49 protein-coding genes (2 of these 49 cut by a window edge) are annotated in these 57671 nt (G+C 46.4%); 13 read left to right on the plus strand and 36 right to left on the minus strand.

Annotation, left to right across the window (positions count from 1 at the left end; translation table 11 throughout):
* Together L6I86_RS29485 and L6I86_RS29490 are read right to left on the minus strand one after the other, a co-directional pair.
* Positions 1 to 2384, minus strand: the 5' portion of a protein-coding gene (locus tag L6I86_RS29485; protein WP_236292031.1) for a response regulator. It extends 871 nt beyond the left edge of the window; only the first 2384 of its 3255 coding nucleotides appear in the window; its start codon is at positions 2382 to 2384; its stop codon lies off the left edge, out of view.
* Between the two features lie 77 nt (positions 2385 to 2461).
* Positions 2462 to 3700, minus strand: coding sequence for a GGDEF/EAL domain-containing response regulator (locus L6I86_RS29490; RefSeq protein ID WP_236292032.1), 1239 nt, complete (start codon positions 3698 to 3700; stop codon positions 2462 to 2464).
* A gap of 299 nt (positions 3701 to 3999) precedes the next feature.
* Between L6I86_RS29490 and L6I86_RS29495 the strand changes: the two genes are divergently transcribed.
* The 3 genes from L6I86_RS29495 (at position 4000) to L6I86_RS29505 (ending at position 6475) form a co-directional block, all read left to right on the plus strand.
* A complete protein-coding gene (locus L6I86_RS29495; protein ID WP_056618071.1) occupies positions 4000 to 4713 on the plus strand; it encodes a response regulator transcription factor in 714 nt (237 codons plus the stop codon).
* Between the two features lie 178 nt (positions 4714 to 4891).
* Positions 4892 to 5518, plus strand: coding sequence for a hypothetical protein (locus L6I86_RS29500; protein WP_236292034.1), 627 nt, complete (start codon positions 4892 to 4894; stop codon positions 5516 to 5518).
* Between the two features lie 264 nt (positions 5519 to 5782).
* Positions 5783 to 6475: an MBL fold metallo-hydrolase gene (locus tag L6I86_RS29505; RefSeq protein ID WP_236292036.1), complete on the plus strand. Its 693-nt coding sequence runs from the start codon at positions 5783 to 5785 to the stop codon at positions 6473 to 6475.
* 192 nt (positions 6476 to 6667) lie between these two features.
* Here the strand turns inward: L6I86_RS29505 and L6I86_RS29510 are convergent, their stop codons facing one another.
* The 3 genes from L6I86_RS29510 to L6I86_RS29520 form a co-directional block, all read right to left on the minus strand.
* A complete protein-coding gene (locus L6I86_RS29510; RefSeq protein WP_236292038.1) occupies positions 6668 to 7975 on the minus strand; it encodes a voltage-gated chloride channel family protein in 1308 nt (435 codons plus the stop codon).
* A gap of 27 nt (positions 7976 to 8002) precedes the next feature.
* Positions 8003 to 9445, minus strand: coding sequence for a SulP family inorganic anion transporter (locus L6I86_RS29515; RefSeq protein ID WP_236292111.1), 1443 nt, complete (start codon positions 9443 to 9445; stop codon positions 8003 to 8005).
* A 175-nt stretch (positions 9446 to 9620) separates the two neighbouring features.
* The gene (locus L6I86_RS29520) at positions 9621 to 11114 is read right to left on the minus strand and encodes a DHA2 family efflux MFS transporter permease subunit (RefSeq protein ID WP_236292040.1); all 1494 of its coding nucleotides are present in this window, start codon (positions 11112 to 11114) and stop codon (positions 9621 to 9623) included.
* A 230-nt stretch (positions 11115 to 11344) separates the two neighbouring features.
* On the opposite strand from L6I86_RS29520, the gene L6I86_RS29525 reads away from it, so the two are divergent.
* Positions 11345 to 11923, plus strand: coding sequence for a TetR/AcrR family transcriptional regulator (locus L6I86_RS29525; protein WP_236292042.1), 579 nt, complete (start codon positions 11345 to 11347; stop codon positions 11921 to 11923).
* A 72-nt stretch (positions 11924 to 11995) separates the two neighbouring features.
* Here the strand turns inward: L6I86_RS29525 and L6I86_RS29530 are convergent, their stop codons facing one another.
* The 12 genes from L6I86_RS29530 to L6I86_RS29585 all read right to left on the minus strand — a co-directional run bounded on the left by L6I86_RS29530 (position 11996) and on the right by L6I86_RS29585 (position 27293).
* On the minus strand, positions 11996 to 13645 hold the full coding sequence (locus tag L6I86_RS29530) for an extracellular solute-binding protein (protein ID WP_236292044.1): 1650 nt from the start codon (positions 13643 to 13645) through the stop codon (positions 11996 to 11998).
* A 178-nt stretch (positions 13646 to 13823) separates the two neighbouring features.
* Entirely contained in the window at positions 13824 to 14744 is a 921-nt protein-coding gene (locus tag L6I86_RS29535) for a carbohydrate ABC transporter permease (protein ID WP_236292046.1), read from the minus strand.
* A 27-nt stretch (positions 14745 to 14771) separates the two neighbouring features.
* Entirely contained in the window at positions 14772 to 15731 is a 960-nt protein-coding gene (locus L6I86_RS29540; protein ID WP_236292048.1) for an ABC transporter permease, read from the minus strand.
* A 196-nt stretch (positions 15732 to 15927) separates the two neighbouring features.
* On the minus strand, positions 15928 to 17331 hold the full coding sequence (locus tag L6I86_RS29545) for a Sapep family Mn(2+)-dependent dipeptidase (RefSeq protein WP_236292049.1): 1404 nt from the start codon (positions 17329 to 17331) through the stop codon (positions 15928 to 15930).
* 37 nt (positions 17332 to 17368) lie between these two features.
* Positions 17369 to 18442, minus strand: coding sequence for a beta-galactosidase BglB (gene bglB, locus L6I86_RS29550; protein ID WP_236292051.1), 1074 nt, complete (start codon positions 18440 to 18442; stop codon positions 17369 to 17371).
* A 93-nt stretch (positions 18443 to 18535) separates the two neighbouring features.
* Positions 18536 to 20170, minus strand: a complete 1635-nt coding sequence (locus L6I86_RS29555) for a response regulator (RefSeq protein ID WP_236292053.1) — start codon at positions 20168 to 20170, stop codon at positions 18536 to 18538.
* Positions 20167 to 21957, minus strand: coding sequence for a sensor histidine kinase (locus L6I86_RS29560; protein ID WP_236292055.1), 1791 nt, complete (start codon positions 21955 to 21957; stop codon positions 20167 to 20169). Before L6I86_RS29560 ends, L6I86_RS29555 begins: the two co-directional genes overlap by 4 nt.
* A gap of 111 nt (positions 21958 to 22068) precedes the next feature.
* A complete protein-coding gene (locus tag L6I86_RS29565) occupies positions 22069 to 23412 on the minus strand; it encodes a DUF455 family protein (RefSeq protein ID WP_236292056.1) in 1344 nt (447 codons plus the stop codon).
* Positions 23413 to 23459: 47 nt separating this feature from the next.
* Positions 23460 to 23621 carry a hypothetical protein gene (locus tag L6I86_RS29570; protein ID WP_236292057.1) on the minus strand — a complete coding sequence of 54 codons (162 nt, stop codon included), beginning with the start codon at positions 23619 to 23621 and terminating at the stop codon, positions 23460 to 23462.
* On the minus strand, positions 23621 to 25291 hold the full coding sequence (locus L6I86_RS29575; RefSeq protein WP_236292058.1) for a heparinase II/III domain-containing protein: 1671 nt from the start codon (positions 25289 to 25291) through the stop codon (positions 23621 to 23623). The genes L6I86_RS29570 and L6I86_RS29575 overlap by 1 nt, the downstream gene beginning before the upstream one ends.
* A gap of 38 nt (positions 25292 to 25329) precedes the next feature.
* Complete coding sequence (locus tag L6I86_RS29580; RefSeq protein ID WP_236292059.1) at positions 25330 to 26481, minus strand: trans-sulfuration enzyme family protein; 1152 nt, start codon at positions 26479 to 26481, stop codon at positions 25330 to 25332.
* Between the two features lie 14 nt (positions 26482 to 26495).
* The gene (locus L6I86_RS29585) at positions 26496 to 27293 is read right to left on the minus strand and encodes a phytanoyl-CoA dioxygenase family protein (protein WP_236292060.1); all 798 of its coding nucleotides are present in this window, start codon (positions 27291 to 27293) and stop codon (positions 26496 to 26498) included.
* A 179-nt stretch (positions 27294 to 27472) separates the two neighbouring features.
* Here L6I86_RS29585 and L6I86_RS29590 point away from each other — a divergent pair, with 179 nt between their 5' ends.
* The gene (locus L6I86_RS29590; RefSeq protein ID WP_236292061.1) at positions 27473 to 28357 is read left to right on the plus strand and encodes a helix-turn-helix transcriptional regulator; all 885 of its coding nucleotides are present in this window, start codon (positions 27473 to 27475) and stop codon (positions 28355 to 28357) included.
* Between the two features lie 33 nt (positions 28358 to 28390).
* On the opposite strand, the gene L6I86_RS29595 is transcribed toward L6I86_RS29590, so the two are convergent.
* The 3 genes from L6I86_RS29595 to L6I86_RS29605 form a co-directional block, all read right to left on the minus strand.
* Positions 28391 to 31237 carry a family 78 glycoside hydrolase catalytic domain gene (locus tag L6I86_RS29595; protein WP_236292062.1) on the minus strand — a complete coding sequence of 949 codons (2847 nt, stop codon included), beginning with the start codon at positions 31235 to 31237 and terminating at the stop codon, positions 28391 to 28393.
* 17 nt (positions 31238 to 31254) lie between these two features.
* A complete protein-coding gene (locus tag L6I86_RS29600; protein WP_236292064.1) occupies positions 31255 to 31902 on the minus strand; it encodes an SGNH/GDSL hydrolase family protein in 648 nt (215 codons plus the stop codon).
* 71 nt (positions 31903 to 31973) lie between these two features.
* Positions 31974 to 32984 (minus strand): aldo/keto reductase, encoded by a 1011-nt coding sequence (locus L6I86_RS29605; RefSeq protein WP_236292066.1) that lies wholly within the window; start codon positions 32982 to 32984, stop codon positions 31974 to 31976.
* A gap of 203 nt (positions 32985 to 33187) precedes the next feature.
* Here L6I86_RS29605 and L6I86_RS29610 point away from each other — a divergent pair, with 203 nt between their 5' ends.
* Positions 33188 to 34414, plus strand: a complete 1227-nt coding sequence (locus tag L6I86_RS29610; RefSeq protein WP_236292068.1) for a BNR-4 repeat-containing protein — start codon at positions 33188 to 33190, stop codon at positions 34412 to 34414.
* 95 nt (positions 34415 to 34509) lie between these two features.
* Here L6I86_RS29610 and L6I86_RS29615 read toward each other — a convergent pair whose 3' ends face one another.
* From L6I86_RS29615 to L6I86_RS29625, 3 genes are read right to left on the minus strand one after another with little or no spacing between them, the layout of a single operon-like run.
* A complete protein-coding gene (locus L6I86_RS29615; RefSeq protein ID WP_236292070.1) occupies positions 34510 to 35379 on the minus strand; it encodes a hypothetical protein in 870 nt (289 codons plus the stop codon).
* A 19-nt stretch (positions 35380 to 35398) separates the two neighbouring features.
* Positions 35399 to 37849, minus strand: coding sequence for a heavy metal translocating P-type ATPase (locus tag L6I86_RS29620; protein WP_236292072.1), 2451 nt, complete (start codon positions 37847 to 37849; stop codon positions 35399 to 35401).
* A 14-nt stretch (positions 37850 to 37863) separates the two neighbouring features.
* The gene (locus L6I86_RS29625) at positions 37864 to 38064 is read right to left on the minus strand and encodes a copper ion binding protein (RefSeq protein WP_236292073.1); all 201 of its coding nucleotides are present in this window, start codon (positions 38062 to 38064) and stop codon (positions 37864 to 37866) included.
* Positions 38065 to 38402: 338 nt separating this feature from the next.
* Between L6I86_RS29625 and L6I86_RS29630 the strand changes: the two genes are divergently transcribed.
* Positions 38403 to 38561, plus strand: a complete 159-nt coding sequence (locus tag L6I86_RS29630; RefSeq protein ID WP_236292074.1) for a hypothetical protein — start codon at positions 38403 to 38405, stop codon at positions 38559 to 38561.
* 81 nt (positions 38562 to 38642) lie between these two features.
* Here the strand turns inward: L6I86_RS29630 and L6I86_RS29635 are convergent, their stop codons facing one another.
* From L6I86_RS29635 to L6I86_RS29650, 4 genes are all read right to left on the minus strand, one after another.
* Complete coding sequence (locus tag L6I86_RS29635) at positions 38643 to 38966, minus strand: metal-sensitive transcriptional regulator (RefSeq protein WP_056618141.1); 324 nt, start codon at positions 38964 to 38966, stop codon at positions 38643 to 38645.
* An 87-nt stretch (positions 38967 to 39053) separates the two neighbouring features.
* Positions 39054 to 40265, minus strand: a complete 1212-nt coding sequence (locus L6I86_RS29640; RefSeq protein ID WP_236292076.1) for an MFS transporter — start codon at positions 40263 to 40265, stop codon at positions 39054 to 39056.
* A 54-nt stretch (positions 40266 to 40319) separates the two neighbouring features.
* A complete protein-coding gene (locus L6I86_RS29645; protein ID WP_236292078.1) occupies positions 40320 to 41030 on the minus strand; it encodes an SDR family oxidoreductase in 711 nt (236 codons plus the stop codon).
* 317 nt (positions 41031 to 41347) lie between these two features.
* Positions 41348 to 41932: a TetR/AcrR family transcriptional regulator gene (locus L6I86_RS29650; protein ID WP_236292079.1), complete on the minus strand. Its 585-nt coding sequence runs from the start codon at positions 41930 to 41932 to the stop codon at positions 41348 to 41350.
* 149 nt (positions 41933 to 42081) lie between these two features.
* On the opposite strand from L6I86_RS29650, the gene L6I86_RS29655 reads away from it, so the two are divergent.
* Positions 42082 to 42375, plus strand: coding sequence for a MarR family transcriptional regulator (locus L6I86_RS29655; protein WP_236292081.1), 294 nt, complete (start codon positions 42082 to 42084; stop codon positions 42373 to 42375).
* A gap of 215 nt (positions 42376 to 42590) precedes the next feature.
* Here the strand turns inward: L6I86_RS29655 and L6I86_RS29660 are convergent, their stop codons facing one another.
* Complete coding sequence (locus L6I86_RS29660) at positions 42591 to 43169, minus strand: TetR/AcrR family transcriptional regulator (protein WP_236292083.1); 579 nt, start codon at positions 43167 to 43169, stop codon at positions 42591 to 42593.
* 189 nt (positions 43170 to 43358) lie between these two features.
* Between L6I86_RS29660 and L6I86_RS29665 the strand changes: the two genes are divergently transcribed.
* The 5 genes from L6I86_RS29665 (at position 43359) to L6I86_RS29685 (ending at position 47182) form a co-directional block, all read left to right on the plus strand.
* Positions 43359 to 44561 carry an MFS transporter gene (locus L6I86_RS29665; RefSeq protein ID WP_236292085.1) on the plus strand — a complete coding sequence of 401 codons (1203 nt, stop codon included), beginning with the start codon at positions 43359 to 43361 and terminating at the stop codon, positions 44559 to 44561.
* A gap of 392 nt (positions 44562 to 44953) precedes the next feature.
* A complete protein-coding gene (locus tag L6I86_RS29670; protein ID WP_236292086.1) occupies positions 44954 to 45676 on the plus strand; it encodes a hypothetical protein in 723 nt (240 codons plus the stop codon).
* Positions 45677 to 45678: 2 nt separating this feature from the next.
* Complete coding sequence (locus L6I86_RS29675; protein ID WP_056618163.1) at positions 45679 to 46056, plus strand: GntR family transcriptional regulator; 378 nt, start codon at positions 45679 to 45681, stop codon at positions 46054 to 46056.
* Positions 46049 to 46744, plus strand: a complete 696-nt coding sequence (locus L6I86_RS29680; protein ID WP_338113456.1) for an ATP-binding cassette domain-containing protein — start codon at positions 46049 to 46051, stop codon at positions 46742 to 46744. Before L6I86_RS29675 ends, L6I86_RS29680 begins: the two co-directional genes overlap by 8 nt.
* A 15-nt stretch (positions 46745 to 46759) precedes the next feature.
* Positions 46760 to 47182 (plus strand): hypothetical protein, encoded by a 423-nt coding sequence (locus L6I86_RS29685; RefSeq protein ID WP_236292087.1) that lies wholly within the window; start codon positions 46760 to 46762, stop codon positions 47180 to 47182.
* 309 nt (positions 47183 to 47491) lie between these two features.
* On the opposite strand, the gene glmS is transcribed toward L6I86_RS29685, so the two are convergent.
* The 8 genes from glmS to ppc form a co-directional block, all read right to left on the minus strand.
* Entirely contained in the window at positions 47492 to 49321 is a 1830-nt protein-coding gene (gene glmS / locus L6I86_RS29690; RefSeq protein ID WP_236292090.1) for a glutamine--fructose-6-phosphate transaminase (isomerizing), read from the minus strand.
* Positions 49322 to 49783: 462 nt separating this feature from the next.
* Entirely contained in the window at positions 49784 to 51124 is a 1341-nt protein-coding gene (gene glmM, locus L6I86_RS29695) for a phosphoglucosamine mutase (RefSeq protein ID WP_236292096.1), read from the minus strand.
* 30 nt (positions 51125 to 51154) lie between these two features.
* Positions 51155 to 52399 carry a CdaR family protein gene (locus tag L6I86_RS29700; protein ID WP_236292097.1) on the minus strand — a complete coding sequence of 415 codons (1245 nt, stop codon included), beginning with the start codon at positions 52397 to 52399 and terminating at the stop codon, positions 51155 to 51157.
* Positions 52392 to 53213 (minus strand): diadenylate cyclase CdaA, encoded by an 822-nt coding sequence (gene cdaA, locus L6I86_RS29705; RefSeq protein WP_056618181.1) that lies wholly within the window; start codon positions 53211 to 53213, stop codon positions 52392 to 52394. The genes L6I86_RS29700 and cdaA overlap by 8 nt, the downstream gene beginning before the upstream one ends.
* 168 nt (positions 53214 to 53381) lie before the next feature.
* Positions 53382 to 53987 (minus strand): zf-HC2 domain-containing protein, encoded by a 606-nt coding sequence (locus L6I86_RS29710; protein ID WP_056618184.1) that lies wholly within the window; start codon positions 53985 to 53987, stop codon positions 53382 to 53384.
* Positions 53988 to 54056: 69 nt separating this feature from the next.
* Complete coding sequence (gene sigW / locus L6I86_RS29715) at positions 54057 to 54653, minus strand: RNA polymerase sigma factor SigW (RefSeq protein ID WP_236292099.1); 597 nt, start codon at positions 54651 to 54653, stop codon at positions 54057 to 54059.
* 80 nt (positions 54654 to 54733) lie between these two features.
* The gene (locus L6I86_RS29720; protein WP_236292101.1) at positions 54734 to 55603 is read right to left on the minus strand and encodes a DMT family transporter; all 870 of its coding nucleotides are present in this window, start codon (positions 55601 to 55603) and stop codon (positions 54734 to 54736) included.
* A gap of 119 nt (positions 55604 to 55722) precedes the next feature.
* Positions 55723 to 57671: the 3' portion of a phosphoenolpyruvate carboxylase gene (gene ppc, locus L6I86_RS29725; RefSeq protein WP_236292103.1), read on the minus strand. The gene runs 838 nt beyond the window's last position; only the last 1949 of its 2787 coding nucleotides appear in the window; its start codon lies beyond the right edge, outside the window; it ends in the stop codon at positions 55723 to 55725.

Below are 57671 nucleotides of genomic sequence, written 5' to 3' on the forward strand. Positions count from 1 at the left end.
TCCGCTTGCAAAGCCTCTGGCAACCCTGACATCCATTCCCTGCCAGCCAGTGTCGAATACGCAATTATCTTCGTACGTGAACGGTCAATAGGTGCAATCACTCGTTCTAACCCATCTTGATACTCGAGATCTTCCATTTGCATATCGAGAAGCACATAGTCAACCGGCGAGTCGTTCCACGCATCTTTTTCTAACGCAGCCACCAATTCCGACGCTGTCGCTACGTGATCTGTCTCCAAGTACATCGCTCCGAGTAATTCCGCGATATGCTTAGCAACAAGAGGATGATCTTCGGCAATCCGAATTCGTTGACTCTGACAAGAACTAAGCCTGGTCTGTATAATATTTGGCTGCACGGCCTCTTCAGCACGCGCTTTCCCTAGCATTAAGTTGAAATAGAATCGGCTGCCTTGGCCAAGGGTGGACTCCACTTGCAAGACACCGCCCATGGATTGTACTAAGTGTTGGCAGATGACAAGTCCTAAGCCTGTTCCCCCATATCGCCGACTCATCGACGTATCTGCTTGTGAGAACGGAACAAAGAGCTTCGAGAGCTGCTCCTTAGAGATTCCGATGCCCGTATCCTCCATGGCGAACGAGAGTAAGTAACCCTCATCTGACCTTTCTTCTAGCGCGACTTTCAATCGCAAATAACCTCTCTTGGTAAACTTAATGGCGTTATTCGTTAGATTAATGAGCACTTGCTCTAAGCGAAACGGATCTCCACTGACGAGATCAGGCAGATCCTCCGACGTTTCGAGTATGATCTCGATTCGGTTCTTGCCTAACGATACACTCGTAAGATCAGCTACCTTTTGGAGTGATGCCTCCAGAGAGAAATCTACCGTTTCTAGTGACATTTTACCCGCTTCAAGTTTCGAGAAGTCAAGAATATCGTTAATCGTAGCCAGCAGAACGTTAGAGGAGGAATCAATTTTGCTTAAATAATCCTGCTGAATGGTAGTTAGCTCTGTCCTTTGTAAAAGCAAAGACAAACCGATGATCCCGTTGAGCGGCGTACGTATTTCATGACTCATCCTAGCTAAGAACTGACTCTTAGCCCTGTTGGACTGATCCGCTTCTTCCCGCTTCTTCAGATCCGTAATATCATGGACTGTCCCCGTCACACCATCAATTTCCTTCTCACCTTCCGTGAATAGAGGCGATAACGTCACATTATAGGCATGCTCGGACCCATCCGGATGCAGGAGGTGAATACCGAACTGTTGCGTTTTCCGCTCCAGAATGGTTTGCTCGAACCCTTTTTCCCATGTCTCCGTATCGTCCATTTGGACCAATTCTGTTAAGAGCTTACCTTTCACTTGGTCGGCATCCAACTGATACGTAAGATACATCTTACTATTGGACGAGGCAATCGTACCATCCAATCGAAATCGAAATATGAAATCTTCCGAGTTTTCTACCAAAGTCCGATACTGTTCATCCCTAGTTCTTGCTTTTATTAAAGCAGCGCGTTGCTCCGTAACATCACACGCAGAACCGATCAACTCAATCACATAACCATTTTTGTAGATGGGCTGTAGACTGACTAGGATTGTAAAACCGTTGTAGTCATACTCGTAATTGACACGTTCACCCTGCCAAGCCCTCTCATAATATTGCTGGATACGAGCCAGAAAAGATTCATTAAATACTTTCACTTCACTTACTTTCTTGCCAATAAACTGACTTGGTTTCATGCCTAGCATCTGCAGCAGCTGTCCTTCAATAACGATATACACGAATTCGTCGCGATGCTTATGAAGCTTGAATGTGAATCCTGGTTGAAAACGCAGCATATCAAGCAGCTCTTCCTCCACCTGCCGAATCTGCCCCTTATATTCCCGATTTCGAAGCAAATATCGCATGAAGCAAGCGATTACAAAAACACACATTAACTGATAGCTGATGTATTTCCAGATAACATCCAGTGATGTCCCGAATACGAGCCACAACATGGCATAATAAAAGACAAAAAAGAACGTAGACGCATACAGCCATCTCATCCAATACGCTTTTACTTGGGCAAAAATGATGCCAGTTCCAGTAATCGCTGCAATACCAATTAACAAAAGCGGCAAAGAAATCGCACCTTCCACGACAAATCTAGCTATCCACACACAAGCAAACGTAATGAATAGAGAAAGCATTCCTCCCATATAGGCAGCTAGCAGCAAACCGACACCACGGAAATTCAAACTCACCTGTGGCGCCATTTGAATACTGAAATTCATCAAGACGACCACAAGCGCACCATGTGCCAATCCGATATAGACTTTATGCAACCAGGTTGGCCTCTGATCCAGCTTCATGAAAAGAAAGAAATGTTCCACAACTACGACAAAGACCGTTATTAACGCAAAATTGACAATCAAATCACGCAACAGAGCAATCACCAACCCGTTTCTGACTCTAGTGAGGATACGCTTCTAACTTATCCTACATTATTCTATCATTTCATTTAGGCTAGTTGATACAACATTTCTTCAATATGTCTAACTTCCACTGGTTTGCTAAAATAATAACCTTGAACGAAGCGGCAGCCATACTCGCGCAGCACCTGCAATTCTTCTTCGGTTTCAACGCCTTCTGCAACCACAGAGAGGTTCAATTGGTTCGCCATTGCGAGCATGGTACTCACGATGATTGCGTTCACTTGGCCGTGTTGTAACCCTTTAATAAAAGATTGATCTATCTTTATTTTATCCACTGGGAGGTCACGCAAGTAGCCAAGCGAGCTATAGCCCGTTCCGAAATCATCCATGGCAATGCGCAGACCCAGCTCTTTGAGTTTCCCAAGTGTATCCGCGGCTAGTCTGGCATCCACACTTAAGCTCTCTGTAATTTCTATTTCTAAGTAATTGGGCTCTAAGCCGGTTTCCTGGAGGATCGCTGCAATGATCCCGCTTAAGCGACAATCATTAAACTGTTTGCGCGATAAATTGACAGCTACAAACATCGGCGGCAAGCCCGCAAGCTGCCATTTCCGATTCTGTCTACACGCTTCTCGCAGCACCCACTCCCCAATCTCGTGGATCAGCCCGCTTTCTTCTGCAATCGAAATGAATTCCGAAGGCGGGACAAAGCCGACATCAACGTTGTCCCAGCGAAGAAGACATTCCATCCCAACAACACAGCTCGTACTAATATCAACAACAGGTTGATAGACAAGATTAAATTCTTTCTTCGTGATGGCATGTCGAAGATGCATTTCAATATCCATCCGTCTCTGCAGCAAAGCGCCATTGATTAACGGAGCGCCAGGCTGCAAACTGTCCATGTATCCGTCTGGGTGTGTCGTTGCAGGATACACGCCTTTAACGCCATTTTGAACGGCAAGCTTGCAACGTTCGAGGAAATAGGTGACGACCCCTTCTCCTTCCAAACCCGAAACTAACATCTCTTTATGGAAATAATCGACTGCGCCAAAACGCATCGCTTGGATCGTTTGAGCCGAGCCTTCTGATGTCAGTGTACTTAATATGATCACAGGAATAGGACTATGGTCCATGATTAATTGAAGTGCCGAAAGTCCCATTAAATCAGGTAAGTCCATATCAATGAGAATCAAGTCCGGCCTGTCGCGAAACACACATGCTAATGCAGCACTGCCATCTGCTACAACTCTTGATAGAATAAGCTGTTCATCCTGCTTTAATATGGTCGCAATGACCCCCTGCGTTCGTTCCAACCTACTCACTAGTAGTACTCCATGCCTGCCTATCAGACTCATTCCCCCGCCACCTCTTCAAGCCATTCTTACTTATACTACCAGTATACTTTCCACTTATTAGGTTACTTACTTAAATCTTATGAATTTTGCGCCTCCTTTTCGCTAATATTTTACTAACATTTTTTTAAATTTCCTTGATGAAAACGGTTTACTCTTAAAATTCGACAGCGTATAATAGAATTATTAGCTAAATATTAGCAACATCACTCACCTCATCACTTTTACGAATATCAAATTAGAAAACTATGCGTTAGGGGGAACTTCTAATGGACAGAGTTCTATTAATTGAGGACGATGATATTATTGGTGAGATGATCTGCATGTATCTGAAGGAGGAAGATTTCTTAGTTCTCAGGTGCCACAATGGACAGGAGGGTCTAACGGCCTTACACAATTTCCAACCCGATCTGATTCTACTTGATCTTATTCTTCCAGACTTTGAAGGTACAGAGCTATGCAATTCCTTACGAGGACTAACACCTGTTCCGATTATTATCATCTCTTCTAATTCCAAAGTCAGCGAGAAAATCGAAGCCTTTACCGTTGGTGCCGATGATTATTTATGCAAACCATTCAGTATGCATGAAATGAAGGCCCGCATCCAAGTCCTATTACGCCGCTTCAAAAAGGAACTACCCGCTGAGCAGCAACTTGCTACTCCTACCCCGATACGCCAACGGATTACCGTTCCCGCCATGGAGCTCCAAATTAATTTAGAGAAACGAACCTTGCACGTACGAGGTGAATCGATCGAAATGACCTTCTCCGAGTTTGAGCTCATTCGATTGCTAGTTGAACATCCTGAACGGGTATACCGTCGCGAAGACCTGATCAATGCATTACGCGGATTCGACTCCTACATAAATGAGCGGGCGATTGATGTACATATTACGAACTTGCGCAGGAAAATCGAGGTCAATCCCAAAGAGCCAAAATATATTAAGACCGTATGGGGCGTAGGATATAAATTTGTCATCTAAAAAGCCAATTACATATTGACCTGATCCAAGATTGGATTGGGTCTTATTTTTTTGTTTTTATTATTAAAATTAGTAAAAAATGGGTTGACCTTCCAGTATTATTCCTTTATCATTTGAATTCTGAACCGCTGCCGCGGGCGGTAACTATAACTATGTAACTTACAGGTGAGGTATTCGAATGCACAATGATAAGTACATGAGGAAGCTAGATACGCTAGGTCAAGAAAAGAACGAATTATCCGATTTATTAGCTGACAGCACCGAGCACGATAAGCATGGAACAGAAGATCATCTAGTCGCTCAGAAGAAGCCTGTCTGGGCTGCCGGAATCCCAAACCATCTCGACATCATACATGTGGGGGAAAACCATATACATATCTTGAGCTCCTCACTTGAAAACCTCCATGTCATTCCCAACGGCATCCTCGATCTGAATCATCAATTCAATTTACGGAAAGCTCCTAACCAAAGGCAGATCGCATTGTGTATCAAATGGCTGTCTTGTCGCCTGCCGCCTACCTTACAGACTTTCGCTTGTATCGGCAGAGGACTTCATTCCCTTCAACAATCAGCCGTTGAGCTTGAACAGGATCGCTATTGCTTACGTGAGGATTTCCTTCTTTTTGCGCAGCAATTGGCCCTTCAAGAGTTTCATACTTTTGCCGCTGATTCCCCTTCGAAACCCTTATGGGTGCAGGATATTATTGCCTTGCACTGTGTTATTCTAGCAGGATTGTTCAAATCAGGGGCTTCTAAATTCATGCCGCACACGTTGGAATCCACTTCCTTAACAGGGCTAATCTAAGTAAATTCAACACGAGGAATATGCGTTTATAGATTTCAACATCTTCTAAGATCAGAAGCTAGCCGTGTATGGGGTGTAAGGAGACTTAAAGGAACCTATCTGCGATAGAACCAGCCCTAAACGGGGTCATTTCCTGGTAATGACCTCGTTTAGGTATTTTATTAACCATCTATTTCTCTGTCCTATTATTTAGGTAAACTAAATATAAACGAGGGTTATTACAGCTAGTTACTAGTTATCTTTATTTGGGAGAGGAGAATGAAGATGAAAGTTCAACAAGTTGTTACAGGCGTTTACTGGTTACCACTTGGGACCGTTAATGCTTACTTGATCCAAGCTGAGGATGGGCTTATTCTGATTGACACCGGTACACCAGGAAGTGCTCCCAAAATCCTGGAGGGAATTCAAGCCATCGGCCATAAGCCGTCTGACTTGAAAACCATTCTACTTACGCATGGTCATCCGGACCACGTAGGTAGTACAGCTGCACTGAAGCGAGAGGTTCCGCATGTGAAGATCTATATCAGCGAAGTGGATGCGCCGATCGTCGAGAAGGGGCAGCCGCAGCGTCCGCTGACGGCAACGCCTGGGCTCATAAATAAACTGTTGTTCCGTTTATTCATTAAAGAAACGCCGATAGAAACTTTTCCTATCGACGGCTATCTGAAAGCGAATGACACGCTAGATTTCGCTGCTGGTTTGCAAACAATCCCTGCTCCCGCGCATAGCGCAGGGCAATTCGCCTTGCTGCTGCCGAAGCAAGGCGGCGTGATGTTCGCCGCGGATGCAGCGGCCAATATGATGGGCCTTGGCTGGAGCATTGGCCACGAGAACTTCGCGCAAGCGAAGCAGGACTTAATCCGCCTAGGGAAGGCGGAGTTCAATGTCGCTTGCTTCGGCCACGGCAAGCCTTTGCTCGAGAAGGCATCGCAAACGTTTCGAGCCAAGTGGGCGTAGGTTTGGTGCGGCAGAGGAGATAGTCGATTATTTCGACTAATGCGAGGAATGTGGGAAATATTTCGGCAGAATCGGACTATTTCCCCTTTTTCTCAAACAATCCCCGTTTTAGTTCGGAGAAATCGGACTAATTCAATTTCAATAAAACAAGCCGCCCCGAGTAGAAGCATCTACTGACAGGACGACCTATTTTCATTCTTTCTTCTTCACCTTGATCGAAGCCAATGTGGCTCCCTCAGGCACAGCATGTCCTCTCGATTTGGACAATCCGATTCGCTGTGACGTGTAGATTCCTGAGTGGCCGGAGAACAGATAGCTCACGATGCACGCCATGAACATGTAAAGGATCCCCTCGGATCCGAACAGCTCCACGCCCATGATGAAGCATGCTAGCGGCGTGTTCGTCGCGCCGCTGAATACGGCGATCAGCCCCAGCGCCGCTAAGAATGGTGCGGAGAGCCCCAACAGATCGGCTAGCGAATTGCCCAGTGTAGCGCCAATCACGAACAGCGGGGTCACTTCCCCGCCGAGATAACCAGCACCAAGGGTAAGCGCGGTGAACAGCGTTTTCCATAAGAAGGCGAAGTGAGCTACCGGCTCTTCAAAAGCTTGCTGCAGCAAAGGAATGCCCAGCCCCAAATAGTCCCTCGTTCTGAATACCGCAACAAGTGCAATAATCACAAGACCGCCGATAAAGGCTCGCAGCACCGGGTTCGCGAATAGCCGAGTGTACAGCTTTTTCATCCCATGGGTAAGCTCGCTGAAGAGGATGCTGGCTAAACCGAATAAGATCGATGCCAACACGACCTTGAATATAACACCTGTGGATAACTCAGGCACGATCCCCATCGCATAGTGAATATGCTGAATCCCCCATGCCATGGTAACGAGATGGGCCACCAAGCTGGCAATAAAACAGGGGATCAACGCTTGATACCTCACCATCCCAATGGCGACTACTTCCAAGCCAAAGACGGTTCCCGCAAGCGGCGTCCCAAAAACGGAGCCAAACCCGCTGCTAATGCCGCACATGAGCAGGATTTTCCGATCAGCTTCGTCCACTCGGAAGATGCGCCCGATCCATTCGGCGAAGCTTCCCCCCATTTGAACAGCCGTCCCTTCGCGACCTGCTGATCCGCCAAATACATGCGTGACAAGTGTCCCTATGAGAACCAACGGTGCCATCCGGAAAGGAATCGCTTCCTTGCCATCATGCAGCTGTTCGAGGATCAGGTTATTCCCCCTGCCCGAATTTTTGCCTATTTTCAGATAGACATAAGCCATCAGCGCCCCGCCTAGAGGTAGAAGGAACAACAACCATGGATGGTTCAATCGTTTCTCGGTAACAAAGTCTAAGCTGGCTAAGAACAGCGCAGAAGCCGAACCTGTCACAATGCCAACTAGGCTTCCATAGAAAATCCATTTGATGAATGAACCTATTAATGCAACATGTAGGAATGTAGCGGCATGCTCTGCGAGTACCTTTAGACGATGTTTCATCGTAATTTTCACCCCTCATTGAAAGGCCTAATGTTGCAAGGGTCCGACTCGATCCATCAGATGCTTGCTTTCCGCGTTCAAGCCAATAATCGTTACGGTTTTATTGATTTGCTCGTATCTTTTTATGGCTTTGGCAATCGCCGTCACAGCCGAATGATCCCATACATGAGATGAGCTGAAATCGATGACAATATCTTCCGGGTCATTTTTATAATCGAAAAGCTCTACAAAATGTGCCATTGTACCGAAGAACAGCTGTCCCGTTATCCGATACACTTTGGAACCATTCTTCCCCATACTCGCGTGAGCCTTGATTCTTGCGGATCGCCAGCCATACACCAATGCACTTAATAGCACGCCAGATACAACACCTATTGCCAAATCTGAAGTAGCCAACACGATAGCAACCGTAACGATCATAATCAAGGCATCGCTCCGCGGAATTCTAGCTAACGTTCGAAGCGAGCTCCAATCGAAGGTCCCGATGGACACCATGAACATCACGCCAACCAGCGCCCCCATCGGAATTTGCCGAACGACATCGCCGAGAACAAGAATAAGGAAGAGCAGAAACACCCCGGAAACGAACGTCGATAACCGTGCTCTCCCTCCGGATTTCACATTAATAACAGTTTGCCCGATCATCGCACAGCCTGCCATCCCGCCGAACAACCCTGAGACCACATTCGCGATTCCTTGGCCTTTTACCTCTTTATTTTTATCGCTTTTGGTTTCCGTCATTTCATCTACAATCGTGGCCGTCATCAGGGATTCCGTCATACCGACAACCGCAAGGGCTAAGGAGAACGGCAGCATACGCCAGACCAGCTCTAACGACAAATCAATTTGTGGAATATGGAAAAATGGCAGCTCTTGTGTGATTTTGCCCATATCCCCTACGGTCCGAAGATCTAGATGCAGACTCATGGAAATAATCGTCATAACAATAATAGCCACGAGCGGAGAGGGTACCGCCTGTGTGAATCTCGGCAATATATAGATAATGAGAAGTGTACCGGCAATCATTAGCAGCATTTGCCAATTCGCCCCTTGGAAGCTGGGGAACTGCGCCATGAAAATAATGATCGCCAATGCATTCACGAATCCCATCATGACCGAATGGGGGATAAATGTAATGAATCTACCAAATTTCAAAAGCCCCATCACATACTGAAGAACCCCGGTAAGTATCGTCGCGGCGAATAAATACTCGATCCCGTATTTCGCCACAACTGGCCCCATCAACGAAGCCATAGCCCCAGTTGCCGCCGAAATCATTCCTCTACGCCCGCCTACAATAGATATCGTAACTGCAATACAAAAAGAAGCGTACAACCCAACCATCGGGTCCACCCCCGCTAAGATCGAAAAGGCAATAGCCTCAGGAATCAGCGCTAAAGCGACCGTTATGCCTGCGAGGACATCCTTACGAACGTTCGAGAACCATGCTATTTTAAACTTCTGAACCAACAACTTATCTCCACTCCTTCCATGTACTTCTTGACCTTTCAGTCTCAGAAAAGTCGGGTCCGTCGTCAACTTGTCTCATTATACACAAATGTTCGACATCCCTCTAGATTAAAAAGAAAAAGCACAGCACACTCCAAGGAGCGTACTGCACTTAATCGAGAACTTTTTATTTATCTTACGATGCACTAACTGGTTTGCGATTGGTAACAACTTCTGTTTCTTCTTCCTGCGCTTGACCTACACGTTTGATGAAGAAGGAAAGAATCAAACCAACAACCCCGATACCAATAATAACGAGATAAGAATCATTAATCCCCTGGATAGATGCTTCTTTAATCATTTCCTTCGTAGCCGTCGCTGTTTTACCAGCCGTCATTAACTCGATGACATGAGATTTGGTTCTAGTCGTCATAACGGTGATCAATAGTGCCGTACCGACGCCGCCAGCTACTTGCTTGATCGTATTGGAAATCGCGGTACCATGCGCATTCAGCCTAGCAGGCAATTGATTGAGTCCCGCCGTCGTGATCGGCATTAAGAATAGCGCCATACCAAAACGTCGTCCTGTGGACATAAGAACTAAATACGTATAACTTGTAGAATCCGTCAAATTAATGAATCCAAGTGTGGTTACGATCGTAATGACCATACCGATAATGGACAACCACTTCGCTCCGAATTTATCGAACAGCTTACCAGCTACTGGCATCATCAAGCCCATAAGAAGTGCGCCTGGGAGCATAAGGATACCTGATTCCAACGCGGTATAGCCGCGAGCATTTTGCAAATACAACGGAAGCAGCATCATATCGGCATACATAACCATGGTAACTGCAATGTTAATTAACGTTGTCAGTGTAAACATGTTGTGTTTAAAAGCTCTAAGATCTAATAGTGGTTCTTTGATAACTAGTTGACGCCATGTAAATAGAATTAAGGCAACTACACCAACAATAATAGATACGATAACTTCCGCACTGGACCAGCCTTTGCCACCAGCACTGCTGAAGCCGTAAAGAAGGAAACCGAATCCGATCGTTGAAAGAATGGCACCCCACATATCAATTTTGGGATATTGACGTTCAGAGACATTTTTCAGATAGATAAAAGCAACAGCAATGACGACAACAACAATAGGTATGATGCCGTAGAAAAGAGTACGCCACGAATAATGTTCCAAAATATAACCAGCAAGAGCAGGACCGACTGCAGGCGCAAAAATGATTGCCAATCCAACCATGCCCATAGCTCCTCCACGCTTATCTGCCGGGAAGATCGTCAAAATAACATTCATAAGAAGCGGCATGATAATACCTGCCCCAGCTGCTTGAATCAAACGTCCCGTCAACAATACCTCAAAGCCTGGCGCCACAGCTGATACAATGGTACCAATGAGGAAAATAATCATGGACGCTTGGAACAGCTCCCGCGTCGTAAAGCGTTGCATCAGGAACGCAGTTATTGGAATCAAAACACCGTTAACCAACATATAACCAGTGGTCAACCATTGTCCTGTTGAAGCGGCAATATTGAATTCGACCATGAGTGGCGGTAAGGCAACGCTCATAATCGTCTGATTTAGAACGGCGATGAATGCCCCCAGAATCATAACGAATAATAAGGGACCTTTCTTAATGGAACTAGGATCAAATGCAGCAATTTTACTCATTTCACATATTCCTTTCAAATTCAATTTCTAACTAATTGACAATGTGTTGTATAATAAACTTTATGTAAATAGTATTATAGTCATCAATCCTCATGTTCACAAGCAACAGCTTTTTTATAAATGTATATTAGTTAACAGTTTTGATTAATGTGTCGTCTACTCCATACATAATCCACAAATCTTACAGCGATTGTCGTCTACCCTAAGGAAAGAAGGAAGTGCTTTATATTATGACAACAAAAGTACAACGAACAGATCCCCGCGTGCTTCGTACGAGGCTTTTGATCCGAGAAGCATTTATTGAATTACTTCAGGAGCTTGAAGTTGAGAAAATCACCGTGAATCGCATTGCGGAGCGAGCGACGATCAACCGCGTCACCTTCTATCTTCATTATAAAGACATTCCCGATATGATTGATAAGTTGGCTGAAGAGATGATTAACGAAATCCAAGCTATCTTTCAGGAAGCTCCGGACCCACCTGGTTTTACTAGTCAGATCCTCCTGAATATGCTTGAACATATCGCGGAAAATTCAAATTTCTATAAAGTTCTTCTTGCTTCCAAACGTATTCCTGTTTTCACGGAACGGCTTATGAAGCTGATGGCTGATTTTATCACGATTCGCATGGACAAGCTAGAAGCGTCCTCAACTGTCAATCTGAAGGTTAAGAAAGATATTACAATCTGGTACGGATCCTCAGCTATCATTGGTACGATTGTTTTCTGGCTTCGCAACGATTTACCCTACACACCAGTATTCTTGGCTGCACAGCTTGCGGAGCTCCTGCATCTGCCCAAACCAGAATAACCCTACAATTATGCGGGTATAGTAAAATAACAAAGGAGCGAACCAGAAATCTGTTCGCTCCCCTGCATACATTTACTTCTTCATCGTTTTATAAGCTTCGCTAATCTCTTTGTCGTAATCTTTTCCGCCAGCTCTTTCCCAAGAGGCAAGCATCTCCGCATACGTCTTCTCGAAATCCGTAGAAATAATCACTTTGGAAACCCCTTCATACAGGCTCTTCTCGATGGCTGCTACGGTCTTCTGGGCTACAGGACGAGGTGAGTCAATCACCGTGTTCGGTTTGCCGTATTTCTTGAAAATCTCATAATAAGTAACGAATGAATTGGCGTATTCTTCTCTCTGCTTCTCGTCCGGAAGTGAGAGGGCTACTGACTTAAGGAGCTGTTCTTTGTTTAATGCTGGTCCCCCTTGTTGAACAATGGCAAGGTCACCCGCTAGAGATACCCACGTAGTTTTCTTATTCAGTTCAGGATCGATCTGGACTTTAACGCCACCGTCATCCTTCCAGTTTACTCCCTCAATTCCGCTTTGAACGGTCGCAAGATTCTTCGGTTCAACCATCCAGTTCAGATACTTCAAGACAGCATCCGGATTCTTGCTGGATTTCGGAACAGCGACAAGCATCGAGAAATCCGATACTTTTGACATAAGCTGAGTTCCATCCGGACGTTTGAATGGTTCTACAGGTACCCAAGTTGCTGTTGGGACCGATTTACGTGTAGCCACATTCAGGTTCCAAGGTGTGTCATTGGAATCTACGAAGCCGGCAACACCACTATTAACCTGTTGCGTAAATTGCTGAGAGCTCACATCCGTGACGAATTCCTTGGAAATCAGACCCTCTTTGTACACTTTATTCATCCATTGGTAATAAGCTTTTCCTTCAGGCGTAGCAACAGAAGAGGTGAAGACACCATTCTTATAGTTGCCATCTGGTGCATAGAACTGATTACTCGGGCCGTCCATATTGACACCGAAGCCAAACATAGGACCATAGTAGAATGCTTTCATAGATTGGTTGATTGCAGGGAGCGCCCATGGGATCACTTTGTCTTTCCCTACGTTGCCAGGGTCTTTCTCTTTAAAGGCTTTCAGTACCTGATATAATTCTTCGTTCGTAGTCGGATTCTTCATCCCTAGCGCATCTAGCCAGTCTTTACGAATCTTCATGTTGGGACCGGAGTATGTGTTCGCCTTCAGAGCAGGAATCGCATATCGCTTACCTTTGTACATACCCACTTGGTCAAGTGCTAGTTTGTTATTCTTAATCAAGTCTGGATACTTGGCTAGATAAGAATCCAACTCCCATAATCCACCTTGTTCCGCGTATTTGAAGATCGTATCCATGGAGTAGGTTAAAATAATGTCAGGTGCTTCCCCGGATGCCATCCATACGTTCAGTTTCTCCGATTCCTGCGCTCTAGGCAGGGAGACGAATTCCACGTCGAGACCAACCTTCTTCGTTTCATCGATGACATATTTAATAATCGGGTTATTGCCTAGGTTTTGACCCTCTGGCGCATTGGAGCGGTCCCACAATGTGACACGGATTTTGGCTGGCTTCTCAGGTTCCTTACTCGGTGTTGTTGTGTTACTGCCACTTGGTGAAGTTGTTGCTGTGCTTCCGCCCTCATCTTTGTTGGAGCAAGCAACCAAGAAACCCGAAAGCATGAGTATAACCGTCATACTTCCTAATACCCCTTTTTTAAGTACCTTTACCATAATGCTTCCTCCCTAGTATTCATTATAGGCCTACTCGTTGTATTGGGATTTCACCCATATCTGGTTGGGAATGCATGTAATTTAAGCGCTTGCATTGTAAATATAGGCGTTTTCAGCATGTGATTCTATTCGATAATTTTGACATTTTGATAGTTTTTTTGTTATTCACCTTTGTGCTTCATCCTTTAACTGATCCGAGGAACGACCCCTTCACAAAATACTTTTGCAGGAATGGGTATACGATGAGAATCGGAACCGTCGCGAAGACAATCGTGGCTCCCTTCAGTGACTCCTCTATGACGTTGAGATTATCCAACGATTGCATCGTTTCCAAAGAGGTATCCATCTGGGCAAGCAGCAATATGTTCCTCAGTTTCACCTGTAACGTATAGAGCGCCGAATCGTCGATGTACAAGACGGCTGCAAAATAGGCGTTCCAATGACCGACCGCATAAAACAGACTGATCGTTGCCAATACGGCACCAGATAGGGGAAGCACGACCTGTGCTAGGTATCGCAAATTGCCACAGCCATCCATAACGGCCGCCTCGCGCAGCTCTTCAGGGAGATCCTGAAAAAAAGATTTCATAATAATAACGTTAAACGCGCTGATTAAACCTGGAAGCATTAACGCCCATAAGCTGTTCAACAGCCCTAGCGACTTAATCAACAAGTAGCTGGGAATCATACCTCCGCTGAAAACCATGGTCACAATCATGAAATTCATAAAATATTTGCGTCCCTTCAGGTCCTTCCTGGAGAGGGGATAAGCCGTTGTTATCGAGAATATCATGTTAAGCGCAGTACCGACTACCGTGATATAGATGGTTACCCCTAACGATCTGATGATATTGGAATCTGTGACGACCGATTTCATCGCATCAAGCTGAAATTCGACAGGCCAAAGCACAACTTTCCCCGTCTGAATGGCGTGGCTGCTGCTGAAGGCATTTGCTAATGTATTAATGAAGGGAAATATACATATGAAGGTGAATAGGATGAGCAGCGTATAATTAAAGATGTTAAAGCTTATGTCCCATCCCGAGTACTTGCCGAATAAGCCGCGTCTATTTCCATGTTTGTGTGCAGTAGCCGCCATATCTCTAGCCTCCTACTCCTTTGAATTTTACCAAAGTCCTTCTTTACCGAGACGCTTGGCAAAATAATTCGCACCAAGCACAAGAATAAGATTAATAATGGATTGCGACATCCCGATGGCCGTCGTAATTCCGAATTGCCCCTGTTTAATTCCCGAAGAATACACGTATGTGCTAATAACCTCCGAAATATTCGTAACAACAGGATTCTGTAAGGCAAAAGGATGCTCAAAACCGATGGATACCATATGACCGATATTGAGGATCAACAGGATAATCACCGTAGGCATAATTCCTGGCAGCGTAATATGTATGATTTTCTTCCATCTGCCTGCACCATCCATGACAGCTGCTTCGTACAAGGAAGGATCGATCATCGTCATCGCGGCAAGATAAATAATCGTTCCCCATCCCGCTCCTGCCCATACGCTGGACAATGTGTATATGATGACCCACCAGGTCTCCTCAATCATGAAATAGATCTCTTCCATCCCGAAGAATCTCATCATACTATTGACGATCCCATATTTCGGGGAAAGTAGATTATAAATAATCCCGCCCATGATGACCCATGACATAAAGTGTGGCAAATACAGTAGCGATTGCGATATTTTCTTAAAATATTTCGCCCTGATTTCATTTAGCATTAGCGCCAGAATAATCGGTGCTGGGAATCCCACAATTAGGCCTAGAACGTTAAGTAGTAGGGTGTTGCGGACGATCCGATAGAAATCTTGAATCTGTAGCATCTCCTTGAAATGATGCAGACCTATCCAATCCGAATCGAGGATCCCTTTGAAGATGTTATAATCCTTAAACGCAACGACAAGCCCGAACATCGGAATATAGCAAAATACAAAGAAGAAGATAATGCCCGGGACAAGCAGTAAGTACAAATCGTAATTTTTGAACAGCTCTTTTGTAAAAGCGTTTCTTGGTTTACTGTCCGTCTGTGCAATTACATGGCGTTTCTGAGATTGTACTTCCATACCCTTGCTCCTTTCTCCAAATGCGAACCCCTTAACGAAAGCGTTTTCTATACAGGTGAAATATTTGATAACACAGCCACAGCCTATTCTTCTAGGCATGTTGCAAGTGTACTCGCTTGTGAAAATGATTGACATGCTAGAAATTTTACTTTTTATTAGTTTTCTTTACTTCATCTATATAATCTCTTTCGCTCGGTCAATCGATCAATAATTCATACATGCCCTGTAAGCAGATTTCGGCATGCTGCATCATATCATCAATAAAGACGAACTCGTCTGCTTGATGTACATGGGTGTCGACGCCACCAGTCAGCCCCGCACCGAATGCGACACCATTGTTCCGCATTTTACGGGCATAGGTGCCGGCGCCCATACGCAGCAGCACGGCTTCATCACCGGTGATTTTCTTGTAAGCGCGGCTTAGCCTGACAATGACCGGATGGGTTTCTGGCACATACACGGGATGCAGATGTCGGGTCAATTCTGTACGGACGCCATGCTTGCCTGCTAGACCATCAACCGCAGATAATATACCAGCTCCGTCATGACTGACCGGATACCGAATATTACATAGTGCTTCCGCACGATGGAGATCACAGGAAATGGTGCGCAAATAAACAACCAACGCGCCTGAGAAGCTATCGCTACAAGCAATACCGAGCGACTGTCCGCCTTTCTCTGCGCCAATCTTACTATGTAGGAAGTGCAAGAGGCTGTCCCAATTGGTAGTCAGTCCTTGTCCACATAGGAAAGTAACCATATTCACGATGGCATTTCGCGAGCCTGTTGGACTGTCAGCCAGCAACTCGCTTCCTGCTGTTAATACCATTACACTACTACCGTCGTATGTGACTGACAAATTGGTCTGAAGGTTAACCGCAGCGTGAAAGTTTGCCACCTGGCTATCGGTGAGCTGTGCCAGAGAAAGCGACGCCGTGCAAGTCTCCGGAATGAGAGTTAGCATGTTACCACCCTTCAGAGACAAGATCGTCAGCTGAGTTTTCGTGGAAGATGACTCTTGTTCACTGGAGAACACCACGTTCATACTGCCCATTTCCACATTAAAAATAGGGTAGCCAGCATCAGGCGCAAATGCCATAACCGGAAGCTGCTCCCTCCCGAAATAGTAGTCGAGGTCTTTCATGCCACTCTCCTCCTCATTCGTACCAAAGATCAAGCGGAGACGGCGATTGCCGGTAATGCCTAGATCCATCAGCGTTTTCAGCGCATAGAGAGCGACTACAGCTGGTCCTTTGTTATCAGATGCACCTCTTCCAATGATCCTACCATTCTCGATGAGGCCGCCGAGCGGTGGGAACGTCCATCCCTCCCCTTCTTCTACTGTATCCAGATGAACAAGCACAGCAGCGATCTCCTCGCCTTGACCGTATTCGGCATGACCTGCATACCCGTCCACATTGGTCACTTCGAACCCTAAGGATTCAGCCAGACTGAGCATATATTGCAAAGCACGATCGACTCCAGCCCCGAACGGTTTTCCTGGCTCCGGAGTACCCATGATGCTTCTTATTTGTACAAGTTCAGAAATTCCAACCGTGATTGCATCCCGATACTTGTGGATTTCCTTCCCAATGATCATGTGTGTACCCCCACCTTCCCACATTCACTTCCAATAGTCATTCGACATGATGAAGGCTTTCCACCAACATCAGCAATGTCATCGATTGCCCATAGGGCATCGGACATACCGGGATTTCGCGATAGAACTGTAGCGTACGCCCCATACGCGTTCCGTAAGATACGCCGTGAACGGCTCCTTTTGCATCAACCTTATTCATGACTGCTTGCAGCGCCTTCAACCCAACTTCTTTGTAGACTTCGCTGATATAACCTTTGCGAACAGCCTTTAGAATGCCGTATGCGAAACCCGCAGTTGCTGAGGTCTCCTCATAGGATGTCGGATCGTTCAGCAATGTCGTCCACATCCCGCTTGGCCTTTGCAGCTCAGTCAGCTTCTGAATCTGACGTTCTAGTGAAGAAAGCAGGAATACTTCCACGCCTAGCGGTATCTTGACGATATCCAAGTAGTCGACCAGCCCTGCTGTATACCACGCATTACCGCGACCCCAGAGCGCTTCCGCGAAATTATGCCCCTCCATGAAACTCCAGCCATGAAAGAATAGTCCTGTTTTTTTATCCGTCAAATACTTGAGATGGACAAGGAACTGTCGAATGCTTTCTTGTACATAATGATCCTTTGCCAACAAAATACCCATTCTGCCCATGAACAGCGCTGTCATATAGAGCGTATCGTCCCACAACTCGCCTTCATTCGCATTATCGATCGTCTCGTGCGTGATCCCAAACTCAGGCGTTCGGGGCATCTCATCTGCCGCATAACTAACCCACTCTTCACATATCCGCAAATACTCTGGATTACGTGTTTCTTCGTACAAGTAGCTTAAAGTAAGCAGCGGACACATCGTATTGACGTTCTTCGGAGGGAGCCCCTCGCGGATCCGACTGTCGAACCAATCGGTTAAATACGTAAACACATCACAATTCTGGGTTTCCTTGTAATACAAGTAGAGAGAGAACAAGCCGACTCCCTGGGACCAGTCCCATTTATCCATTGTAATGATGCTGACTAGCGTGTCTTCCTGGATTGTTGCTTCCAGATTTTTCATTCCGCTAATGACTTTATGAATCAAGATCTCTATCTCTTGCCGCTGTATTTGCGCGATAGTCACGGTAAGCACCTCCTAGTACGCACTATAAAGTGCTTGTAACCATAATGTATCGCACACGTCCAGCAGTTTACATACGAGAATCTTACCCTTTTATTAGATTTCTTTACCTCTGTTCTTATATTCTTTAGGCGATTGACCTTCAAGCCTCTTAAAAACCTGATAGAAATAGGCGTATTCCTTATACCCTACCATTTCTCCTACTTCATTCACCTTATTTTTGGGATCCATTAGCAGACGCTTGGCGGTTTCAATTCGAGCCTTAGAGACAAGGTCTACGAAATTAATACCGGTTTCTGTACGCAGCAACCTGCTTAGATAACTCGAGCTCAGACCAAAATGCTCAGCGGTTGACGTCAAGTTAATGGTATCGGCGATATGGCTGTTGATGTAATCGATGACCTTCTTTACAACAAGGCTATATACCTTATCCCCGCCTTCTAGCTTCTTTTTAATCGTCCCAATAAACGTTGTGAGGTAGGTAGAGGCTTCCTTCATACTCGTCAGCCGGTAGACATCCTCGAGAATTTGGTCGATGCTTTTACCAAGACCGAACTCATCGCCAGTTACACGGAAATAGTAGCGTGCCACCGCAAGACAAACCTCGGAGAGCAAGCCCTTCACGACAAGGATATTCCCTTCACTATAAGCGGTAATTTGTTGTAGAAAACGCTCCAAATAAGCCATCACATCTTCGCTGGATTTGTCCTCCAACATTTGGTTGAATTGCTCTAAATCCTGAATAATCGAATATTTCCCGAGTTCCTTCTCTTGCTGGTTATGATCCGGAAATAACACACTTTCCTCCATCCGGAAAAAGCTTGAGTCCATAATCATAGAAGCTTCTCGGAAAGCTTCCGGCAGCTCAAGAAGTGATTTGTACACGGAACTAACTGCGATTTGACAGGAAATCTGCTCCCCCACATGGGCTATATCAATAAACTCGTTGCAGAAGTTCTGCAGCTTCATTCTATACTCCCTCTGCGACATTACCTTAGGGAACAGACATACAAATATAAGATCGTTATTCCGCAGAGACTCAATAACATAGAAATCACGCTTCGCAGTCAACTCATGCGCTTGTTCGGATAGGCGGAGTTGCATCTGCTGCTTATACTTAACAGCGTTCGCTGCACTTGACTGATCACTTCTATTAGCTGTACGGACAATTTGCACAACGTATCGACTATACAGAATATCAAGTTTCTTCACCTGTTCCTGCATGTCGTCTGTCCCTGTAATCAAATCTCCGATCAGTTTGCTTCTAAGCGAGGGCATGGCATCGATATGTTGCTTCTCTAACTCGACGAAAGCAGAGGTAATCTTGACCGTATGCTCATTCTCTCTGCGCTTGTTATCAATCTCTTCTACAGCGCCCCCAATTACTCGGCTTAGTTCTTCGTAGTTAATCGGTTTGACGATAAAATCGAATACACCGAGCCGGACAGCCCGCTTCGCATATTCAAAATCCTGGTAGCCAGTTATAAGAATGGTTTTGGCCAAAGGAAAGCCCGTACTCATCTGTTCAGCTAAATCGAGCCCGCTTAAGCCAGGCATTTTGATATCCGTTACGAGAATATCTGGCTGCAGCTCCGTAATTAAACGCTGACCTTCAATACCATCCTCCGCTTGACCGACTACGGTGCAATTGAGCTTATCCCAGGCGATCGTTTGCACAATCGCTTGCCGAATCAGCGGTTTATCGTCTATCACTACTACTTTGTATGTCATCTGGAGCCCTCCTCCGTTAGGATTGGAAGACGAATCCGAATCGTTGTCCCCTGATCCATTTCACTCATAATGCTTAAGCCGTATGCTTCTCCAAATAGTATTTGAATCCTTTTGTGCACACTGATAATCCCGACGTTCGTATGCTTATCTTTCTGTTTCAGTTTCGAGTGCTCTGGTGGGTCGAGCAAGTGTTCCTTCGTTTCTTCATCGATGCCTACGCCGTTATCGGACACTTCGAGATACAGAACGTCTTCCTTCATCCAGCAGCCAATACTGACTATTCCTTTACCTACCTTCTCTTCAATGCCATGTTTGATCGAATTTTCTACGAGTGGCTGCAGAATGAATTTAGGAACCCTAAAGGCCATCAGGCTCTTGTCAAAATAGTAATTAACCTCTATTCGATTGCCATAGATAATTTGATGAATAGATAAATAACTCCTAATAAAGTCCACTTCTTCCTGCAGGTAAATAATATCCCCCTTCTTACTGATACTCTCTCTCAGCAGCTTACCGAGCAGGTAGATCATCTCACTCACTTGTTCGTCGCCACGCAGCTTGGCTAAGCTATGAATCGACTCCAGTGTATTATAGAGAAAATGGGGATCAATCTGGGCTTGCAGCGCCTTATATTCGAATTGCAGCGTGCGATACTCCGCCTTTTGCTTTAGCAGCTTCTCCTCATAGACGGTGTGAATTAACTCGCTGATCTTCTGAGCCATCGAATTGAATTTCTCCGCTAGTAACCCTACCTCGTCTCTGCTTCTCGGAACGATGACCTTATGGGTGAAGTCCACAGAGAAGTGGGTCATGCTCTGGAGCAGCAGTCGAACGTTTCCTGTAATGTTTCTAGAAATGATCACCGCTAGGATGAACGCTAGCAATAGCGAGACAAGAATGGTGCTTAATGTCCACAATTTGATGACTTCTGTGCCACGTGTTAATTCGTTAACAGCGATGACTTGGATAATCATCCACTTGTCATAGGGTGTAGAAATTATAGTAGAAATGTACGTCTGCCCTTTAAACTGAAAACCCTCATTGAGACTGGGCTTCTGAGCGTACATCTTGTTTTCGATGAAATAGCGGGTTGGCTCGGAAACAAGCCTGTCGAACATCAGCGGCTCCAATCCCTCATTCAGGATGACGATGTTCCCCTTCGTAAGTTCGTCCACATTCGTGTAGATGCTGCCGATCAGATTAATGTCCACACCAACGATAATAATGCCCACATAACGGCTAGACGTAACATCATATACAGCCTTCTCCATGAAGATAACGTTGCTATTTCCCGGAACCCAGGATGTGCGGCCACGCTGATCCTTAATCTTCTCGATATCCAGGTTCATCAGATCTTTGTTGTAGTTTTGAGTCGCACTGCGTTCGAACCCGTAGGGGTTACCTGCCGTATCGACGACCATAACCGACAAATAATAATCTTTGGAAAACACTAAATCTTTCATAAACTCACTAATGACCTTATTCTTGATATACAAATCGGATTCACTTGCATCTTCAGGAATACCTAGCGTCCTATTCAGCGTGGAATTACGGAATTGTTGGAATACATGCTCCTCGATGTCCTTGGTCCGTTTCTCGAGGTTAATCCCTATTTGTTCGATTAAATATTGAGAATAAACGGACGTATTCTGTTTAATGACACGGACAGAAACATAGTAATTAACGAAGCTAATCATCAGCACTGTTAATAAGATGATCACTGTAAAGGACAGCAGAAACTTCGTACGCAGCTTCAAATTCAGAAATTTAGAAACGACATTAGACAAACAACTTCACCTGCATTCGGATGGAATGGCAAGTGCGTGAGCCAACAGCTCACGCACGTATTGTTAGCATTATAAACCTTTCCACGGTAATCGGCTATGGATCGTGTCCTATTAATACTTATCGTAATTGAGTTCCATTGTTGCAAATCCACAGAACTCTGGAAAGCTGTGCAGCACTTTGTTAATCTCATCCTGGCTATAGCCCATTTTGCGAAGATGCATCTGTTTGACCGTTTCAGCGGCATTCTGTGCCGATATAAAGTCTTCCATATGCTCGAATAGCTTCGCACCCCATTTCTGCCCGAATCCAACATGAAGACGCTCGTCGGCGATATCATATTCGGATTGGATCGATGACAGAGGATCACCGTGCTTCATGAAGGCAGCAATCGACTTCCGTTTCTTGATGAAGGAACAGGGCTCCATAACCATCGTCAGACTGGAATAAAACTCGGGAAACACCTGCTTCATCGTTTCCGGCGTCGGCGATGTGGATGGATGCCAAGAGAAATCCTCCGTTCGATAGCCCATCTGCTTTAATCGGCGAACCCCCATCTGACTATGACGGACCTCATCCCATGTATGCCGTGCTACATCAAGGTAGAAATCTATGGGCATTTTCTGCACACCATAGTACAGATAGGTTAAGCTTTCCACAGCCGACATTTCACTGGCATTGATGAAGATCATATGTTTTAGGCTGTCGTAAGTGGGAGATTTCGGATCGAACATCGCGCTTTTATATTTCGTCAGATCGACATGCGGATACTTCGGATCGTTAGCAGGCTTCAGTGGAATTGGGCCCGCTGGCTCGAGAACCGGATGGTCCGGCCAATCGATCTTTTTCTTCGACGATGATTGTTCGAGCACCTTCCATACCTGATCGATATAACCTAACCAACTATGATACGCATCACGTTTCTCTTGATCTTCAACATAAGCAAACTTCACGTAAGGAATGCCCCAGGAAAGCATCTGCTCCTTATCCAGCTCGATATATCGCAGTTTATCAAACGTTGGTCCGTCCAGGATCGGATCGAGCGTTTCATGAAATACGGTATACTGCTCATAAAGCTTCTGAACGATGAACTTATAACCCGCAGCAAATTCAATGAGCCCTCCCGCCTGCGTAATACGCTGACAAGCTTCTTGAAGACCACTCGGAGTCCAGGCTTTATCGTTAATATCCGCGCCAGGTAACTCGCTGATCCGTTCACGCAGCTGTACCATATGCTGCGTGTGCAGATACGACAATCGCACAAGTTCCCCCTTCAGGTCCCAATCTGGCACAGACGAGACCCATCCCATCGTCATCCGTGACAGCTCGAACTCCAACCAGAAGCACATCTTCAGCAACTTTGCGGTATCTATCGGTCGCAGCAGCGAGCCTTTATAGGAAGAAGCAGCTTCAAGGAAGCTGTAATCCGTTACGTCCACTTCTATTCTCTTCGCCATTGATGTTTACCCCCATAAGAAGAAATGACTTCAATACGCTTAAGCATTCACTCAATCGTATAAACGGCACGATAGGCTGCTCCACACCCGTGCCTTCTTACCAATACACCAGATCGTTTCTTAGCCGTTGTATCTTCGTACCCCTCGAATACATAAATATCAGTTCCCGCGCACCCTTCCATCCAAAGCGTTAACGTTCGATCTGCCATTACCCATTCATGAGGTGCTGATAGCCAAACTCGCTCCCGATGGGTGCACACGGCTGCGTTTCGAACTCGGTCTCCATCTTCCCATGACAGTGAAACAACCAATCGGTCTGATGTTCATCTGCGCTGATCACCTCAAATGTATCCGAGATGTACCCTTCTTGAACATGAATATCGCGCACATAATCGACACCAGGATAGACATCTTTGGCTTTGGCACGTATGCGGTTACTCTCTGGTTCGAATTGCTCCACAATGCCCCGCTCCGAACAGATCTGATCGACGCCATCGACGATGACCGTATTATGAGCAATTGTCTTCCGCTGCCACTCTAGAAACAAGAAAGAACCATAGCCATTCGAGGATATATCGTGAGACCATAAACAATCCGCGTCGAACAGCTCGATATTCATTAAATCAGGGTGTGCATGGCTCCGTGTATTCAGTCCGTATTTCATAAATAAAGCCGTTTTCCCAGCGCGTAACGAGCAAATATTCGAAGCAGGATAATTTTTCGTTACGCGGAGAAGCTCTTCCCCAGCATATTTCCCTTTGCCGAAAAGGAGACGTTGAACCCATCCTTCAGGTGAATTCTCGATCATCCCTCCATAAGCCATCGCCTGCCGGTAGTACGCCTCGTAAGATCTGGAAAGTGCATACTCAAAGGCAGGATTTGGAAACAATCGATTCGCGTACTCGTACTGACCCGCATAGTGAGTCAGCGCGATGTTCGGCCAGCCGTCATTCGGATTGGGGAAAACACCGTTATCGAATACAAGCTCAGCTGGGAACACATACATCCGTTTAACGATCTCATCCATTCCTTTGCATGCCACATCATAAATACGGGCAAACAACAGGAAATAAGTGAACGGTTCTACGCAATAGAAATGATAGTGAAACGAACCTTCGTACCAGAATCCTTCCGCTGTTACGCCTTCCTGCAATTGCCGCAGCAAACCGAAAGGTCCCTCCAAGGCTCTCTCTACGTAGCTGTGATCACCGAAGAACATTCCCGTCATGCCCACTGCCGCCTTCATCCAACACGGAATGTTGTGAATACTCGTACAGTGGCTGTCGAGCAGCTCTACCTGCGGGTCGAATAGATGGCTCTTATAATGACGCAGCTCTGCAGTGCTTAACGTCTCCTTAATCATCTCCATCCCCTGCAACAGCCAAATCATGCCCACCGCATCGCAGAGATTAATGCCGGCTATTTTTCCAACATAACCGGCGGGAACGTCTACCTGGAGCTGCTCATAATGATCGCTATAGAATGACAAAACGCTGCGGATGTAAGTCGGGTAACGATCATCGCCAGTTAGCCGATACAGCACACCTGCGTAAAAAACATGTTTATGCGCTTCGTCCCGGTACAAATAATTCCATGCTTGATCAAAGCGGGCACCCTTATTGGCGTGGTCACAACTTTGGCAGCTATTCGCATGGGGAGCTTCCCGCTCGAAATTAATCCTGCTCCCGCATGCTTCACAGAAATAGTTGTGCCCCCATCCCGTAATTCTCCCTGGATCATCTGCGTAATGATGGACCCACCACTCCGTGGTCTTAAGCAGAGTGTCATAGACCGTCTTCGCCCACGCTTCCGTCCGAATTTTCTCTTGAACAGCCTGCCAATCCTGTACATAGCTCACGTGAACACTCGTCCCCTTCATACTTCGTGCAATTTACGATCGACCGTTTCCCCTTATGACTATCGTGTCATTTCAATTAGTGCGCGATCTAAATCTTCGATAATCGATTCTGCACTCTCCAGACCAACCGAAATGCGCATTAGACCGATCGGAATTCCTGATAAGAGGGATGTCTCCTCGTTGACCCATAGCCCAGGTGAATTAATAAGACTCTCAAAACCGCCCCAACTTGGGCCTTCTTCAAAATACCGCAAGCTTTTCATCATCTTCATAATCTGCTGTTTGTCGCCCTTCGGCACGAAGCTCAGCAACCCGGAGTAACCAGACATCTGCCTGCACCCAAGCTCGTATTGCGGATGGCTAGGCAAGCCTGGATAGTAGACAGTGGATACTTGAGAATGACCTTCGAGGAAAGCGGCGACCTTCTTACCATTCTCCTCATGCTGCCTCATCCGAACCGCGAGGGTCCGCAAACTCCGAATGAGCAGCCAGGATTGGTGGGGATCCATAACAGCCCCAAACAAACTTCTTTCGTTATTGGTAATCGATTCCAGAATCTGCTTGCTACCTATAATGACACCACCCAGAATATCGCTGTGTCCACCCAAATACTTCGATGCAGAGTGAACCACGAGATCAATGCCATAGGCAAGGGGATTCTGATAAAGCGGCGTCGCCCATGTATTATCAATGATCGTCGCAATCCCATAAGATTTCGCTAAACTGGAGATTGCCTTCAGATCCTGGAGCGAGAAAATGTTCGATAGCGGACTTTCCAGATAAATAACCTTTGTATTCGGGCGGATCGCTTGTTCGAATTCCTTGATACTTTCCCCCGATACGAGCGTAACCTCACAGCCGAACTTCTTCATGTAGGTTTCCAGAAAGGCTTTCGCTGGTACGTAGGCTGCACGAGGGCATATCACATGGCTATCTTTCTCAAGATAGTAGGTTAAGGCAGCGCTTATTGCGGCCATTCCCGAAGAGAAGCAGCGTGCTTCCTCTCCACCCTCAAGCGCTGCGATTTTCATTTCGGCAATCTCCGTCGTCGGGTTGGAAACGCGTGTATACGTATACCCGTGATTAACCGTTTTCCTTGTGAACAGTGAGTTTTGAAAAATAGGGGGCACGATTGCTCCCAAAAAACGGTCATAATCGTCACCGAGATGAGCAAGAAGGTCTTCCTTACTTTTGATATCATCCTTATCCATATCTCCCCTCCTCCTTACGATCTGGAGGCTAATAGTGGAAACATCCGACCTGCCAGCGGTTGGTTTTCATGCAAGTTCAAATCCATCGTGATCGCATGCTTCTTCCCGTTAAATGTCGTCCCATCCGGCATGTAAATGATCGCTAGCGCACGCCTCGGCTTATCCGTTACATTCGAGTGCGCATAGTGAAAGGTAAGCCCATTATGGAACGTACAGCTTCCTGCTTTTAACGGCACTTTCACAGGCTTCGCATTCTCGTAATCGGTCCCCTTCACGAACTCAAATAAATCTTGAGGATTGGCCAAATCAATATGGTTCAGTTTACCGGCATTTTGTGATTTCGGTACGAACATCATGCAACCGTTCGACTCATCCACGTCATCGAGTGCGATCCATATCGACATGGCTCCCTGCTCCGTCATCGGCCAATAAGGGTAATCTTGATGCCACGGAGTTGGCTTCGAATCGCCTGGCATTTTCCACAGGGCATGATCGTGAAAGAGACGAATTCCACTTGCACCCGTAAGTTCAAGTGCCATCTGCGCAAACCGTGGGTTGAAAGAATACTTATGCATGCCGCCATGGTCCCGCCAGACGTTAACACGCTGGTTAAGCACACGGTAATAGCTGCCGCCTTTTTTATCCGTTTGCAAGGACAGCGAAGCAGACTCCTCGACCATCACTTCATCCATACATTGACGGAGCTCAATTATTTCTTGCTCATTCAGGACATTATCCACTTGCACGAACCCGTTCTCCTGATAAAATGTGCGTTGCTCCAAGGTTAATAGCGATTGAATTGCGTTGGTCATGGCAGACAGCTCCTTTTGTACTTTCTGTACTTTAATTTCACTTTATCATGTGTACAAGGGAGCAGACTTGGTGAATCCGTCAGAGTTTGAAGGTGATTTGCCAGCTTTCCTTCTAGCTGGATATCCTCTATGATAAAAAGTAATAAAGCACTTATCTTCCTTTCCGGAGGTCTTGCCCGATGACCCGATTTGAAAATGAAACTTACCTGGAAGCGCATGAATTCCCCTTTCATCTCGAGCAGTACACATTCAAAAAAAAAGAATCCGTCAAGCCACATTCACACGAATTCATCGAGTTTGTGTATGTGGTAGAGGGATCGGGTCGCCATATCTATGCAGGAGCGGAATACCTTATCCAAGAAGGTGACGTCTTCGTCATCGAGCCGGATGTCGAGCATGCCTATTTCGTGGATGAACATCTCATCGTTTATAACATACTGCTTGCTCCTTCCATTTTAAGTCACGAGCTGCAATCATTATCCAACGTAACGTCGTTCGTCGACTTTTTCTATGTGGAGCCTTTTCTGCGGCAGTCCGTCCATTTCCAGTCCCATCTGAGGCTGAATCCACACCAAAGGATCGAGATGAAACTGCTGCTAGACCGCATTCTTAACGAATACACCGAGAAGATGCTCGGTTATCGCTTGCTCGTGAAGACCAGACTCATCGAAATGTTCGTATTCCTCAGCCGCTGTTACGATCAAATGCTGCACAAACCAATGACGGCGCTAGCTTCTGAGCACAAAATCATCGAGCGTGTAGCCGAGTTTATCGAACTGCATCACGCCAATCCGCTGTCACTTGCTCAAGTCAGCCAGATGTGCGGCATGAGCCAGTCCGCCTTCACAGCTAGATTTAAGCAGTACATGGGCAAGACCTTCATTGAATTCCGTAATGAAATTCGCATACGGATAGCGAAAGAGCTGATGATCTCTACAAATAGCAACATATTACAGATTGCCCAAGAGGTCGGCTTCGACGACTTGAGTTTTTTTAATAAGCTTTTTAAACAGATGCATGGAATCTCGCCCGGCAAGTTCCGCAAAAGTCAGAAGGAAGCTTAACACCAGCACCTGCCAGAATAGAGCCATCTGGATCTATCTAACCACTTGAATCTGAATGTCCCAATCCGCGAACTGTTCATGGACCGCTTCTACTTGAATATCTAGCGGAACAGCTACGTGCATCACTCGTTTTCCCTCCTCCTTCGACCAAGATACATCGATACGCCCGTAAGCAGTCGGAACGATCCCCTCTGCCCAGAGCAGTTCAGTCACAGGCGGGACGATTCGAATTTTCCGATAGCCTTCCTCTACTTTCTCAATGCCCAACAACTGATTACCTAGGACAAAAGCCGGCGCAGCCGACCATGCATGTGCATGACTCCTTGGGAATACCTGAAAGGTTTCCCACGTGGTGGTGGCGCCATATCGGATCATTTGACCCCAGTCGGTCTTAATCTGCGCCAGTGTGCGATCGATTTCACCGAAACGCCTCCACACCTCAAACAGATAGAACGAGAAGAAAGGCGAGCCAATTTGAATCCAATCCTCTGGTGGATCCAGCAGCTGAGGTTCGATAATGGCTGCCTGTCGCTCTCCCAGGCAATCTGCCAGATACAGTAACACATGTGTCTGAAGACTTGTCGTTGTTGACGGCTTACCATTACGGTGGATACCGTCTAGGTAGACCTGAGCATCATCGTCCCATAAATGTTCAATAAGCGCCCGCTTCAACCTCGCTGCGTGATCAAGCAAAGTTCTCGCCTCGGTGTGTAGTCCCAGCGATTCCGCCATCTCCGCTGCGATTCGGTGACACTGGGCCAACTGCGCCTGCTGCGCTGTGACTACACCAACCGATGGAATATCGATTGGTGCCCAATCTAGCATATTCCAAGAACTGGTATCAAACAGGCCGTCTTCGTTGAGAAAGCCCCTATACGCTTCAAGTGTTATCCTGATTTCCGGATAGATGACCTCGATGAATGTATGATCACCACTGTAATCGACATACTCCTTGCAGGCGATAATCCAACTAAAGGTCCACATCGGAATCGCCGCCTGCCAATCCGTAGGGAACAAGGCGAGCAGAAGTGGACTTTGACGCCGCGAACGCGGTACCATTTCCAAGCAATGCCTGACTAGCTCATAGGAACCGAACAACTGATAGTTCACAAGTGCGCTCACTCGGCAGTCCCCTACCCAGAATACCTGTTCATAAGTGGGACAATCCACGAACGTATCCTCCATGCACATGTGCGACGTGTGTCTGGAAATTTCCCAAATGTCATTTAGCAAGGGATCTGAACAGCGGAATAGTGCTTTATCTGTAGCCGGATAGCTAGATTGGTGCAGCTGTATTTGGTGCAGATGGACCTGCGTATCCGCTTGGCGTACGGTGACGATCAAATACCGGAAGCCCATCCGGGTGAAGCTCTTGAACACTTGTCTACCTTCACAGCATATGTACCGGAATGAATTATTGCATCCGGACGTATAGGCGTTGGCCCCATTTACGCGGTTTTCGAAGCCGTAAACATCGATCACCGTCCCTTGAGGCGCATCAACTTCTAGTTCAATGGACCCTACATAAATTTTACCGAAATCCAATATGAATTCGAGATCCCCGTCTTCTACAGTATCCGGAAGCACGGTCGGCAGCAGATGGTCATGGAGCATTCGCTCCAGCCGGTTCGTAATGGGATAGTGCTTGACGAATCGTTTACGCATCATTAACGAATAGATCATTTTATTCACGAGCACATGCCTTGGATGAACCGTCTTGCACATGTCATTGTACGCCTCGAATGCCTTCAAGGTGGAGCAAGCTCCGATTTCCAGCAGCAGCGGATGCTCATGATTCAAACCCGTTCGCTTCTCAACGCCCCCGTATACTGGCTGAAAGCCGTCGGCATACGACTCGATCGTCTCGAATGGGCCAATGGTTACGAATGAGGCGGCTTGATCGCCACCAGTAGGATGAGCGAACCGCAGCTCTGTATCGAAATCTAATTCCAAATGGCAGAACAAATCATTATGAACACCGCAAATTTCCATCATGAATAGATGCTCGCCGGCCGCCAGCCGTATCTCGTCATTATGAACATACCAGCGGTCATCTATCTTGAAGCGTCCCTGAACACTGTTCCATTTGGAATGTGCGAACGTTAAACGACCTTTGGTTTCTGTCTCAGCCACCAGCCTAACGGCCAAAAAACCACTGAATATCTTCGCATTCGCATCGCGCGAACCTGGGTACAGATTATCCCGCATATTGACGGATATCACTTGGCGGATGGGTACAATTTCACTATGGGCAAGGATCTGCTTCGGCCTGATGATCTGTGTGGACAACGGTTCAATGACTCTGGGATAAAGTCCTCCCCAAGGTGCGCCACCATAGGGAGCAACAACTTCACTCCTCACCCAACAACTCTCGTCATCGTAGGAGGGGTGCACCCAATGTTCGCTCATCGCATTCGCATCGTATATTTCCATCCAACCCAAATTCACATTGCGTTTGACGACATCAACATCGTATCCCTCATGCCTACAACAAAGCCATGTTTCATCTGTTCCGATCACTTGAATACCGGCGGAGCCGTGCAAGGATAACTGAGCAATCAGTCCCGCTTCATTCTCAACGTATTGATAATTAGAGTGCCCGTAGTGCCAGACCTGCACGGCAATCACATTCGTGACAGGCCCCAATAGGTGAGTAATATCAAACTCATCGTAATACCAGTGATCCGCGGTCGAACGAATAGGACCTTCTCCAAGCTCCGTTCCATTTACCCATACCCGATACTTCGTATCGGCAGAGATGGACAGTATCGCTCGAGTGGATACTCCAGTCTCGTATGCAAACGTTTTTCGAAAGATGATGTGCTCATTAATTGGTCTTCGGTCTCCCGACTTCCATATCCACTTCGCCTGTTCGAACATGAGGCGCTCCCCACTTTCTATTGAAGTTTGTCGTGTTCTTCGAATATCCGAGCTTCGATCTGTTCTGCTATTTGGACATGCAATGCACGATCCGGGTGATTAATACCATTGGCCAGTCTAGCATGAGGTGCTTGCCCCTCCAGCAACCAGTTCTCGAATAGCGCATATATGTCCACATAAACCAGCTTTTCTTGCTCTAAATACTCCCTCAGCGCTAGGGTATACAGCCGTAAATATCCTTTCTCTGCCGTATCTGTGAAGCGAGGCAATACGGTTCGATCCTTCTCATGAATGTTATCGTTGTCGTGCAACATCATCATGTTTGGCGTAAGCAATAGGAGATCTGCTTCTGTATCTCGCTTCACAGTTCGCACGAACGCGTCTATTTTCTCCATATACGGCTTAAGCCCCGCCTCCCCGGTATGACAATCATTTACGCCGAAGCCAATGGTCACAAGATCTGGTTGATACGCAATCACATCTCGCTGCCATCTCGCCTCCGACTTAACAGCCGTATCACCGGATACGCCAGCATTAATGACATTCAGAATCGTCGTAGGATACCGTTTCACGATGCGATTCTTAAGCAGATTGTGGTAAACTTGCTCGTGCTCGATGGTCGCGTATTCCATACATCCTTGGGTCACACTATCACCGAAAGCCACGTAAGTAACGGGACGGGCCCGGACATCGTCCGCTTTCTCCTTAAGGCGCCTCTGGAATCTAGCAAAAGCACTCATAACGGATCCACCAACGTATCCGGATTATGATAATTGCGTGGCCAATTGAACACTTTCAATTGCTGCAGCAGCTCTGTTGGCAACGGCTGCCCATCTGAAACTTTGAGATTGGCTTCCACTTCCTCCACGTTGCGCATCCCCGGAATGACGCAGCTTACAGCTTCATCCGACAGACAGAACCGAAGGGCAACTTCGGCAAGCGTCATCGTCGCATCGTATTCACGGATCATCCGTTTGATCGCATCCACCTTCTCCAGCGTCCGCAGGAAACGCTCTCCCTTGAAATAGGTACGTCTAACATCGCCTGGCGCGAAAGTCTCGTAGGTTTCTGGCACCCAGCTGCCGATCAGCGAACCTTCATCAAATGGGACTCGGGCGAGGACGGCCACGCCATTCTTCTTACAAATAGGTAACAGTTCCTCTGCTGGCCTCTGTTCAAAAATGTTATAAACAACCTGCTCAGCTTGGATCAGCCCCGCCTCGGCAAGCGCAATACCGTCCTCCGGGCGATAATCGCGAATGGACACGCCGAATTCACGGATTTTGCCCTCCTTCTGGAGCTCCGTCAACGCCTCATGCCATTCTAGATCCTCTAACCCCATAGGGAACCAACCATGCAACTGATACAAATCAATGGTGTCCACACCTAGCCTGGTCAAGCTGTCCTCGCATTGCTTGCGAATGTGAGCTTTGGGATAACGCCCTGTCATAGCTGGATCCGTCTCATTCGGATGCGGCCATTGAACGGGCTGCACCTTGGAAGCTATATAAATATGATTGTGATGCCATTCCTTGAGTGCCTTGCCGATGACTTCCTCCGAGTGGCCTTTCCCATACATTTGAGCTGTATCTACCAGGTTGATACCCCGATCCCATGCTGTAAGCAGCGTTTTAACTGAATGACGATCATCCACTTGTCCGAAAGCTCCGCCGCCGCCAATCTGCCAGCCTCCGAAACCGATTTCCGAAATATCCCATTGTGTGTGGCCAAATTTCCGATATTGCATAAGAAGCATTCTCCTCCCTCGAATCACCTTTCAGTATAAGGCGTTTACGAAGAGACTTTCTTGGTCGATCTGCCAGAAAAAACACGCCAAATTCGAACTTCACAGCTCAGCACGGATGAGGTAGAATGTAGAAAATTATGGACATTACCACGTATCCGCGTTCGAATACAGAAGATGACGAAAAGTAGATGGAGGAGGAATGGATGGCTATGCGAGGAGAACATCATTCAAGTTTTACCGAGGATGGGGCGTGGTGTTTCTTCGCTGACCCACGAGCAGTACGTTATGTCGGGCAGCAGGACCGAACCTATATCGGATGGTTAACGAAGCAGGGCCACGTCATGATCGGTACCTATGATCATCGTAACAGGTCAGTTAACTCCGTCATGATGAAGCCAAGTCTGCAGCAGGATGATCATGCGAACCCCTCGCTGTATGTCCCTACCGATGGACGTGCAATCATCTACTACTCTGCTCATAATGGGAAGACGATGTATTACCGTCAAATGGAAACGGCAGAGGATATTGCATCCTTTAGTGCCGAACAAGAACTGCCAGAGAATACGAGCGGCATGCATGGATATACATACCCCAATCCGATTCATCTCCGTCAGGAACACAAGCAGTATTTGTTCTGGCGTGGCGGTAATTTCAAACCCAATTTCAGTTCCTTACCCGATAAAGAGGGGACATGGTCGGAACCCCAAACCTTAATCATGGGAGACGGAGCCCGCCCTTACGTCAAGTATGCCAGCAACGGGGAGGATACTATCTGGTTTGCTTTTACAGACGGACATCCAAATATAGAGCCGCACAACAGCATCTACTGCGCTTGCATCCAAGATGGCAACCTCTCTCATGCGGATGGTTCAACCATTAAACCCCTATCTAATCTGCCTATGCTCCCTCGTGAAGCCGATGTGGTGTTCGACGGAACCCTGCATGATGCGAAGGCTTGGATCTGGGATATCGCAGTGGATGTCAAAGGGCATCCCACCATCGTGTACGCCGTCTTCCACTCCAATACGGACCACCGATATTGGTACAGCTATTGGAACGGCGACTCCTGGGAGAGTCATGAAATGGCAGCCGGCGGGTCCTGGTTCCCGCAAACCGAGCTAGGCGCCGTGGAACGGGAGCCCTTCTACTCGGGCGGTCTTATACTGGATCATGACAACCCGGCCAACGTATATCTGTCGCGTTCGGTGAATGGTATATTCGAAATTGAGCATTGGCACACGACTAATTATGGTAAAACGTGGGAATCAACTGCAGTAACCAGTGGTTCTTCTCACAACAACGTGAGACCCGTCCTAGCCAGGAACAACGGGCAAGAAGAAGCGCTCCTTCTGTGGATACATGGGGATTATGTGCATTTTACCAACTATGAGACGGCTTTGAAGATGAAGTTGGTCAGGGGGAAACGGTAGGGTTTCACCTCATAAACCGATCACAACAAATAAGCCCCTCATCCTTCCTATGGAAGGATGCAAGGGCTTATTCATGCGTTTATGGGCCTATGGCTTCATTTCACATTAACAACGAAAGGCACTGTAAACACTTCTCCGTTATGTTGGAACTGTCCCCATAGCTTGTAGACTCCCGCTTCTGGGAATGAGGTTGCGAACTTAGCAACTGGACCCGTTGCCTTCTCCTCAAGCGGATGTACATGAATGTACTGCTCAGCATCGGCTGACAGAATCACAACATGGCCAACTGCGCCTAAGTAAGGCTGCAGATCCGTGATCTCTTTGTTCGTCTGAGCGTCTCGAATTGTAAAGCTGAGCGTTACCTCTTCTTTGGCCTTTATGCTGCTCAAGGAAAGTTCAACGGCTTTACCGCTAACCTCTTGCTGAAGTTTGGCATCTGCTTTAAGCACAGTATGCTCCGCCTCTTTACCAGCAACTTTCACCCATTGACTGAGCGTAGTGCTCGTTCCGCCACTAGGAATAAAATCAGCAATGAGCTTATAGTCCCCACCTGCATCGAAGCTTGTGCTGACCGTAAACTTGCCATTTCCTTGGTAGGCCGGGTGGATATGTTGAAAGGACGATAGATTGTGATTCACAATTATCAAATGCAGCAGCTTCTCATGATTTACTTGAAAATCAGTAACTGGTTTGCCGGCACCGTCCGCAATTTGGATCGTTAATTCTGAACTCTCATTCGCTTTCAGACTTGCCGATCCGAAGGTGAACGATGCGTTCAGGTTCGGGGATGCCTTCGGCATTTCGCCCCCATGTCCACTATGCCCATCGGCACTTGCTGGACTGGAGGCTGCCTCGTGACTGCCATGCTGATTATTGCTCGAGGAGGCTTCTCTGACACTGCCACATGCGCTTAGAAACAGTACGGCGAGCATAGCTGAGATAAGCCCTATTTTATGAATATACATGCGCTACTCTCTCCTATATTTAGGTCAATTCTTTTTGGATCTTCACACGTTGAAGACGCAGTGCATTAAGAACAACAGAAACCGAGCTTAATGCCATGGCTAGGCCCGCCACCCAAGGCGCCAATAAGCCAAGCGCAGCAATCGGTATACCTAACGTATTGTATCCGAGTGCCCAGACCAAGTTTTGTTTGATGTTGCGCATCGTTTGGCGGCTCATGTAGATCGCATCCGGAATACTGGCTAAGTCCCCGCGCATGAGTGTCACATCGGCAGCCTCCATGGCCACATCCGTGCCCGTTCCGATCGCCATCCCGATATCAGCCGTCGCTAGCGCCGGTGCATCGTTAATACCATCTCCAACCATCGCCACTTTCTTTCCTTGCGCTTGAAGTTTTTTCACTTCTTCCGCTTTGCCTTCGGGTAGAACTTCCGCACGAACATGCTCAATACCCACTTGAGCTGCGATCGCTTTGGCCGTCCGTTCGTTGTCACCGGTAATCATGATGACCTGAATGCCCATAGCCTTCAAACGGCTAACCGCGGCATGTGATGTCTCTTTGACGGTATCCGCTACAGCTACTATACCCCCGTACCCTTTATTAATGGCAACAAGCATAGCTGTTTTACCGGACTCCTCTAGCTTCGACATCGTGTCGTCTTCAGTACCCTTCACATCTACACCGAATTGTTCCATGAGTCGTCGCGTTCCGATGAGCAGCTCTTTCCCTTCAACGATAGCTTGAATGCCATACCCAGGGATGGCTTCGAATGATTCTACTGCGGGTAGTTCAACGCCCTTTTCTCTTATCCCTGCCACGATCGCTTCTGCGAGGGGATGCTCCGAGTTTCTCTCTGCCGCGCCTACAAGTCGTAGGAATTCCGCTTCGTCACCTTCCGCGTACACATCCGTAAGTTCTGGCTTTCCTTTAGTGACCGTACCTGTTTTATCTAAAATGATCACATCAATCTGATGGGTCTTCTCAAGATGCTCGCCGCCTTTGAATAAAATACCAAGTTCGGCTGCGCGCCCTGATCCCGCCATAATCGAAGTCGGTGTCGCTAAGCCCAGCGCACAAGGACAGGCAATAACCAAGATGGCTATAGCTTTCTCCAAAGCCCCTGCAAAATCTCCCGGTGTCACTATGAAATACCAGACTAGGAAAGCCACAAGGGAAATTCCCACTACAATGGGAACGAAAATTCCCGAAATAACATCGGCTACCCGCTGAATCGGTGCTTTCGAGCCTTGCGCTTCTTCGACGACTTTAATAATTTGTGCCAGTGCAGTATCTTTCCCTACCTTCGTTGCTTGGATGCGAAGCATGCCATTTTTGTTTATGGTTGCTCCTATAACCGCATCACCAGGTTTCTTTGACACGGGTAGACTCTCACCAGTAAGCATCGATTCATCCACCGCGGATCGACCTTCAAGCACTTCTCCGTCTACCGGAATTTTATCTCCTGGACGGACGAGCAGGACATCCCCCGTCACTACTTCTTCAATGGGGAGGTTGAGCTCTTGACCTTCGCGGATAACCAAGGCAGTTTTCGCCTGCAATCCCATCAAAGACTTAATCGCCTCCGATGTCCGTCCTTTAGCTAGTGCTTCAAACAATTTGCCCATGATGACTAACGTAATCAGCACAGCGCTTGTTTCATAGTACAGAGACGGTCCATGATGCATGCCGGCGCCCCCGATCACCCAATCGATCGTCAAATACAGACTATAGAAGTAGGCCGCTGAAGTCCCTAGTGAAACCAGTACATCCATGTTGGCAGAGCCATTTCGCAGCGCTTTATAAGCACCTTCGTAGAATTGTCTTCCGATGTAAAACTGAACCGGCGTTGCCATAATCAATTGAAACCAAGGATTCATGAACAATTCCGGTATCCAAATCCATGAGGTGAACGAAAAGTGGCTGACCATCGACCACAGCAACGGCAATGATAAGATCGCAGATAATAGAAGCTTGCGCTTTTGCTTACTAATCTCCTGCTTCCTATGCTCTGAGGGGTCGCCTTGCTCTTGTTTTAGGATCGCTTTGTAACCGAGTTTCTCCACCCGCTTCTGCATATCCGATACCGCAAGCTCGGCTGGATTGTACACGACATGGGCCGTTTCCATTGCAAAATTTACCGTAGCCGCTCTCACACCAGGCAACTTGTTTAAGGCCTTTTCAATCCGCTGGGCACAAGCCGCACAAGTCATGCCTTCAAGCTGCAAATCAACGGATTCCTTCGCCGTATCGTAGCCTAGTTTCTGTATGCTTTGTTCCATCTTGGCTGCGTCGATACGACTAGGGTCATAAATTACCGTGGCTCGCTCCATCGCGAAGTTGACATTGGCTTCCGTGACCCCTTCCAGCTTGTTCAAACCCTTTTCAATCCGGTTAGCACAAGCGGCGCATGTCATTCCCGTTATCTGCAGTGATGTTTGCTTCGTATTTGTTGCAGCATCAGCAGTTTCCATTATCTACACCTCTTTTAGTTGACGTCGTAGCCTTGATCTTCAATCGCTTCTTTAATCGCATCTTGCGTCAGCTTATTTTCATCGAATTCCACATGCACCATACCGCTTGCTAAGTCGACTTTCCCTGTAGCGCCTATCGTTTTTAAAGCTCCCTCAACAGAATTCACACAGTGGTTACAGGACATGCCTGCTACTTTCAACGTTACATTTTGCATCGTTCATTCTCCTTTATATATGGGATTTATTTCATTAAAAGGTTACCGACTACTTCAGTATGGCCAACTTGAAATTGTTCAACAACCTGATCTTGTTTTTAGTATACCCCCCTACCCTATATTAGTCAAGTCGAAAACTTATTTTTCTTAGCGTTCCCCTAACCATCCACATGCGTCTCCACCGTGTTACAGTCGTGTACGAATATCGATTACATCTAACTTTAAGAGGATAATTCGTTCCCTAGAGCATATCCTATCAATAAAGCACCTTCGGAACATCTGCCTAATTCGTTTAAAAAGCAATAGATCCGTGTAACTAAACACAGGAGGTGTTTTTTATGAAGATCATAATCACAGCTGCGGAGGCTATAGAAAAAGGGGTTTGGCTAGAGCTCCTTCGTCTCTTCGGCAGAGATGCAGATGAGGATATTTGGCCTCAACAGGAGTTTATTCTAACGGAACAACAGGCGATTAAGTTGAACCTTATCAAGAAATAGACACATAGCATCTAACTCGCATAAGGACCTCACCTATTTGGTGAAGTCCTTTTACCTACGTTGGTAGGATCTCCAGATCCGTCATTTCATGAGTTTATTGATCGTTGTTAGTAACTCGGTTATTACTTCTTCATCGCCTTCTTGAATGCGATCAATCACACAGCTTTTCATATGATGCTCAAGCAATTGCTTACTTACCCCATTTAACGCGGATTGGATGGATGAAATTTGATTCAGTACATCGTCACAGTACGTATCTTTCTCAATAAGCCCCTTAACTCCACGAATTTGCCCCTCAATCCGGTTCAATCGGGTGATTAGATTACTCTTGGCTTTATCGGAATGGTGACTCTTTCGTTCGCTTGAAGTTGCACACATGTCGTGTGAGTGGCTCTCCTCCGTCATCCCAATCACTCCTTTGTTGATTGCATTTTATCATAGCCCCCCACCCTATGCAAACGGAATAAGACATAACCCACATTAACATTTCGATTATCTAATTGGCTTCGGAGTTACAGGGGCTGACACCATTGCCATACGGTTTTTCACCGAAAGGAATAAGGTAAGGAGTGCAAGGAAGGCCACAACGATAGACAGGATCCAAATTGCGTTGTTGAAGCCGAAAGCCGTCGAGACCACCCCGCCACCATAAGCACTGAGTCCTTGGAACAAATAAGCGACGACCAGCACAGCTGAGATAAACTGTACGCGGTACTGAACAGGCGAGTTGATAACGACAAGCCCGATTCCTCCTGCTGCCGAGAAGCCATAGCCAAGTCCGCCAAGAATCGCCGCGGTGACAAACAACACAAAGGAATGCAACTCTGAAGCAGTAACTAGCATAATCACTGTCAAAAAGACAGAGATCATCCCCGCACGGATCGATGTTCTAGGACCCAAGCGGCCTGCAATTGTAGCGCTAACGGCGCCCAGCAAATACGCTATCGACAGAACGGTGCCAATGACAAGAATGTCATTCGTTCCAATAACATCACGTGCAATTTGCGCACCTAGCGACAAAAAGACTGCTCCATTCGCGAAACCCGTTCCAACTGCTAATGCAGCTAATGCGTATAACCCCCATTGACCTGGCGGGATTTGAATGCCCTGCGGCTTCCAGCCCCGGATAGATTCCGGTGTTTTATTTTGAGGAATGAAGAGACATAAGATCATGCTGATGATCACAATAGCGGTCAACACCCAATAGCTAAAATGCAGCGGTGATGGGGCATATTTGATAAGAACTGCACCTATAATCGTTGCCAGGAATAGACCAAATGCCTGTGTGATTGTATTAATAGATCCAGGGTATTTCTTATTCGACGTCGGATTAAACTCTACAAGTGCGGCGGCGCCAGATCCTGCCGTGAGTCCTACGCCAATTCCCTGCACGATACGACCAGCGAACAGCCAGAACACGTTCGGGGCTGACGCGAATGCTAATGCACTTATAAGCAAAAAAATAAGTCCGATCAATAACGTGTTTCGGCGACCAATGTAATCCGAAATGTTGCCTAGAAGAACGAGGACCAGAATAAGTACAATCGGATACGTTGCAAATATACCAGTCGTTACTGCTTTAGAGAGTTGCCATTCTGAAGCATACATAGGGAAAACAATCGTAGGAGCTGTACTGACCCATAAACTGATGGTCAAAATCCAGGCTACTGCCCAGAATGCTGCTTTCGTTGACAATGTTTTCATCCATGTTTCCCCCTTCAGCGATTCTTACACATTCTACGTAGTATAGGATTGGATTTACTCCTTAGCCTGAAATAATTGTGGGTACAGACTCGCTACTCCACCTGCAAGGCCTTTCTGCACTTTACGACTTGTATCGTCAGCTACGATCTCCAAGCTATCGGCTTCCATGCCGTCAATAGCAATTTTCGCGATATCAGTAGGATTAACTTTTGGCGCTTGAATATCCGCAGTCATATCCGTATCCATAAACCCGACGTGCAGACTAGCAACTCTTATGTTACGAGGAGCCAAATTCAGTCTCAATACGTTAGTCAACCCCCACTCCGCCGATTTAGCAGCGGTATAAGCTCCAGCGTCTCCGATGCTGAACCAGGACAGGGCAGACAGTATATTCAGAATGGTACCACCACCATTTCGCTCAATAATCGGTGCAAATGCACGAACCATGCTAAGCGTACCGAATACATGCGTATCAAATTCCAGATGAATGTTATCCCAATCACCTTCAAGCAGCGAAGCGCCCGTTGATGATCCCGCATTGTTAATCAACAACGTTACGTCCTTTGTTGCTTCCGCAGCCGCGGCTACCGATTTCGGATCCGTTATATCTAACTGGATCGGAATGGCACCTGGGATATCTACAGTTTCAGGGTTTCTAGCACCTGCATATACTTTTGCCCCTCTAGTAATCAATTCAATCGTTAATTGACGGCCGAGACCTCTGTTCGCTCCTGTTACTAGTGCAATTTGATTTGTCATGTTCATTGTAATTCCTCCAATTCGTTTTTATAATAATTTAAGAATGATCGTTCTTTAAAAGATCAAAAAAAATGCCTTTATATCTACCATGAAACTCTTACACTTCAGAGTATATTTAGCGTTCGACCTCATCAAGCGTACTCGATCTCCCCTACGCCATATAGCATACCTCATTTAAGAATGATCGGTCAATAACTATTTCTAACCATTCCTTATCCAATCGATTTCATCTAGGTATACGTATAAAAACCGTGCAATAATGAGATCTATTCAAGAATAATCGTTCTTCAAAAATCAAACAAACACCGACGACTATGTCATCTTTACACTAAGATCGACATAGCCACCGCAGCTGCATCCTCCAACATTTTGCGATCTGTTGCTGTTTTGGCCATCACGTGTAGACCGTGCCTCGTACTTACGAGAAACCGTGCAAGCTCACGAGTCCCATACTTACTCTTGAGTGCCCCTTTTTGTTGCGCTCGAATCAGGAAATGATAGAACGTCGTTTCCAAATCGAGTGCATGAGCTTCCACACGCAGTGCAATAACAGGATCGCTGTTACCGATGCCCATTGCCGTGTTCGTGACAAAGCATCCGCGGCGCTGATGCTCATCGCTTAGTGATACATCGATCAGCTTCGTAAAGAAGCGCTGCAATACCTCCTTGGGTTCACCTTCCTCTTCCAAAATGTCATACACATGTTCCTTGGCAACCATTCGAAAACGGTCCAAACAGGTTAAAAATAATTTATGCTTATCCCCGAATGTATCATACAAGCTTCCACGATGAACACCAGTGTGCTCCACCAAGTCTTGAATGGATGTTCGTTCGTAACCTTTCTCCCAGAACACCTCCAACGCTTTGTCTAGCGCAGCTTCCTGATCAAACTCTTTAGGTCTTGCCATCTGAATAACCTCCTTTCCCTGCTACTTGCTATCATACATGTTTAAGAACGCTCAGTAAAGAATGGTCAAAAAAAACGATTTGATAAACGAAATCCAAATCCGTATATTTAGTTAGTGTTCTAACTAATTTAAAACTGAAGGTGATAACCATGGAGCAGAACCGCAATCTACAACATCAGTTTCGTATGATCGGTCTAAAGATGAAGATCGGCGTCGATAAAAAGCTGGAAGCGTACGGGCTAACGATCGAGCAAGGGCTGGCGCTTCGGTTTATTGATGGAAATGAAGAAGGTGGAGTTTCCCAGAAGGATTTAGAGAAAACCTTCAACCGTAAAGGCTCCTCCATCAGCAGTCTGGTCAACAATTTAGAGAAGGTCGGAGCGGTCATGCTCTATGCGCTGCGGAATAAACTGCAGCCTGATTTAGAGCAATTGGTGCATTAGATATACTTTCTTGGATTACTTTAGGAAAACATGCCTAGCGGCGTCCCTAGAGGAAGCTATTCCGTACACCCACTGGGTAACGCAATAGCTTCTTTTTAATTTTATTACCTCTATGTAAGGTTATTACTTGGTAGCCGAATAAAACGACCGAACGTCGTATATAGTATTGCTACACTTAGCACTTTTACTTTTTCATGAACCAGCCTATTCAACCATCAGCGATGCTTTAGTCCATAAAATGCAGCTTCAACCAGTTGTTTTACAAACGTATCATGCAAAGGTTCACCTGTGACCAGCAGACGATAAAAAAGAGGACCATAAATTAAGTCAACACAGATCGCTAGATCAAGCCCTTGTCTTAGCTCTCCTCGTTCTAACCCCTTATGCAAGATCGTAAACGCTTCTGATCTACGAGGGAGGATGTAACGTGTCCGGCAAGCTTCCATTAAGATAGGATCAACCTGCCCCTCACCGATTAGCGCTGCAATCATATGCCCTTCTTGACTAACCATGAATCTACATAGGTTCGTAGCGTGGATTAACACGTCTTCGAATACGTTTCCTGAATCAGGGACTGGCAGCCTGTCGGTTGCCGCGTCTAAGAAACCATCCATCACCACAGCGGCTTTATTAGGCCACCACTTGTAAACAGTAGCTTTACTGACTCCCGCACGTTCCGCAATCTTCTCGACTGTGACACCTTTGAATCCATATATCAGAAGAAGCTCGTAAGAAGCAACCAGGATGGACTTTTGCGTGATCGGATTTCGTGGTCTTCCTCTTTTTGATGACATTGTGTCCTCTCCTTCGCCCAGCAAATATCTCTAACTTAGTATAATAATTTTGTTAAAGTTGATAAAGTTATATATTCCCCTATTTACAAAACGATACGTCCAGTATATATATTAATTTCATCCTAATAAGTAAACGAAACGTTCAGTAATTAGCGAACTTTAAATTATAACTGACAAAGGATGATGACTATGATTCAATCAAATGTTCATAATAAGAGAAGTATTTCAAATGGAATGATGTTTCTTCTGGCCGCGGCATGCGGTCTTATTGTTGCCAACCTATATTATTCCCAGACACTAGTAGGTCCGATCAGCTCTGACTTGAGTCTTCCTTCAGGAAGCGCGGGACTTATTGTAACCATTACGCAAATTGGGTATGTCGCTGGCTTACTATTCATCGTGCCTCTGAGCGATATGTTGGAGAATCGCCGACTTATCGTTGCTTTACTTGCTTTTATAGTTCTAGCCTTATCTGTAGCTGCCTTTTCTCGAGGAGCTTTTCTGTTCATGTCCGCATCGCTCATGATTGGGCTAGGCTCTGTCGTCGCGCAGATTCTAGTACCCTTCGCCGCTTATTTATCAACCGAAGAACAGCGAGGCCGTGTCGTCGGCAATGTGATGAGCGGGCTCTTGCTCGGCATCATGTTGGCACGTCCGGTTGCAAGCTTAATTGCCGGCGTGTGGGGATGGCAAGCGATCTTTGCCATTTCAGCTGGACTCATGGTACTGTTGGGATTTTTACTAATAAGTCGATTGCCCGAGCGGCGGCCTGGGAAAGGTCTAACCTATGGACAATTGGTGGCCTCTCTGCTCAAATTATTCAAACAAACCCCTATACTCCGACGTCGTGCTTTCTATCAGGCTTGTCTATTCGGAGCCTTTAGCTTATTCTGGACAACAGTGCCATTGCGACTAGTGGACCAATACGGGATGTCCCAACAAGGTATAGCCCTGTTTGCCTTAGTAGGTGTTGCCGGAGCCATTGCAGCTCCAATTGCAGGAAGGTTGGCTGATAAAAACTGGAGTCGAGCCCTTACGCTCAGCGCCATAATCATTGCTATTCTATCCTTCATCATCCTTGCTCTTGTTCACAACAAATCAAATGGTTCACTCGTGTTGCTTTTCATTGCAGCGATTACACTAGATATGGCTGTTTCCGGTAATCTTGTTATTGGACAACGAGCGATTTATTCGTTGGGGAATGAGACTAGAGGGCGGCTCAATGGCCTTTTCATGGCTATCTTCTTTATCGGGGGAGCCGTAGGATCGTTCGTAGGTGGGTTAACCTATGCGCATGGGGGATGGGTGATAACAACTTGGATCGGTGCCTTACTTCCCTTGATTGCACTCTTATATTTCTTTACTGAAGCCAAGGCTAAAGCTTCAGCTTAGGTATGGAACAATTCAAGTCAACTCTTTATAATAAAAACGGCTACGCCGTCCTTCAAGGACAGCGTAGCCGTTTTTTTCATAAAGTATAGTTACTATTTCCGCCCACCTCAAGCGCGATATCTCTGTACCACTCTGAAGTTACGGAACGTGGTTCCGCTGATTTCACCAACTCCTCAATCCTAGGGGGTACGCGTGGCGAAAATTCTAGTTGACACTCAGCAGCGAAACCATTCGCCGTGTAGAGAATTTAACCGCGACGATCGGGAGACAGCGTTCATATTGACGACTCGATGTTCGAACGCAATCAGCATATTTTTGCCCATTGACGTGTTCTAGTGTACTGGTGTACTATTTAACTAATACAATTTTTCTAATTCGAAGGGGATAGCACAATGGCCAAATGGGCAGCTATAGTAAAAAAGGATTTGCGATTATCGACGACCGTCTTATTCACGGGGCTTGTTATTAATGTCATTAGCATCATCATTGCTGGACTTCTCGGCCAATATCTGTTCATTCCGTTGTTAGCCGCTGCCGGATTCCATGTCTTCTATCTTCCGATCGCGTTATTCGCAAGCCTACGAACAGAAGCCTCGAACTTGCACGTTTGGCTTCACAATCCGAGGTCAGCTATCAGCTTGCTCCTAAGCAAACTAACGAGTGGATTGATCACGATGCTCGTTTCCTTGGCTGTTCTGTACTCGATGGCTGGAATCCTGCTCCAGGCGAAGTTTCGTTTAATGGAAGAGTACTTGACGGATACTTGGAGTGCGGCATGGTTGATCTTCCTACACGCAATCCTTATCTCCGTGGCAATCGGCGTCTGGGTCATCCTTCTGTGGTCACTGTACTATGCACTCAAACATCGAATCGGCCGTTTAGCCTGGTTAGTCCTTATTGGCGCCGTTCTCTTGTCGAGCTGGATCGATACTATTATCACTTCCTCGGGTCTTTATAAGCTCGTTACGCAATGGGGTGGCATGGAAATCTATTTTCCGACGTTCTCAGTAGATCCGTTCCCACTCTACTTGGGCGAATACTTCTATAACTTGATTATTGTCATCGTTCTGTTCTATTTAAGTTCATGGATCGTTGACAGGAAAGTCGAGGTTTAATCATGGATGAGTTTCATTCTTCCAAATCGATCTATCTCCAGGTTGCCGATCGAATTAAGAGGCAAATCGTAAGCCAGGAACTGCAAGCGGGCCAGAAGCTTCAATCCGTCCGGGAGATGGCGGTAACCTATAATGTCAACCCGAATACCATCCAACGCACCTACAGCGAACTGGAACGAGAAGGGGTTTTGGAGACGAGAAGAGGACAAGGCACGTTCGTCACGGAGCAGGAAGAGCTATTGACTCAGCTTCGCTCGAGCATGATCGAAGAGCAGATTGCCTCCTTTGTTCTAGTTATGCGGGAGATGGGCTATCGCTCGGAGGAGATCGTGACCGGATTGCAGGATCACTTGAACAAAAGAGATAAGGGAGATGAGTAATATGATCGCATTGACTAACGTCTCGAAAGCTTATAACAAGAAACCCATCATTCGAGACATTACTTTAACATTGCCTATGGGGAAAATCATAGGAATCGTGGGAGAGAACGGTGGCGGAAAATCTACCTTACTAAAGCTCATTGCGGGACTTCTCCAACCAACTGGCGGCTCTGTCACCATAAATGGGAAGAAGGCGCACCGAAGAATCAGCACGCTTGTCTCCTACTTATCCGACCAAGACTCGACTTATGCCTGGTTTACGGTAAAAGAAGCAATCGCCTATCAGGCTGCGCAATTCCCTGATTTTAATGTCACTAAGGCGGAAGAGATCATGGCGTTCATGCAGTTGGAACCGACTGTGAGAATTAGGGATCTGTCGAAGGGTAAACGCAGCCGGGTTAAAATCATGCTCACACTAGCCAGAGAAGTGCCATACATTTTGATGGATGAGCCGTTGTCTGGACTGGATCCGATGGTACAGGAATCGATTGTCAGAGGAATGATTTCTTACCTTGACTTGGAATCCCAGACGCTAATCATGACCAGCCACGTGATCCCGGAACTCGAGTCGATATGGGATAGCTTCATCGCCATCAAGGACGGAACTTTGCTTCGCTATGCCGATGTCGAAGAATTGCATGACTCGGATGGGATTGGCATCACGGCGTGGATGAAGAAAACTTATTAAGAGGAGCGGTCAATTATGAAAGAAGTCTCTGTGTTTCGTCTCTACCTGTTGCGTGCCCTGTACCTTCTTGTTGTCGTAGGACTTGGAATCGTAGTATGGCCCGGGGTCATCCACCACGAACAGTGGGATTTGATGGAGGGAATCGTCCAATGCATGTTGGCCGCCTTCTCGGCTCTCTCCCTGTTGGGTCTCCGGTATCCTCTGCAGATGCTCCCGCTGCTCCTTTGGGAGATGGTCTGGAAGCTGATCTGGCTATCTGTCGTCGCTCTCCCACTTTGGACCGCCGGGCAGATAGACGACTCTACTTTGGGAGTAGTGTTCGAATGCTTGATCGTGGCGATCTTCCCATTCTGCATTCCTTGGCGTTATGTGTTCTATCATTATATAGTTAAGCGTTCGGATCGTTGGGTTAGCGGGAAGTCCGAAATTGCCGGGTGAATGGGGATAAGTACCGATAATTAAATGGATGAAGCCCGGCCTTCTATAGCTGGATGGATCCTTTCATTTAGTTCTGAACAGGAACAGCAGCTAACTTAAATTCATCCGTGATTTGATTTCATGTTTGCCATTTTTTAGTCATAGAAAAATCCCCTCCAAGTTGCACTCGTTTCCTTATGGTACCACAAGGATATTTTTGAGTGTCTACTTAAAGGGGATATTATATTAACATAAGGCCGTTTTTTTCTATTCCTCATTTGATATGATAGTCTATAACTTTATATTTTTTTCACAATAATTAAAATAACCCTACTCCACCGTGACACTTTTCGCCAAATTCCTAGGCTTATCAACGTCATTCCCACGCGCCAACGACGCGTAGTAAGACAACAACTGCAAAGGAATTACAGACAAGGCAGGCGTTAATACATCCAACGTTTTTGGGATAATGAACGTGCTATCAACCGACTTCTGCAGCTCCGTTTCACCTTCCACGGCAATACCTAGCACTTTCGCGCCGCGCGCCTTCACTTCTTTAATGTTGCTCACAGTTTTCTCGAGCAATTCATGCTGTGTCGCTAACGCAATCACCGGAATATCATCCTCGATTAACGCAAGTGTACCGTGCTTTAACTCACCCGCAGCATACGCCTCGGAGTGAATGTATGAGATCTCTTTCAACTTCAAAGAGCCTTCAAGCGCTACCGCATAATCCAAACCTCTGCCGATAAAGAACAGATTATCATGCTTCGCCATCTCTTCAGCAACAACTTTCAATGCTTCCGCTTGCTCCAGGATTTCGCTAACCTGCGCAGGCAATTCCTTCATCGCTGCAATCACTTCAGCAATTTCCTCAGGCGTTTGCGTGCCCAGAGTTTGCGCCAGGTGTAAGCCCAAGAGGTAAAACCCGATCAATTGCGACGTGTAGGCTTTCGTCGAAGCCACCGCAATCTCCGGTCCAGCCCATGTTGTAATGATATCGTTCGCCTCACGCGCAACGGAGCTTCCTACAACATTCGTAATCGCCAACACGTGTGCTCCGCAACGTTTCGCTTCACGAAGTGCTGCCAACGTATCCGCCGTTTCACCGGATTGGCTCACGACAATCACTAGCGTATCCTTTGTGATAATCGGGGAACGATAACGATATTCAGACGCTACATCCGTTTCTACCGGAATACGCGCCATTTTCTCAATGACATACTTCCCAACCATACCAGCATGGAACGCTGTTCCACAAGCGACGATATGCACACGGCTGATGTTACGAATCGCCTCCGGCGTAATCGTAAGTTCATTCAATGTCACACGCTTACCGTCAGGTGCAATACGACTCCCCATCGTATCGCGATACGCTTTCGGTTGGTCATAGATTTCTTTCAACATGAAATGATCAAATCCGGCTTTTTCCGCCGTAACAATGTCCCAATCGACATGGAACATTTCCCTGGAAATAAAATTCCCCTCTAACGTCATTAATTCGACAGCATCCCGCGTTAATAGCGCCATTTCGCCATCATTTAGAATGAACACATTACGTGTATACTCTAGAATCGCTGGAATATCTGAACCAATGAAGTTCTCACCTTCGCCAATCCCGATAATAAGCGGGCTAGCTTGACGCACAGCAACGAGGCGGTCTGGTTCGAACTCTGTCAAAACACCAAGCGCAAACGCACCTGTCATGTGCTTCACGGCCTTCTGAACAGCTTTGAGGATATCTCCCTCGTACAAACTAGCGATCAAATGCGAAATAACCTCTGTATCCGTCTCCGATACGAAAACATGGCCCTTCGCGATTAGTTCTTCTTTCAGCGTAATATAATTCTCAATAATCCCGTTATGCACAACGGAGAATTTCAAAGAATTATCGGTGTGCGGATGCGAATTCACGTCCGATGGCTTACCATGTGTCGCCCAACGTGTGTGCCCGATGCCAACGCTTCCGTTCAAAGGCGTTTCACCCAGCTTCGACTCCAAGTTCGCAATACGGCCTTTGGCTTTTTTAATTTGCAAACCATCCGCTGTATACACCGCAACCCCAGCAGAATCATAGCCTCTGTACTCTAGCTTTTTGAGACCTTCCAATAGAATCTCCTGAGAATTACGCTTTCCAATATAACCAACAATACCGCACATAGTTACAACCTCCAAATTTGTATAAGCCTCTTCTACAAGGGCTGTTTGTCAAGGATCTGATTTTCAATCAGTCATAAATCATAATGAAATAAACCATCTATAAGGGCGTTCTTTACGTGTAAGATTCAATAAATCGTTAATAGATGTTGGATACTTGTCTGCCCGGTCGCCCGAACGATTTTGCTCTCCAACTTAACGGCACTCCTCGTGCCGGAAGGTCCCCGCCGAATGTTTCGAACACCTTCACCTCGTCAACTCACCGCGTAGTAGCAGCCGTTCGGCTACATTTCCGTCCCGCTTGCGAGTTCTGGCGCTATTTGTTACGAATAACTTCTACCCTGCCTTTCCTTCTTGAGTAACTTCATCATATGCATTTTGACCCAGCATTGCAACTTGTTTTTGGCATACCTGATCCCCCATCTCGCCAATTTCCAGCAAAAATGAGGGACTAGCAGCCTATAATTATACCAATTGCTCTTGTATAACCTTCGCAATATCATGAACATATGCTTCTACTTGCTCTTTATCAGGGCCTTCTGCCATAACACGAATCAAGGACTCTGTACCGGATGGACGAACCAACACACGACCGTTATCGCCAAGCTCATCCTCGACTTTACGGATCGCTTCTTCGATGACCGCATTGTCCTTCAACTTGCTTTTATCCGCTACACGGATGTTAACAAGCAATTGCGGGAATTTACGCATAATCCCTTTCAAATCGCTCAGCTTACGCCCAGATTCAACTAGTGTATTCACCAATTGCAGAGCCGTTAGAATCCCATCACCTGTTGAGATGTAATCTAAGAAAATAACATGACCAGATTGCTCCCCGCCTAAGTTGTAGCCGCCTTTACGCATTTCTTCCATCACGTAGCGATCGCCTACAGCTGTTTGCAGAGCCTTCAAGCCGGCTTTTTCGATGCCCTTGAAAAAGCCAATATTCGCCATCACCGTCGTCACAATGGTGCCGTGGTTCAGCTTACCTTGGCGATTCAGCGCATCGCCAAGAATGCTCAAGATGAAGTCGCCGTCGACTTCATCACCTTTCTCATCGATCGCGATCAGACGATCCGCGTCGCCGTCAAAAGCCAGCCCGATGGCTGCGCCATGCTTAACCACCTCGGCGCGAAGCGTCTCTGGGTGGGTGGATCCGCAAGCATCGTTGATGTTGCGCCCATTCGGCTCCGCGCCGATGGTGATCACTTCCGCTCCGAGCTCGCGGAAAATCAAAGGCGCCAGCTCATAGGCTGAGCCATTCGCACAATCAAGAACAACCTTTACGCCGTCGAATGACTTCGACACCGTTTCTTTCAAGAATGCCAGATAAAGGTGCTTCGCATCTGGCTGATCTGAAACCGTACCAATCTCGCCGCCAACCGGGCGAGGCAGTTCATCTACAGCTGCATCGAGCAGCTGTTCAATTTCAAGCTCCGTCTCATCCAATAGCTTGAAACCGTCGCCTCCAAAGAACTTAATCCCGTTGTCTTCAACCGGATTATGTGAAGCAGAGATCATAACGCCTGCGTCTGCACCTAGCTTTTTCGTCAAATAAGCAACCGCTGGCGTACTCACCACACCAATACGAATCACCTCAACACCAATCGATAACAAACCTGCTACAAGGGATGCTTCCAACATCGGCCCCGAAATACGTGTATCTCTCCCGATCACGACTTTCGGATGCTTCGCCTGTCTTGTTAACACATACCCGCCGCAGCGTCCTACCTTATAAGCCAATTCTGGTGTGAGTTCGCCATTCGCGACACCGCGCACACCATCTGTACCAAAATATTTCCCCATTTTTGTATTCTCCTCTTTCTCTATTCCCCATTATGGATTTGCTGCTTTAACATTTTTCTCGCTGATTTCTACGATCGCCTTCACTTCTTGTGGAAGCCCTAATTTCACGAAAGTAGGCATATTTAATGTTACTTTCAATTCATGCTTACCAGGTGGCAAATTACTAACATCTAGTATCGCTTGAATATCTTGAACTTTCAATTGATCAATAATGGCAGGAGCACCTTCTACCGTAATATTCAAGGTAGCCGTGGCTGGCTGCGTTACTTTGGTTTCGTAATTTTCATTTTGACCAATAATCGTAATCGGTACATTCTCTACTGCTTTCGTGATTGAAGGCACAACCTCAACATGGACCGTCACCTTCGCAGGATCTAATTGAGTTACTTTATTCCTGAGAGGAATGTCCAGTGCGAAATCTTTCGTTTCCTTCACATCCTGCAGACTAAGCTGCGGCCCTTGATAGAATTCCATGCGGTCTACGACGTCTTGCGCTCCGTATACGGTCACCTTATCAGGGGTTTGCGTAATCATCGCGATGGCAAATCCTGCAGGAGGTTCACCACTTACTTTGATCTGTAACGGAATGGTTTGGAACGGGCTTGTGATAGGCACCTCAACATCGACAACCGAAGGATTGATGTTAAGGGTTACTTCTTTGCCTTCTTTGTCAAAAGCCTGCAATCTGACCTGCTTCGTCACCGCTGATTGTGCTTTATCCACAGATACCTCGCCGCGGACATTCTCAATCTGATCGAGTTTACTCGTTTGTGCCGTAATGTACACCTTACCTGGCTTCACAATAGGTTGTCCCGCTTTGAGGCCTGCTGCAGGCGTTCCTTTGACATTTATGACGACAGGTACCTCTTTCATTTGTAGCTCTTCAATCATGACGTGGACCGTTCTAGGAACGATCTCCACATCCACATCTGACGGTATCCCTACCGGTGCTAGGGTAACCTGATGGTCGCCTTTGCCGACTTGCGTCAAATCCAATTGAATCTGATACGTATTGCTAGCCGTCACTTTCTTAACGGAAGATTCCTTCCCTTTCAGAATTACCTGCACATTCGCGGGATTCATCGACGAGATGAAATAATGCGTTTCATCATATTTGGTTGTGATGGAGACGTTATTAATCGTTTCCACTCGCTCGCGTAGCGCTGTGTTCCCGGATATATTCGTTTCTTCCATATGGACAACTACCCATAGCAGTATCCCGACAACAAGTGCAACGATCCGTACCACGTTTGTATTACGTAACCATTTATCCATTCGAACGCCCTCCCCACCATTTCATGAAAGGGTTCTTCTCATTTGTTTTCGCTTTGGGTTTCAACTCTTCAAAAAGCTTTGAAATCAACGATTCCTCTTTAATATCCCGTACGATATGTCCGTTCATAGTTAGTGAGATTTGACCTGTCTCTTCTGAAACAATCACACACATCGCATCTGAAACTTCACTCATACCGATCGCTGCACGATGCCGAGTTCCCAGTTCTTTCGAAATGAAAGGATTTTCAGACAGAGGCAAATAACAACCCGCGGCCATCAACTGCCCTTGCCGAATAATTACTGCGCCATCATGAAGAGGGGTATTTGGGATAAAAATATTAATTAACAGCTCTCCGCTGATTTTGCTCTCTATTGCAATACCGGACTCGACATAGTCGGTAAGTCCCGTATCTTTCTCAAAAACAATCAAAGCCCCGATTTTACGTTTGGCCAAATAATTCGCAGCCCGAATCACTTCGCTGATTCTTTTATTCACATCTTGATCTTCTTCTGAAGAAGATCTACTTCCGAATAACTTACCTCGACCTAATTGCTCCAAGGCTCGTCTTAGCTCAGGTTGAAAAATAATAATAACCCCAAGCACCCCGAACGTAAAGGCTTGATTCACCATCCATTGCAGTGTACTTAACTGAAACCAAATACTAATGACCCAGGTAATGACGACCACGAGGATCCCCTTCATCAGTTGAATAGCCCTTGTCCCACGCACCACTAGGATCAATTTATAAATCACATAGCTAACGATGAGTATATCGACAATATCCTTAGCCGAGATGCTCGTGAGCAAATCCATTGTATTCTCCCCCAGGCGACTAAACAAAGTTCTCTCTATATTGGAATCATAACATAAAGCTAAGTATACTTCTATTTATCTAGACTCATCGCGCAAGAATTGGTTCATTTTTCCTATGTAAAAAAAGAAAAAAGCCCCCTATAGTCTCAGCTATAAGGGGACATTCCGTTATGGCGTGATTTTACCTACGAATTCACCTAATTTGTACCAGACCCAGCTCAATGCTTCATCGACTTGTTTGACTTCTCCAGAAATGTGCGCCGTTGAGGCTAAGTTGACCGATCCATCGATCACGACGACATTCCCCGTTACATCGCCTTCAACCTTCAGTTCCCCGCGTTTGACCACAAGATCACCATTTACAGTATGTCCTTGCGGCACAATCACTGTATCTCCTTGAATAACGACATCCTGAAGGTTACTTCCCTGCACCATGAGATTCTGATCGTCATCCCACATCGATATAAAGCTTCCGAACATGACCGTTCCAAAAACCACAGCAACCGATACAGCAGGGTGTCTGCGAATCCAATCCGTCCAGGTATTCTTCTTTTTCATCGGTGGTAAGCCGCTCATAATCTGTGCAGTTAACGTATCAGGTACTTTGATGGAGGGCAGCATTCTAACCAAAGCGTCCGTTTTCTCTAGCTGTTTGAAAGTGTTATGACACGCCTGACAGGCTATCAAATGTTCTTTCAAAGGTAGAGCTTCCGTCTTTGGTAAATCACCGTCGAGATATTCATGTATGAGCGGGAGGGCTTCTTTACAATTCACGTTACAGCCACCCCTTTCTTAGACTTTTGCATGTTGTGATATACCATACGTTTCGATTTCAAATATGTTTCAAATTCGAACAGGATTTGTACTGACAACTTGTTCCTCCTGCTCCAATCGCTTTCGTAAGTACTCCCGTCCCCTGTGGACACGTGTTTTGATCGTGGTGACGGGCATGTCGAGCACATCACTAATTTCTTGTAGTGACATATCGTGTAGATACCTAAGAATGACAACCGATTTATATTTCTCAGGCAGCGTCTCAATCGCTCGGTGAATCTGTGCCTGCGTTTCAGAAACTATCAGTTGTTTCTCTGGTGTATCCTCGTCGCTAGGGAGCATCGCATAATAATCATTGCCTTCGCCATCTGTCATTTCGGCATCCAGCGAATACGTTGGTTTTCTTCGTCGCAGCTTATCAATACATAAGTTTGTCCCGATTCGAAAAATCCACGTCGAAAATTTCTGATTCTCATCATATCGATGTAAATTCGTATACACGCGCAAGAATGTTTCTTGCACGGCATCCTCGGCTTCTTGCTTGTTATTCAGCATGCGGTAAGCCAAATGAAAGATCTTGTCTTTATAGAGCTCCACGAGCTCTGCAAAAGCATTGCGATCCCCATTACTGGCCAGCTTAGCCAGTCGTGCTTCAACAAAGTTCAATTGGTTTTCCTCCGGCTTCTCGACAATTCAACATCCATTTAATGATAATAAAATTCTCTCTTCTAATATATACGCAGAAATTACGATTTGTTTTCAGAAATTATAATTCCCCCCAGAATCAGGGCCATGCCTCCCCATTGTAGCCCAGTAATCGGTTCCCCGATGAGCAGATAAGCAGCAAGAATAGCCACTGGAAGCTCCACAGATCCGAGCATAGCAGCGAGTGCACTTCCGATCTTGGGAATTCCGATATTAAATGAAACAGTCGGTACAACCTGGCCTAGGAACCCGAGCAGCAATCCCCACAGCAACAGCATACCACCATTTTCATGAACAAAAACCGTCGGCGGATACAAAACGTACATAATCGGCAGCGCAGCCGTCAGCATGATCGCAGAATTCATGAGCGGAGGCAGTGAACTTTCGACTTGTCCCGTGAAAAACAGAAAAACACTATACGCTAACGCAGAGATAAGTCCATATAGTATACCCAGAATACTGAGCTCTCCCCAGTTGGTATCAAACACATTCACCGCAAGGATCGTCCCTGCCAGAATCAGCGCAATCGCGATCCCTTCCATGCGTTTAGGCAATCTCCGTTTCACGATACAATCCATAGCAATCGTCATCCACGTAAATTGAAAGAGAAGAATAATGCATAAGGAAGCATCTAACTCTTGCAGCGCAATATTATATACGACCGTCGTTAACGACAGTCCAAAAATCCCAATCAACCCCAGTTTAATCCAAGGACCCCTAAACGGACTTACCCACGACTTTTTATGAAAAAGAATCAATACCCATACGAATACCGTCCCCATCGTCATCTGAGCAGGTGTAATTTGTCCATCTGTGAAACCTTGATCATAGGCCATTTTAATATATGAAGAAAGCAAGCCGTAACTTGAAGCCCCAATAAGGACAAGAACTATTGCCAACCATCGCCCCATGCTGCCGCGCACCTCCTGACTTGGGCAATTCCCGTAATTACAGGAAAAGCCGAGCTGCCTGCATTGCTGCAAGCGCTCGACTTTGTCATCCTGTTGGTTTTCTTTTGTTGTCGAAAGGATCAGCCCGTATTCCGAAGTCCCGCAGCAATCCCATTGATTGTAAGTAGTACTTCACGAAGCAGAATCGCATCGTCTTCATTGTTTTCTCTTAGCGCGCGTAGCTCTGTAAGCAACTCAACCTGCATGTAGCTAAGCGGATCCACGTATGGATTACGCAATTTGATCGATTCTTGAATGACAGGAACATTATCTAGAATCTCTTGCTGACCTGTAATTTGCAAAATAATCGAAGACGTCAACTCATACTCGTCTTTGATCAGATTGAAAATACGCTCTGCAATCGCAGATTCCTTCACCAAGCTGCCATACTCCTTCGCAATAAGAAGATCTGCCTTTGCCAAAGCCATTTGCAGATTATCAATCATCGTGCGGAAGAATGACCAATCCTCATACATCTCTTTGAGGACTGCTAGGTTGCTTTCATTGCCTTGAGCGAAGCTTTGCAGGCCAGTACCCGCGGCATACCATGCTGGTAGCAGGTATCTCGTTTGCGTCCATGAGAATACCCATGGAATCGCACGCAAATCTTCGAACTTATCACTATTTTTACGCTTAGATGGACGGGAACCGATATTCAGCTCGCCAATTTCCGGCAGCGGTGTAGATTCTTTGAAGAACGTTAAGAAGTCTTCGTCTCTGAAAATAAGATCTTGATACTTCGTCTGTGCTTGCTCCGAAATACCACGCATAATATTTTCCCACTTATCTTCAAGCGGGTGTCTTTGCGGTGAACGGGACAGCTTCGATGCTGTGATCAAAGCAAATGTCGCTTGCTCCAAACTACGGTATGCAATCCCTTGCAGCGAATAACGGGAAGAAAGAACTTCACCTTGCTCCGTAATCTTAATGCCGCCACCAAGCGTTTCAACCGGTTGAGCTAGAATGCTTCGGTTCAATGGCATACCGCCACGCCCCAATGCCCCACCACGACCATGGAAGAACTTCAACTTCACGCCGAATTTCTTAGCCGCTTCTGTGATATCTTGAAGCGCCATGCGCAGCTCCCAGTTCGCTGTAATCACACCGCCGTCTTTATTACTGTCGGAATATCCTAGCATAATTTCGTGCATTTGTGTTTCTGGATCAAGGCTTAATCGGTAAGCAGGAATCGCTAACAACGTGCTCATGATACCAGGCGCCGCATGAAGGTCGTCAATCGTTTCAAAAAGCGGTACAGACTGAACGGTACTCGTAACAGTTCCGTCGCTCTCTCTGCGGTATAGGCCCGCCTCTTTGGCAAATACAACAACTTCAAGCATATCACTTGCACCTTGCGTCATTGAAATCAAGTAACTATTAATACAATTACGTCCGAATTCCTTCTGCGCTTTACCAACTGTGCGATAAACGTCTAAACATTCTTTCGTACCTTCTGTGTAGTCCAAGTACGTAGACGTGATAGGACGTGGATCATTCAAGACATTCGTAAGCAATGAAATTTTCTCATCTTCCGAAAGCTTGCTGTAATCCGGCGTAATACCCATTTTCGCCAAAATTTCCGTCATCGCATTCTCATGCTCTTTACTATGCTGTCTGATATCCAGAGCAGCTAAGTGGAAGCCGAAGAGTTCAACTTGACGAATTAACTTCTTAATATATTTATCCGCGACATAATCTGCAAAGTGCGCACGCAAACTAGCTTCCATAACTTGCAAGTCTTGAATAAACTCTTCAGGGCTATTGTACTTCTGGGTAGAAGATACATTTGCATTGCCCGTATTATGAATCTTCTCGATCATATAAGTCGTCTTGATGCGGTATGGTTCCTTCTCATTACGCCAAACATCCTGAACATTCCCCATCGCTTCACGATCACATTGGATCGATTCGATCAGAGCTTCGCTCACATTCACAATGTTCTTACTAAAGCTCATGTGTGCTAAAGATTCTCTCAGGATTTCCTCATACTTTTGCAAAGCCAATTGACGATGTAGACCAAGCGTCTCCC

The organism is Paenibacillus allorhizoplanae, from assembly GCF_927798215.1.
Lineage (GTDB): Bacteria > Bacillota > Bacilli > Paenibacillales > NBRC-103111 > Paenibacillus_E > Paenibacillus_E allorhizoplanae.

What these genes read in the sequence shown, in the direction of transcription:
- L6I86_RS29535 (WP_236292046.1), bottom strand. Translation starts at nt 14,744, where the DNA reads ATGGCGGCTACTGCACACAAACATGGAAATAGACGCGGCTTATTCGGC.
- L6I86_RS29565 (WP_236292056.1), bottom strand. Translation starts at nt 23,412, where the DNA reads ATGGCGAAGAGAATAGAAGTGGACGTAACGGATTACAGCTTCCTTGAA.
- L6I86_RS29610 (WP_236292068.1), top strand. Translation starts at nt 33,188, where the DNA reads ATGGCTATGCGAGGAGAACATCATTCAAGTTTTACCGAGGATGGGGCG.
- L6I86_RS29605 (WP_236292066.1), bottom strand. Translation starts at nt 32,984, where the DNA reads ATGCAATATCGGAAATTTGGCCACACACAATGGGATATTTCGGAAATC.
- L6I86_RS29510 (WP_236292038.1), bottom strand. Translation starts at nt 7,975, where the DNA reads ATGAAACATCGTCTAAAGGTACTCGCAGAGCATGCCGCTACATTCCTA.
- glmM (WP_236292096.1), bottom strand. Translation starts at nt 51,124, where the DNA reads ATGGGGAAATATTTTGGTACAGATGGTGTGCGCGGTGTCGCGAATGGC.
- L6I86_RS29590 (WP_236292061.1), top strand. Translation starts at nt 27,473, where the DNA reads ATGACCCGATTTGAAAATGAAACTTACCTGGAAGCGCATGAATTCCCC.
- L6I86_RS29495 (WP_056618071.1), top strand. Translation starts at nt 4,000, where the DNA reads ATGGACAGAGTTCTATTAATTGAGGACGATGATATTATTGGTGAGATG.
- L6I86_RS29650 (WP_236292079.1), bottom strand. Translation starts at nt 41,932, where the DNA reads ATGGCAAGACCTAAAGAGTTTGATCAGGAAGCTGCGCTAGACAAAGCG.
- L6I86_RS29720 (WP_236292101.1), bottom strand. Translation starts at nt 55,603, where the DNA reads ATGGGGCGATGGTTGGCAATAGTTCTTGTCCTTATTGGGGCTTCAAGT.
- L6I86_RS29660 (WP_236292083.1), bottom strand. Translation starts at nt 43,169, where the DNA reads ATGTCATCAAAAAGAGGAAGACCACGAAATCCGATCACGCAAAAGTCC.
- L6I86_RS29620 (WP_236292072.1), bottom strand. Translation starts at nt 37,849, where the DNA reads ATGGAAACTGCTGATGCTGCAACAAATACGAAGCAAACATCACTGCAG.
- L6I86_RS29685 (WP_236292087.1), top strand. Translation starts at nt 46,760, where the DNA reads ATGAAAGAAGTCTCTGTGTTTCGTCTCTACCTGTTGCGTGCCCTGTAC.
- L6I86_RS29675 (WP_056618163.1), top strand. Translation starts at nt 45,679, where the DNA reads ATGGATGAGTTTCATTCTTCCAAATCGATCTATCTCCAGGTTGCCGAT.
- L6I86_RS29500 (WP_236292034.1), top strand. Translation starts at nt 4,892, where the DNA reads ATGCACAATGATAAGTACATGAGGAAGCTAGATACGCTAGGTCAAGAA.
- L6I86_RS29555 (WP_236292053.1), bottom strand. Translation starts at nt 20,170, where the DNA reads ATGACATACAAAGTAGTAGTGATAGACGATAAACCGCTGATTCGGCAA.
- L6I86_RS29575 (WP_236292058.1), bottom strand. Translation starts at nt 25,291, where the DNA reads ATGAAGGGGACGAGTGTTCACGTGAGCTATGTACAGGATTGGCAGGCT.
- cdaA (WP_056618181.1), bottom strand. Translation starts at nt 53,213, where the DNA reads ATGGATTTGCTCACGAGCATCTCGGCTAAGGATATTGTCGATATACTC.
- glmS (WP_236292090.1), bottom strand. Translation starts at nt 49,321, where the DNA reads ATGTGCGGTATTGTTGGTTATATTGGAAAGCGTAATTCTCAGGAGATT.
- L6I86_RS29645 (WP_236292078.1), bottom strand. Translation starts at nt 41,030, where the DNA reads ATGAACATGACAAATCAAATTGCACTAGTAACAGGAGCGAACAGAGGT.
- L6I86_RS29570 (WP_236292057.1), bottom strand. Translation starts at nt 23,621, where the DNA reads ATGGCAGATCGAACGTTAACGCTTTGGATGGAAGGGTGCGCGGGAACT.
- L6I86_RS29700 (WP_236292097.1), bottom strand. Translation starts at nt 52,399, where the DNA reads ATGGATAAATGGTTACGTAATACAAACGTGGTACGGATCGTTGCACTT.
- L6I86_RS29545 (WP_236292049.1), bottom strand. Translation starts at nt 17,331, where the DNA reads ATGATCATTGGGAAGGAAATCCACAAGTATCGGGATGCAATCACGGTT.
- L6I86_RS29615 (WP_236292070.1), bottom strand. Translation starts at nt 35,379, where the DNA reads ATGTATATTCATAAAATAGGGCTTATCTCAGCTATGCTCGCCGTACTG.
- L6I86_RS29520 (WP_236292040.1), bottom strand. Translation starts at nt 11,114, where the DNA reads ATGAGTAAAATTGCTGCATTTGATCCTAGTTCCATTAAGAAAGGTCCC.
- L6I86_RS29525 (WP_236292042.1), top strand. Translation starts at nt 11,345, where the DNA reads ATGACAACAAAAGTACAACGAACAGATCCCCGCGTGCTTCGTACGAGG.
- L6I86_RS29635 (WP_056618141.1), bottom strand. Translation starts at nt 38,966, where the DNA reads ATGACGGAGGAGAGCCACTCACACGACATGTGTGCAACTTCAAGCGAA.
- L6I86_RS29595 (WP_236292062.1), bottom strand. Translation starts at nt 31,237, where the DNA reads ATGTTCGAACAGGCGAAGTGGATATGGAAGTCGGGAGACCGAAGACCA.
- L6I86_RS29585 (WP_236292060.1), bottom strand. Translation starts at nt 27,293, where the DNA reads ATGACCAACGCAATTCAATCGCTATTAACCTTGGAGCAACGCACATTT.
- L6I86_RS29655 (WP_236292081.1), top strand. Translation starts at nt 42,082, where the DNA reads ATGGAGCAGAACCGCAATCTACAACATCAGTTTCGTATGATCGGTCTA.
- L6I86_RS29680 (WP_338113456.1), top strand. Translation starts at nt 46,049, where the DNA reads ATGAGTAATATGATCGCATTGACTAACGTCTCGAAAGCTTATAACAAG.
- L6I86_RS29665 (WP_236292085.1), top strand. Translation starts at nt 43,359, where the DNA reads ATGATTCAATCAAATGTTCATAATAAGAGAAGTATTTCAAATGGAATG.
- L6I86_RS29530 (WP_236292044.1), bottom strand. Translation starts at nt 13,645, where the DNA reads ATGGTAAAGGTACTTAAAAAAGGGGTATTAGGAAGTATGACGGTTATA.
- L6I86_RS29540 (WP_236292048.1), bottom strand. Translation starts at nt 15,731, where the DNA reads ATGGAAGTACAATCTCAGAAACGCCATGTAATTGCACAGACGGACAGT.
- L6I86_RS29505 (WP_236292036.1), top strand. Translation starts at nt 5,783, where the DNA reads ATGAAAGTTCAACAAGTTGTTACAGGCGTTTACTGGTTACCACTTGGG.
- L6I86_RS29640 (WP_236292076.1), bottom strand. Translation starts at nt 40,265, where the DNA reads ATGAAAACATTGTCAACGAAAGCAGCATTCTGGGCAGTAGCCTGGATT.
- L6I86_RS29580 (WP_236292059.1), bottom strand. Translation starts at nt 26,481, where the DNA reads ATGGATAAGGATGATATCAAAAGTAAGGAAGACCTTCTTGCTCATCTC.
- L6I86_RS29670 (WP_236292086.1), top strand. Translation starts at nt 44,954, where the DNA reads ATGGCCAAATGGGCAGCTATAGTAAAAAAGGATTTGCGATTATCGACG.
- L6I86_RS29625 (WP_236292073.1), bottom strand. Translation starts at nt 38,064, where the DNA reads ATGCAAAATGTAACGTTGAAAGTAGCAGGCATGTCCTGTAACCACTGT.
- L6I86_RS29630 (WP_236292074.1), top strand. Translation starts at nt 38,403, where the DNA reads ATGAAGATCATAATCACAGCTGCGGAGGCTATAGAAAAAGGGGTTTGG.